Source organism: Verrucosispora sp. TAA-831, from assembly GCF_050780145.1.
In the GTDB taxonomy this organism is placed as follows: domain Bacteria; phylum Actinomycetota; class Actinomycetes; order Mycobacteriales; family Micromonosporaceae; genus Micromonospora.
Genome location: NZ_CP192240.1, coordinates 55,647 through 113,317, shown reverse-complemented (window position 1 = coordinate 113,317; position 57,671 = coordinate 55,647). Strand labels below are relative to the sequence as shown.

Genomic DNA, 57,671 nt, shown 5'->3' with positions numbered 1-57,671 from the left:
CGCCGCAGGAACGGTTTGATCAGCCTGGGGGTTGCCGAACATCAACCGGTAGTGGGCGGGATGCTCGCAGCCGAAGGACACATGCATGTCCCATCCCGCACGGAAGTCATCGAGCACATCGCCGCTCCACCCGACGGCGTGCTTTCTTGCGAGATAGGCGTTGAAACCCTCCAGCACCGCCGCATCCAGCAGCGCGTCCTTGTCCGCGAAATGATGGTAAAGAGTCGGGGCGGTGACGCCCGCTCGCGCGCAGATCTCGCGCGTGGAGATCCGTCCATCTTGCGACGAGGCCAGCAGAAGCTCTGCGGCATGCATCAGCCTCGTGCGGACATCACTCTCGATCGGTCGGACCGAAGGGCTGTCGCTCATGTTATCGACGCTACACCACCTGAGCGCATCTTGGGTAGCAGCGATACCCGGTCGCTCGGCGGTGTGACGGGCTCGACTCCGACGCCTGCGGTGCGCTGTCGGGTTCCTGAAGAGGGGCCCCGGTCGGCCGGGGTGCAGCGCCAGCGCTCCGGCACCGCGGGACGGTGTGGCACGTCGACGGCCGCGTCGATGAGGGCCTGGTTCAGGACGGCCCCCATTGGTCGTCGCCGGCGGGCTGATCAGGCTGGTACGGGCGCCCGCTCCTTCATCGAGCACGCGGACCAGCGGCGCGATGGTGTTCTTGATGGTGGACGCGCCGTGGCGCTGTTCCCACCGCCACCCTGGCCACGACCATCACCCTCACCACGGGACAACCGTGCGTCGAGACGGTGACCTTCGGCGGCTCCGCCCAGAGCACCGCCACTGCCGTGGAAGACGCCCCGACCATCCCCGCCCGCTGGGTGGACTACCGCGTCAACCAACCCCAACTGGCCTGGATATCCATCGGCTGGCGCGGCCACGGCCCACGGCGGGTGGAGATCTGGGCCTTACCGCGCACCACCGTCGTCGGGCACCCAGCGCAGGACGTCACCGGGCTGGCAGTCGAGCGCCTCGCAGATCGCGTTGAGTGTGGAGAACCGTACGGCTTTCGCGCGGCCGTTCTTCAGCACCGACACGTTCGCCAGACTCAGCCCGATTGCGTCACCGAAGTCCCTGACCGACATCTTCCGCTTCGCGAGAAGCACATCGATCTCGACCACGATGGCCATCAGAGCACGCCGTCCAGCTCCGTCTGTGCGCTCGTCGCGCGATCGACGAGCCGGTGCCCCACGAACATGACCCCGAGCAGCGCGGCGCCGACCAGGCAGCCCAGCCCGCTGGCCATCCACAGCCCGAGAGTGTCCATGCCGTCGGTGGGCGACGGGAACTGCCCGAACGTGAAGAACACGAACAGGCCGACGGTGAGTAGGGTGCCGGTGCCGATCGCCGCGCCGATTGTGATCACCCAGCGCTGCGCCCCGGGCCGGAAGAAGGTGCCCGACTGCGCGCGGAACAGCAGCATCCAGACTGCCGCGAGCACGACCTGCGCACAGGCGATGAACGCGATGCCGACCGTCAGGAGCGGGACGCGGTAGGGCTCGTACGGCGGGAAGAGCTCGGCCTCCGACGCGGCGATCCCCGGCAGGATCACGACCTGGGCGAAGAGGCTGATGGCCATCCCTAGCGCGATCAGGAGGGTGAGCAGGACGAAGACTATTCGATGCACCTATCGAATATCGCACGGTATCGCTCGATATTCAAGTTATTTCGCTCGAAAATCGAGTCTCCACGGTGTGTCCCCGTGGTGCACCCCAGATCAACGGGAAGGGCCCCGCCGCGGCAGCCACGGTGTCCGAAGGCCGAATCGCCGCCGCGCTGCGCCGGGCCGACCGTTCCCGCAACATCGACGATGTTGCCGCCGAACTCCACGCGCCATCCTGCGCCGACCCCAACTGCGTCAGGATCCGCTCGTCGAGCAGGCGATGGGCGTCCGAGCACTGCGGTTGCTGGCCACGCTGGGTCACCTGGCGGTGGGCTCCCATCATCCGGAGGTCACCGCCGCCGGGCAGGCGTTGCGGTGTCCGGTGTACCGGTCGACGGGTCGGCGCCGAACAGGCCCAGTCGCAGCAGGCGTTGGTTGGCGGCGCTGCGGTGGGCCAGCACCTGCCCGTCGAACATGGGCCGGTCCAGGTTGGGTTGCATGACCGGTTCCAGCATCAGCGGGCCGACGATCAGGCACAGCATCTGGAACGGCGCCCACTCAAGGTCCGCGTCCGTGCGGCCGCCCTCGGCCGCGATCAGCCGCTCCAACTCGGTACGCGCACCCTCCAGGAGGCGACCGAACAGCGCGGCGCTGGCCGGGCTGTCCTCCTGCAGCACCCGGCGTAGATAGCCGCGGAGCACCGGGTCAGCGCCAAACATCCGGGCGGACACCTCACCCAGTGCCCCCATCAGATCCCCACCGCTCGGATCCCGCTCCCGCAGGGCAGCGCCGAGCCGGGCCAGAACCTCCTCGTCGACGGCGGCGCGCAGCCCTTCCTTGGAGCCGAAGTGGTGCATCACCAGGGCCGGCGACAGGCCAGCCTCGGCAGCCACCGCGCGGGCCGAGGTGGCGGCGAAACCGCGTTGCGCGAACAGGCGTAGGGCCGCCTCGCGCAGCCGCGCCCGTCCGGTCAGGTCCGAGGGCGACGCTTGCATACCAGCACCGTATGCCACCGCACCGGCACCGCCCTCGGGGACATCCCCCGGGCGGACCTCCGGGATTCCACCCGATCCGGCGCTAAACACATGTTCAGTACGTTGAACATATGATCAGTGTCGCTGACAAGCCCCCCGCACCCCGCACTCAGCACCTGCACTACCTGGACAACCTACGGGTCGCGATGATCCTCATGGTGGTGATCCACCACGCCGCCCAGGCATACGGCCCGGCCGACTGGTGGTACGTCGAAGGCAGCCAGGACGTCCCCTTCCTGGCCGACCTCTCCGCAGTGGGCGGGGCCTTCCGGATGAGCCTGCTGTTCTTCGTCGCCGCGTTCCTCGTGCCCCGCGCCACCGACCGCGCAGGCAACTGGGGATTCCTGCGCGGCCGGCTCAAGCGCCTCGGCATCCCGTTCCTGGTCGGCTCGGCCACGATCATCCCGGCGCTGATGTACGTGCACTACCGCGAATACCGCGGCCACCCGCCGATCTCGTTTCCGCGCTACTACCTGGACGTGTTCCTCGGCTTCGGTCCGCAGCCCGCCGACTGGACCGGGCCGATCTGGCCCGACCTGCAGTTCGGGCACCTGTGGTTCATCCAGAACCTCCTCGCCTTCAGCGCCCTCTACGTGCTGTTCCGCTGGCTCGGCGTACTACTGCGCCGCGTCCGCCCGATCACCCCGTCGACCCGGACACCCGATAACCGCAGCCTGCTCATCTTCACCCTCGCCCTGGCCGCAGTCGTGTTCCTCATCCGAATCTGGTACCCGCTCGACCAGTGGGTGCCGCTCTTCGAGTTCATCCAGGCCGAACCAGCCCGCCTCGCCCAGTACACGGCGTTCTTCACCGCCGGCGTCATCGCTTACCGACGCGACTGGCTCACCCGGCTGCCCCGCTCCACCGGCTACACCTGGCTGGCCATCGGCGCGGCAATCACCGTCGTACTGTTCTGGACCGGCACCGACACCCCGTTCTTCGCCCCCGGCGGCGCCTCCTGGTCCTCGGCGTGCTGGACCCTGACCGAGACCTTCCTGTGTGTCGGCCTCAGCATCGGCCTGCTCACCCTGTTCCGGGACGTCTTCGCCGGCCACAACCGGCTCACCCGCGCCATGGCCGCCAACTCCTACACCATCTACATCGTCCACCTGCCGATCGTCGTCGCCCTACAGTTCGCATTCGCCCGCGCCGCCCTACCCACCCTGGCCACCTTCGCCACCGTCGCCACTCTCGGCATGGCCATCAGCGTCGCCGCCGCCGCGACTATCCGCCGCGTGCCCGGCCTCCGCACGATCCTGTGACTTTCCTCCGACCTCGACCCAGATCATGACGGGTAGCTGCAGGGCGTAACCGAGTTGTTCCGGCATGGGTGACCATCGGTTCCGGTGGTCCAGGGGACGGCGGCGATGCCTGGCAGAGCAATGAGCCCGCCGGTACGACGAACGGTCTGGTAGGTCGGCGCCGACCGAGATGACGGCTGTGGCGGCTACCCAGAGCAGCCCGGTGATGTTCACTGCCCACTTGGCGGTGAGCATCACCGCGCTGGCCACGATCCCGCCATGGGTCCGGGCCGCTGGTCGGCAACCGGTCCATACCACAAAAGCGCTCAACGGCCATCGTCCTCGGCCGAGGGGCCGGCACGGCCGCGCCCGGATAATGTACCGGTACGTGGGAGGTTGCGATGAAGGCCGAAACGACACGACTACGGGCCGACGCCCAGCGCAACCGCGACCACATCGTGGCCGTGGCCCGGGTCGTGTTCGCCGAGATCGGTCCGGGCGCGCCGATGGACGAACTCGCCCGACGGGCAGGGGTCGGCGTCGGCACGCTGTACCGCCGTTTCCCTGACCGGGGGTCGCTGCTGCGGGCCGTTGCCCTGGAGAGTCTCTCGATGATCCTGGCCGACGCCCAGGCCGCGATCGACGAGGAGCCGACCGCGTGGGATGCCCTCACGCGGATCGTCCGTCGGGCTGTCGACCTGCGGTTCAGCACGCAAATGACCATGATGGACGAGCACACCAGGCAGGCATTCACCGAGGCGCCCGACTTCCGGCAGACCCGCGCCGCAGTGATCGACGTGGTCGAGCACCTGGTCGAGCGGGCCCAGGCCGAGGGTTCGATGCGGCCGGACGTCGGCGCGGGTGACGTGAGCCAGAACTTCGCGCCCTCACCGCCGTCACCGGCCCAGAGTCCGAGGATGTCCCGGTTGCCGTCGACCGTGACGGCCAGGGCCACGTAGATGGGCCGGTTCGCGACCTTCCCGTCGCGGATCTTGACGTGCACCGCGTCGAGGAAGATCACCGGGTAGACCGGATCGAGTGGCCGGTTCTGCCACTCGGCCATCCCGTCGACGACCTTGTTGGTGATCGTGGAGATCGTCTGCCGGGACACGTCCGCGCCATACACCTCGGACAGGTGGGCCTGAATCTCCCCGGTGGTCAATCCCTTGGCCGACAGGGAGATCACCATGTCCTCGACCCCGGACAACCGGCGCTGACGCTTACGCACGATCTGCGGCTCGAACGTGCCGTCGCGATCGCGGGGCACCTCGATCTGCACCCGACCGACCTCCGTCAGCACCGTCTTGCCTCGCACCCCGTTGCGGGAGTTCTGACCGTTGTTCCCGGCCGGGTCGCCCTTGTCATAGCCCAGGTGATCGGTGATCTCACCGTCCAAAGCAGCTTCCAGGACCCGCTTGGTCAACTGCTGCAGCAGCCCGCCCTCGCCGGTGAGCTGCAGACCCGCCGCACGAGCCTGTTCCACCACCTGCGCGACGAGCTGATCGTCGACCCCGTCTCCCACCGGCCGCGCCGGTCCACGCTTCGCCACCTGGCCAGTATCAGCCTCGGTGAACACGACATCCGTCATCAGGTGCTGCTCCTTGATCAGGAGTTACACCGTTCGTTTTACAATCCCGATCGGAAGGTTAGGGGTTCGAGTCCCTTCGGGCGCACAAGATCATGAGGGGTTTGACCCGCCGATACGGCGGTCGCGCCCGTCTTGCTGTCCGCCCTGCGTGGACGGTGGGTGTCACGTGGGTGCGATGTGGGCGCCACACCCGAAGGTGATTTCTTTTCGCGCTTTGCGGTCGTGGCCTGCGGCTTCGACGCCCGTCCCTAAAGCGCTGGGGATCGGAGCACGTGTTTTCGGTCGGCGGCTGGGTCGGTTCTTCCGAGCCTTGTTCTTGATCTTTTTCCGGGTGCGGCGGGCTTCGGCCAGGTCGTAACCACGCGCGGTAACGTGGCGGGGTGGTACAGGACGAGCGGGTGGTGGGGCGGTATCCGTATCCGGGGATCACGCCGGGTGAGTTCGAGGAGTTCGTTGCCGGGGAACTGTTGGGGGCCGCAATGTCCCAGGTTGACGGGCTGGTGGTGAGTACTCATGAGAAGGTCGCCGGGGTGGACGGGATCTACGAGTTTGACGCGACCGCGCGGTACCGGTTCGCCGGGATGGAGTTCGTGGTGGTGGTCGAAGCGAAGTTGCACCGGAACCCGATCAAGCGGGAGTTGGTGCAGGTGTTGCGGCAGAAGGTGCTGAGCGTGGGTGCGCACAAGGGGGTGTTGGTGGCAACCTCGGCGTTCCAGGCGGGGGCCGTCGAGTTCGCCAGGACTCACGGGATCGCGCTCGTCACCGTTGCCGAGGGGCGGTTCGTCTTCACCACTCGGGACACGGGCAAGGCCGCCCGGCCCACCCTCGTGGCCTGCTACCACGGTGGAGTGGGTGCTCGGGGGATGGTGTTGGCCGGCGATGATGAGGACCACCCGGAGTGTGTCGCGGAGTTCCTGTTGGGGCGCTCCAGGGTCTGACTCACGGGCCGACGTGGATGTGGGACGCCCACACCAGCGGGTCGTCGGGGTGGCGGTCGCGTAGGGTGCGGGTAGCGGCGTGCACGGCTGTCGCGATGTCTCCGCCCGCTGCGATCGCCGGGTAGACCAGTTCCGCGAAGTCCACGGCGGGCTGGTCGCCGATCGGCCACAGGGTGCCGATCACGTGCCGGTACCCCGCCAGATGGAACGCCGATGCCAGGTGGAGCACCTCGTCCGCCAGCCGCCCGCCGGGGCGGGCTGTCGAGCACGCGGACAGGAACGCCAGATCGGCGTCCAGGCGCAGGTGTACAAGGTCCAGCGCGGTGAGTGGGTGGTTGTGGTGGTCGGCCAGTAAAAACAGGCTCTCCGAGGGGTTGGTCAGATCGCTGTTGCCGTGGCAGGCGAAGTGCGCAATCTGCGCCTTTGGCAGGGCCGCGAGGACAGTGTCGCGGGTCGCCGCGGTCCCGCTGACTACGTCAACCGCGCCGGGCAGGTGGGTGCGCACCACCGCTGCCTCCCGCTCTGCGCCGGGCAGCGGCACGTCGTGGCCTGGCGTGCGCGACATCGCCACGACTAGTGCGCGGTCGGCGCGTGGCCTGACGGGGTCGGCACCACGCCGTGAGTGCACCAGCGCCCGGAGGGTCGGCGTGGTCGAGCACACCACCCGGTCCACCACGGTGAGTGACCCCGTGCCGTGGTAACCCGCTGCGTGCAGCGGCAGCAGCGAGAGCATGCCGGACGGGCACCACCACAACCGTTCGGCGCCATTCAGGTGGTCGAGCACCGGGCCGGCTACCGCGTCCCAGATCCACTCCAGCGTGCGTATCACCCGGTCGCGCCCGGCGGCCCTGGTCCGGGCCGTCCCGGACCGGGTGTCCTCGACCGCTTGGAGAAAGTCCAGCACCTCCTCCATGACGACCCGGGGCGTGAGCGCGGGCAGCGGAACGGGCGTCACCTCGGCTGCAGCGGACAGGATCAGCGCGTACGATCCGAAGTCGGACACCACGACGACCACGGCGTGCCCCTCGGCAGGCGCGAGGTCGCGCACGGTCGGCGGGCGCAGAAACGTGTCGAAACCGGGCAGCGTCCGGATATTCGCGAGCAGCTGGTCGTACCGCGCGGCCAGCCCGCGTCGCGTCGCGACGTCCGTGTCGGGGTCCTCGAACAACGCGCACAGCTCGGTGAACATCGTCGTGAACGCGGGTTGGCGCTCGGCGAGCGCGGTGAGGTCCGTCCGGCTGTCCAGCGCGTGCCCGAGCAGCAGCCCGCGCCCTTGCTCGAACAGCTCAACCGCCCGCGTCGGCAACCCCGCGCGCACACAGCACGCGGCGGCGTCCGCACCGAGCCCCGCCATACCGTCGATCAACGCCTCGCGGTCGTGCCAGGTAAGGGATCGGGACACGGCCCGCCCCACCAGGTCGACCGCCGTCCCGTACGCCTCGGCGGCCTCCGCCCACCGCCCGTCGGACGCCGCCAACCCGGCCCACTCCGCGGCCGCTGCGGCGCGGACGCGCGGTACACCCACATCGGTCGACGCCGCCTCCCGGACCGCCGCGAGCACGGCCTCCAGGTCCGTACCGGTCACGGCGTTGCGTCGGCGCAACACCCGGCCGAGGGAGAGCAGGTGGAGCGGCCGGTCGGAGTGGTCGACGGGGAGTTCTGCCAAGGACTTGCGGGCGCCGTCGACCGCCTCGTCGAGGGTTTCCTGTCGTCCGGTCCGGTCGTGCAGGTCCAGCAATGCCTGCGTGAGGTTCAGCAACGCGGGCGCGCGTCGCGGATCGCCGGGAGCCAGCGCCTTCACGGCAGCCCGGCACACCTCCAGCGCTTCGTCGAGATCGGCGGGGGCATCGCCGACGCTGAACCGGGTTAGGAGGATCGCCCCGAGGTTCGACAGACGCAGCGCGCGACTGGTGTGGTCCGGCGAGGTCGCCTTGACGGCCTGCCGACCGGTGTCGATCGCCTCGTCCAGGTCGGCGCGGTCCTGCCGGCAGTCGAACCGGGTGTAGAGCGCGGATGAGAGGTTGGCCAGCACCATCCCGCGTTCGTAGCTCACGGCGGACATGGCCGACACGGACCGGCGCAGCGCGTCGATCGCCTCGTCCAGGTCGACCTGACCGCTCGTGCGGCGGAACCGGGCCAACAGCGCGCCGCCGAGGTTGCCCAGGTAGATGCCAAGGAGCGGGGTGCCCTTGAGCGCGGCCCCAACGGCGGCACGCCCGGCCTCGACCGCCTCGTCGACGTGCTCGATGCGGTCGGTACGCTCGAACAGCAGGCGGAGGGACATGCAGAGGTTCGACAGGTCGGTGGGCGAGAGCTCGGTGTCCGACGCCATCGCGTCGCGGGTGTACCGGATGGACTCGTCCAAGTCCTCGGGCGCGCCACCGTTCTGGTACCGCTGAGATAGGGCGATCGCCAGCCTGGACCTGCGCCCGGCGAGTTCCGGGTCGCCGGGTGGCGTCGCCTCGATCGCGGCCCGCCCCGCTGCGATGGACGCGCTCAGGTCCTCAGATCGTCCGGAATGGACGGAACGGTCCCGGAGGAGGTTACACAGGCCCTCCAGGTGCTCGGCCGGTGACTCACCCGCGTCGAGCGCGTCCTGCCGCACTCGCACGGCCCGGTCGAGGTCCGCCAGGTCACCGGTGCGGATGAAACGGTTCCACAGCAAGTCGGACAGTTCGCCCGGATCGGACGCCGCGTCGATCCGGGCGCTCAACCCGGCCTCGTGATCGAGGAAGTTCGCCAGGGTGCGTCGCGTGGTGTCGAGGTTGGTCTTCAACGCCTCGATGTCGGGATGGTCTGGCCACCCGTCGACCGTCGCCTGGCAGGCCACGACGGCATTCTCCAGGTCCTGCCGACTGCCCAGCCGCTCAGCCCGGGTCAGCAGGGTGATTCCCAGGTTGGACAGGCACGTCGCCTGGATCGGAGCTTCCGGCGGGGCGTCCTCGACGGCGGCCTGGCACTCCTCGACCGCCTCGTCTAGGTCGTCCTGGTCGCCGTCGCGGTCGAACTTCGTCATCAGTGCGGTACCAAGGTTCGTGCGCAGGTGCGGGAGTTCGGCGTGCCCGTTTCCGGCGTGGTCGATCGCCCGGCGGAGCAGGCGGACAGCCCGGTCCAGGGCGCCCGGATCGGTGTCGGCGTCGCGATACTGGACAAGGCCGAGCTTGCCGAGCGTCGCGGCGCTGTCCGGTGCGGCGGGCGGGTACTTGTCGAACTGCTCGGCGATCAACGTCGGGACGTGCGCCCGACCGCCCATCCGGTACAGCGGCGCGAGCAGGTCGAGCGCGACCATCATCAGCTCCGTGGCGCCCTCGGGCGTGCCATGCGCCTCGACCCTCGACAACAGCAGCAACCCGGCCGTCTGCGTGACCTCCACGTCGTCGAGCGGGTCCGGCACCGAGCACAGCAGGTCGACCAGCTCGTCGAGCACTTCGGGAACGAGCACCTCGTCGGCATCGCGGGTACCACCGAACGCGGTCAGACGCTCGCGCAGGGCGGTGATCAGGTTTGATCGCTCGGTCGCGGAGAACCCGGACCCCATCAGACCGTCGCGGGCCGTCACGAACTCCCGCGCGAGTTCGAGCGCCACAGCGTGCGCGACCTCACCGATGCCGCCCGCGAGTCGCACGAGTTCGGCGCGGTCTATGCCGCGCACCCTTGGCGCGGCCCAGCTCACGGTCCGCTCCAGGATCCACAGCTCCATCACGCGGTCGTCCTCAACCACCGCGGCGACCGCTTCCTCGCGGTCGCCGAGGACCTGCTCGACGATGCCCGGTGTGGTCAGCGCCATCGCCCGGATCAAGGCGGTTCGGGCTTCGGCCAGCAGGGCATGCTCGCGGGTCACCTCAAACGCGCGGCACAGTACGAACCCCAGGTGCGTCATGCGCCGGGCCAGGTCGACGTCGTCCTCGGCGTCGACCCCGACCGCCTCCCAAGCAGTGTCGAGGACCTCACGCAGCACGTGCGGGTCCTTGTTATGCCCCGTCAGCTGGTGCAACGCAATAGACAGCGAGTACAGGAGGTCGCCGCGCAACGGCTCGTCGTCGGCCAATTCGGCAAGGACCATCCGGCAGGTCGCGATCCCCTCGCGAAGAATGTCCTCGTCCCCGGTCCGGTCGGCCAGGTCCACGAGCGCGTCGGCGAGCACCGCGACCTCACCGAGCCCGGCCTCCGTGACGGCCTCGTCCGCCATCACCTCGACGGCGTCCTGCACAAGGGAGGGGTCTTCGGTCCACCGGTAGAGCACGCGCAGGGTGTTCGCGGCGTTCATGAGCCGGGAGTGCAGGGAAGCGTTTGTGTCCGGCGTCGCGCCCAGGACCCGCGCGTGCGCTGCCAACGACTCGTCCAGCAGCGCGGCTTCCTTGGTGCGCAGAAACAGTTCCCTGAGGAAGACGGCCTGGTTGGCGACAGTCGGGAGCAGATCCGGGTCGGCTGCGATCGCGGCCCGGCCGACGTCGACCGACTCGCGCAACGCCTCGCCGTCGTTCAGGTACTCGTACCGGGCTTCCAGAGATGCAGCCAGGTTCGTCAACGCGAGCCCACGCTCCTCGTCGTTCTCGGCGGCGTCGACGGCGGCTCGCGCGGTCGCGATCGAATCGTTGATCACCGCCTCGTCCCCGGTACGCATGAACTCGACCCGGAGCGTGCCGCTGAGGTTCGCGAGGCGGGCCGCCCCGCCCTCGGTAGGAGATGCCACGCCGGTGCCCGACTCGGCGAGGGTCCGGGCCACGTCGGCCGCCTCGCGCGCCGCCTCCAGGTCGCCGGTCGCGCTGGCGAGTTCGACAAGGGCCGCGTGCAGACTACGCAGGCACCGGGCGTTCCTCGCCCGGTCGGCGACACCGACGGCCGCGCGGTAAACCCGGACGGCCGCCTCCAGCGCCTCCACATCGCCGTGCTCCTCGTACCACTCGTACAGCGCACCGCCCTGCTCGGTGTAGGCGTCCGGGTCGTCGCTGTGCCCGAACACAGAGTCGTCCGACTCGGTGATCTCCGGCGTGTGGTCGAACAACTGGCGCACCTGGTCCGGCAACGAGTCGGGTGCGACCCGGTACACCTCGCCCAAGAACAGCAGGGCGTCCTCCAGGTCCTCCGCTCCCTGCCGCGCGCGGAACCGGAGCAAGTGGAGCCGCCCGATCACCGTCAGCGCGACTACGTCGACAGGCAGGTCGGGCGTCGACGCAGGTCCGGACACCCGCAGCTGGAGCAGGTTCGCCTCCTCCAGCGCGTCCTCGGCCAGGACTGCGGCGTAATCACCCGTCCGGCGCGCCTCCTCGAACCGCGCCAGGATCGCCTCGACCAACTGTTCCCGCACCCGGACCTCCGTTCACCACCGCTTCCGCGGCACCTTACCGAGTGTCGGCGCCCCATTGTCGAAACTGTAGATTCCTGTAGGGTGCCAAACCAGAGCCATTCGCCAGTCACCGATAAGCGATGGTGACGCGCTGATGATCTTTGCAAGGCTCGAAAGCCGTGCGAGCGTCGGTCTATGCTCCCCATTGGCCTTAGAGGCTGTCTCCCGAGCAGCAGGAGTGCATCGTGCTCCGCTTTCTGCAGGGCTTCTCGGTCGCCGAGGCAGCTCGTGCGATGGGGAAGAGCGAGGGCGCGCTCAGAGCGCTGCAACATGGGGCTGTCCGCGCACTGGCCAGCCTTCTGCCAGACCGCTTCCAGTCCTAGGCCACCCCGACAGAGGCGGGGCAAGAGCGGCGCCGAGGCGGCGGCCGTGCCGAGGGCTGGCGAAGGGCGGTGATGCCCGGTGTGTGTCATTGGCGCATGTTGACCCGGATGCCTCCCAGCTTCGATGGGCGGTACGAGCTGACCCTGTGACGGTGCTGTAGTTCCTTGAGCAGTTCGTCGGTCCCGGGCAGTTCCACCAACCTGGGACGACGACGGCCGAGCGTGGTGAGGATCTCGTAGTCGCCGCCGAGCGCCCGAAGAATCCGGTCCAACGCCGGTTGCCCGATGCCGATGAGGTGAGGTTTCAGCAGACTCAGGATGTGCTCGGAGGGCGCTCCGGCTTCGCTGAGTGTGACCAGTAGCTCCACGGTGACTGGGCTGCCCGTGGCGGCCCATTCGCAGATGGCGATGGCGCTGGAGGTGGACAGATAGCCGGGTTCGCGCTCCGGGTTCTCGGCGATCGCCCGCTTGACGTCCGTCCCCACGCGAGGACTCCGGAAGATTCTCGGCAGGTCGTCGCCTGGAAGTGGAAGTTCGCACACGTAGGTCGCGAGCAGTTTCGACTTCGCGAAGTACTCCTCGCGGACATCGAACGAACTATCTACCAAGCGCGCATACGTCTCCGGGCTGTCGGGCACCAGGTCGGCCTCCAGTAGCGCCGGCAGCAGCGTGAGCCCGCCGCCGGTCACGTGGTCCGGATTCAACGCGCCGGGAAGCTGGAGCTGCTTCACCAGCCGGACCCGCGCCACCGGGGCCAGGTTCTCCGCATGGACCAGCGCGTACCCGAGGTCGTATCTAGATGTCTCCGGGACCTCGCCGACGTCGGTGAGGTCGTGTCTGCTCAGGATCTTCGCCAGGTCCTCGCTGACGCCGAGCTTGGCGACGTACTGGTTGACGTTGCAGACGGTCGGCGCGAGTCTGCTCGCCGCCACCACCGCAGTCCACGCCGAGGCGTCGAGTTGCTCCAGGTCGGTCACCTCGCACCCCGACGACGCGCCCTCCGCCACCGGCAGCACCGCCGACTCGGAGGCGCTGACGACGTCGTTCAGCACCGAGACGAACGCCTCCGAGGCCTCGACGGTTACTTCGTCTTCCTCGCGGGCGTGGAGGTAGCTGTCCAGGTTGTCGAGGACGTGCTGGTAGACGGTTGTGTTGGTGGCCTTCACCACGTCGAGGGCCAGCAGGGTGTTCTCACCGAGTGCCGCCAGCAGGTTCGCCCTGGTGACCGGGTACAGGCTGGCCGCCACCACCGCTTCGCGCTGTGCGTCCCCGAGCACCGTCAGGTCGCTGACCTGGGCGCCGATACGAGAAGCCAGCGCTGCCACGTCAGCTGCCTTCGAGGTCTCCACCGTGCCGGTGAACGCCCGCATCTCGGCGTAATGCTCCGCTAGGAACTCTGCCACCTGGCCCGAGGAGTCGTAGTCGACCTCGCGATCCGCGCTTTGAACAGCGGCGTCGACGAGCGCGACGGCCGCCGCGATGTCGATCGGTGTGTTCTCGACCAGATGGACGAAGGCACCCTTCCAGCGAGGAGCCAGTCGGCTTACGAAGACGTCTCGGAACGTGCCGTCCGCGAGGTACGCGTCGAGGAACGAGGCGTCGGTTCCGGCGCGCATGACGAGCTTGTCGAGTGCAGCGTCGAGCTGCTCAGGGTGCGTGGGCAGGTAGTGGTCGAAGACCTCGATGTTGAAGACGCTCTCACCTTCGAGGAAACGGGTGCCCATCTCCGCCTCGACCATGTCGATGGAGGCAGGCTCGTCGAAGCGGAAGCGGTGGTCTTCACGGTCGGGCTGGACGCAGTGGAGGATGAAGTTCATCGCGCTGACGCTGAGGGCGATGCCGTGGTAGGCAGAGCAGTAGAGAGTGAAGTTCTCGTCGATGTAGCCCTTCGCGAGAAGATCGTGGGCCAAGGGCGACACGAGGCCGGCGACGATGGCGTCAAGATTGTGGCAGGCGTCGCCGCCGCTGGGCATGACCAGGTCCTGACGGGCCATGAGCTGCGCCATCGTGGCCTTCGCCACGAAATCCTTGGTGTTCAAAGCAGCCAGCGAGTCACGCTGGAGGCCTGCAACATCGGCCTCGACGGCGTTATCCAACGCAGCCGCATCATCCCCAACCAGCGTGATCACATCTTCAAAAGACAGGGAGATGCCCTGATATCCGGGTGGGGCGAAATACACTCGATCCCGGTTTTTGTACAGCGACCTCCACAAATCGGCGGACCCAAGCTCCGAGAGCGCGTATTGCTGCGACTGATGTTGGAGGACCGAACCATAATTTACGTGCCCCGCCGTCCGATAAACGACGGGCAGCACCTTCTGGAGCCGCTCGCCGGCCGCCTTCGCGCGCTTGTCCCAGAGGGCGTTCGACGCGACCTTGTCCAGTGCCTCCTTGCTGGCCGCTGCCTGGCGCACCGTCTGATGCGTGACCATGTCGCGGAAAGCCCGGTAGGCCGCGTCGATCTTGCTCTCGCCAAGTCGGATGGCCTCGAAGTCCTCCAGATGGAGGTTCTTATAGACCATCATCGCGAACAGCCGGTCCGCGGTGAGGCCCTGGAGGCCCTTCTTCCTCAGGATCGAGACGCGGTAGATCTCGAACTCGTTGCGGATGTTGTGGATCAGGCGCATGTCGGTCAGATGCCCACCGACCAGGTTCACCAGCGGGGCCGACGGCCGTTCGTCCGATCCGGTGAACTCCTCCGCCAACAGGTCGCGTGACGATTGGTGCGTGAGGAACGGCACCATCGGAACGACCAGGTCGAAGAACTTCGTCCTGTTTGCCGACGGGGCGGTCTCCCGAGCTGACGCGCCCCGAGCCGTCGCACCGGCGTCGGGGGTCTCGTCACCGCCGGGGGTGGCGTCGACGTTGAGTTGTTCGAAGATGCTGTCGCGGACCGCGTACACGAACTGGACCGGCCGTGATTTGATCTGCTCGGAGTTGTTTAGGACCGTGTTCAGCTCGCGCAGCGTCTCGAAGATGTGCGGGTCCCGGAACCGGTCCAGGTCCTCGAAGATGGCGACCTGGGTCTTCGTCCGTTGGAAGAAGTAGACGATCTCGTCGAGGTACTCATCGAAGTACGAGTTCTCCTTGGCACTGAGCGTGACGGCTGCTCCGCCTGCGGAGACGCTCTCCACCCGCACCCGGCTTCGTAGACCACGCCAACCCCAGAAACAGATCACGCCGACGAGCACGCCGAGCCCGCCGACGATGGCCCACGGCACCCAGCCACGGCCATCGACCAGGGCCTGAGGTGCCACCGTCTCGACGCGATCCACGAGGCCGGACAGGACCGCGATCACGAAGAACACCACCCCGGCCAGGGCGCTCCCGAAGGCCACCGGCCAGAACCTGAACGAGTCGATGCGGAAGTACCTCGACCCCGGCATGTCCGGGGGCGCCTTCCGGTAGAGCAGCTGCTTGACGATCTCCTTCTGAATGAGGTTCGTCAGTGGGGAGCCCGACACCTCGGTCCACAAGGAGCAAATTCAGGACATACGGCTGCCAGCAGGGCATATTACGACCGCAAGAGAGCCGAGGGCAAACGCCACAACGCTGCCCTCATCTGCCTGGCCCGCCGCCGCTGCGACTTCTTGTTCGCCATGCTCCGCGACAAGATCCCCTACCAACCCCGCCCAGCCACGCCGACCGCGGCTTGACCAAACCCATAGGGACACCCCCCAATGGTCGACCTCTCCCCACCCGCCCTGGTCGCCTGGCTGGCCTCCACCATCCAGCGCTACCTCCGCGACCCGACGCCGCCGCCACGGTTCAGCCGTCGTCGGCTGGTCTTGCCCGAGGACATCTCGATCGGGCTGACGCCACAGAGCGCCGCGAAGGCGGCTTCGCTGCCAAGCCGGTGTGGGTTGTCGCCAGCGGCGACGAGCAGGACGGCGGCGCTGTCCGGGCCGACACCGTAATGATCGAGCAGCACCGGCGCGCAAGACTTGATCATGGAGGTGATCCGGGAGACGAGCTCGGCTATCTCCGCGGCCAGGTGCTGAATCCGACGCGCGAGAGTACGCAGGGCATACAAGACGGCGTTGTCATCACCTGCGGTCCGGCTGTCGAGTTCGGCGCAGCGTTCGATCAGTGAGTGCCTTCGTCGATAGACCGGTCAGCGGCTGACGCACGGCGGGCTCGGCAGTGACCAGCTGAGGTTCCCCCGATAGTTCGGAGGCGATCGCGGCGGGCAACTCACCATTCCTGTTGATCGCGAACTCGCGGAAGGGCAGCCGGCGAAGATCACCCTGTCGGGTCCGATGAGAGCAGTGCCTGGCTGGCGCGTCTGTGCGGTCGCTGACCGACCACGGCATAGCCGAGATTCGGCCACTCTCATCTGAATGAGCGCGGCCAGCATCGACAGCCGAACCTGGACCACAAGGATGTGACGCACATCACGAGACTGTAGGTCTGAATCAGTGCCGACTGAGGCCCTCCTCTCACTGAGAGTCCTCATTGAGGACCCCGGTGTGGCACTGGAGCGGACCGGGACCTCCGCCTCTAGCTTCCGTAGGGAGCGGCGGCCATTGCGCTGCATCGGCCTCTGAGCATTGCTGGGTGCCACGTACAGGCGGCTGGCCGATTCACCGAGAAGACCCTACCGTCGTCTGCATGCCAAAGCTGTTACTACCGGCCACGTGCCCGGTGCGCGACCTTTGTCGAGTGTCACGACGATGGGGGCTCCGGGCGTATGCGTGAGCGGCTACTGACCTGAGGGCCTGCTTTGAATCTGGACCCTATTTTCATTTCCTCTGCCCTGCATGCACCTTGCCTCGGAAGTCAATAGAGAACGTACGGGCGGCACCTCCCGGGGAGGGGTGTTCGCGATGCCGACCGTAGTCCAGTGAGACGCCCCTCAATCAGCTGCATCCGGCGATCTTCGCAGTAACGCTCGACGCGTTACCGGAGAAATCCTGGTTGGTCAGCAGCGAAATCCGGCCGCACACACCCCTCGATACTGAATGATCGTCGCGTAGGGCGAGTCCTTACATTTCTCCGTTCGTACCATGTTAGCGAATGACACAGGAATCATTCGTCTTAGCTGCTCACCCTGGAAGGCATGGGTCATGTTGAATGTGAAGCCCTACCGGGACACACTCGCGCTTCCGGGGTTACGACCCCTGCTGCTGGTCGCGATCCTCGCCCGGGTCCCGGTGGCGGCCACGGCGGTGGCGATGACGCTGTACGTACTCGATCTGGGTCACGGATTCTTCGCCGCCGGGCTGGTAGGGGCCGCGATGACGGTCGGTTCGGCGCTCGGCGCACCGCTACTCGGCCGGCTGGTCGACCGGCGGGGCCTACGGCCGATGCTGCTGCTGACCACTGCGGTCTCGGCGCTGTTCTGGGGCACGGCGCCGGTTCTGCCCTACCCGGTGCTTCTCGGCGCCGCGCTCGTCGGTGGGTTACTCACCCTCCCGGTATTCTCCGTGGTCCGCCAGTCGATCGCCGCGCTGGTCCCGCCGACCCGACGGCGTCAGGCGTACGCGCTGGACTCCATGTCGGTCGAACTCAGCTTCATGATCGGACCAGCGGCGGCGGTGGCCCTCTCCACCAGTGTCTCGCCCACCCTGACCTTGTACGCCGTCGGCGGCGGCATAGTGCTGGCCGGACTCACCCTGCTGGTGCTCAATCCGCCGACCCGAGCCCAAGACGAGGTGACGACGCCGGCGCAGCCGCTGCCCCGCAAGGAGTGGCTGACCCCACGGTTGATCGGGCTGCTCGCCGGTGGTGCGGCCGGCACGCTGGTGATCGCCGGCACCGAAGTAGCGGTGGTGGCAGTGCTGCGTGACGCCGGTCAGGTTGAATGGACCGGCGTGGTCCTGGCACTCTGGGCCTCATACTCGCTGGTCGGCGGCTTCACCTACGGCACGCTATCTCGCCCGGTGCCATCGCTGATCCTTGCCCTACTACTCGGAATGGTCACCATTCCGGTCGGTCTGGGCAGCGGCGAATGGTGGCTCCTGGCCCTCGTGCTGCTGCCGTCCGGGGCGCTCACCGCGCCGACCATCGCCGCTACTGCCGACGCGGTGAGCCGGCTGGCACCGGCGAGCGTACGGGGTGAGGCGATGGGCCTACACGGCTCGGCGATGGTGGTGGGAGTGGCCCTCGGCACCCCGCTGGCCGGGGCGGCAATCGATGCCTCCGCGCCAGCCTGGGGCTTCGCCGCGACGGGCCTGCTCGGCGCGCTGATCGCACTAGCGATGCTACCGGCCGAGTTGCGTCACCGGCGGTCCGACGATGCCCAAGTCATCCTCAATGACACCGCCAGCCCCCCGCACGATCCCGCCTCTACTCGAGCATCGGTCCAGGGATGACGACTGGCTCGGACGGCCGACCGCGTCGGACTGCCTCCCTTGGGGCGTCGCAAACGAGTATGAACACGTCCTTGACGCTCCAGGTGCGCAGGCCGGTGAGCACGCTCATCAAGAAGTCGCGCCCTTCACTGCCGGAGGCCCATAGGCCGAGGACGTTCTCTCCCCGTCGGGGGTGACCGATCGCGGCGAAGATTACGTCGGGAGGTCGGTGGGACCAATAGGCCATCTCCTCGATCACCTTCTTCGGGGCCCGGGAGTTTGCCTCCTTGCTGACCGAGGCATATGGATCTCCGCGAAGTGTGCCGAGATCTCCCCGTGGTCAACCTTTCGCATACGGCGACCACACCACCTCTCCGGTTCCGAAACAGGCGCCACTGCCGTCGACGGAGATCTGCGGCTCGAGGACCTGGCGCCGGCTTGGTCGCGCGGCACGTCGATCTGCATCGGCCAGGTTGCGTCGGTCAGCACGGTCTTCGACCAGCCCTCGTTCTGTCCGCCTATGACTGTCGCGCCGTCACCGCCGCACAAGCGAGAAGGGGACGCCGGATCTGACGATGGCCTCATTCCTCACCCTCGACGAGGCCCGACGTCTCCTGGCACACCTGATCACCACCACCCGCCCCTTCGACCACCTCGATCGATGGTCACGATCACGACGACACCAGTACCGCGCTAGAACAGCCCGCTACCAGCGAAGACTCCGAATCCACCAGATGCGGCTGGAGTACTAGGCAACCAAGAGTCGCATTATGCCGTGCACAGCCTCCGCGTCGCGGGACAACTGCTCACGGTCCTCGTGTACGAGGCGGATCAACCCCCAGCAGCCGTCCAGGTCTCGGGTGACCGGCCAGTGGACGCCCTGCGGAGCGATCATCCTCTCGCCGTCGTACGAGAGGAGTTCCCTGACCTCGTCGAGCCCGGCATAGCCCTGGACCACACCAGGCTCGTCGTTGATCAGGCAGCAGATGTTGTAGTGGCGCTCAAAGTGATAGTCCCCGGAGGTGCGGCGTCCATCGACGAAGATCCTGATGTTCTCCTGGAAGACGTTGAGGCCTGAGCACCTCTGGATCATCAACGGAACGCTGGCACCCGGAAGGCGGTTGTTGACCTCAACGACCCGCGGGCCACGTGACGTCATCTTGAACTCAGTGTCGTTGATGCCGTAACGCACTCCGAGCGCGTCGTTGACCGACCGCACGTAAGGCAGAGCCGCTAGGGCTATCGGATCGTCTAACGGAAGTGAAAACATGTTCTTATAGATGCTCGCGTTTCCATTTCGCTGGATCTTTTCGTACTTGGCGAAGGCGACCGGCATGGCCTCGCCGCCGCCGGTATGCGCTAGATCCATGAAATACTCGTCGCCGTCAAGGTATTCTTCGGCCAGCACCGTCGAAAACTGCTGGTGGTAGGGGTCTGCCCGACTCACAATCACGTTGAAGGCATCGACGACCTCCTGCCGGTTCGCACACACGAAGACGTGAACGCCTCCGACCGAGGCATTTGGCTTGAGGACCACCGGATAGCCGCGCCCGTCAGCCCAGGAGATGACGGACTCCAGATCGCCTGACTCGTGGAACGCAGCACACGGGACCTCGTGCCGTGTCCAGTACTCCTTCATCACGCGCTTGTTCCTTCGTGCCTCCAGACTCTCGGTCGGATTGCCAATGAGCCCCAGCGACTCAGCCAACACGTCTACGATCTTGAGAGACGGCGGAGCTCCCGGCACAACCGCGACGACACTGCGGCTTTTCAGAAAGGCCACCGTCTCGTCAATACAGGAGTGTTGGTAGACCTCGCTGAAGTCCGCCGGATCGAACGTCTGCGTCACGTACGGGGTGCGGTATTCCTGCGTCAGGACACAGATCACTCTGAAGCCGATGGCGGCGCCTTCCCGGCCGTAAGGTCCGGCCGCTGCAACCGGATCTATGACCGCGATCGCGGGGTCCAGGTATGACATCTGAGAACTCCTCCAAGAAGACACTGTGCACAGCTTCGACGCATCCCAGCTACAGGGCCCGGCCACTGACGCAACGGCCTACTAGGAAATGAATTCGAAGTAACCGTTCGGTGCGTAGTCGTCCACGGGCCGCTTGAACCGTTCGGTCGGCGGCGGGAAGCCCGCCTTCAGGAAGATGTCGAGAAAATAGGCACCTTCCGTGCTGGTGATGCCGAGCCCGCGAGCGACCCGGTCGTCCACGTCAACATGCTGACGGGCGTGATCGATGACGACGTTCTTGATGCCACTGCCGTCTGGCATGCGGATCTTGGGCCGGTCAACGATGTAGGCGGGCAGCCGGTCGCGCATAGCCTCCCGAAGAACCCACTTCTCGACGCCATCACGGATCTTCAGATCCATCGGCAGAGAATAGGCGAACTCGAGAAGATGGCGGTCCAGGAACGGCACACGCGCCTCGACCGAGTTCAACATGCTCGACCGGTCCACCCGTTGCAGATCGGTGCGGTGGAGGTTCCCCACCCGGTACTTCATCAATCCGACCGGATCCGCATGCGTCTTGAACAGGTCATACCCGGCCAACACCTCGTCAGCTCCGTCCCCACAGATCGCGACCTTGATCCCGCGTCTCCTGACGGCCTGATAGACAAGGAACTGCGTGCAGGCGTCGATAATGTCGACGACCTCGAACAACTCAGCTCCGTGAACTATCCGGGGAATGATGTCGATGAGATCCGAGGGTTTCAAGTAGACAATGTGTTGCTTGACACCGAAGTCTTCGCAGTAGCGTCTCGCGACCTCCACGTCCGCGGCTCCCTCGAAGCCGACAGTGAAGGCGGTGACGTCGTGGTGGTACCTCCGCGCCGCTTGCAGGACCGCCGCGCTGTCGATGCCGCCGCTGAACGGTACGGCAAGCGGAAGGTCAGTGTCGACCTGCTTACGAACCGCAGCCTCGAAGAGCTCCCGGTACCGGCGGGAAGCCGCAGAGCTCGTGGTCGATACCTGCTGCTCGTCCAGCTCGAAGTAGCGAACCTCTTCGCCGTTCTGGACATAAGTCCCGGGTGGAACCGGGCGAATGAGCGCAGGATGATCGAGCAGACATTTCTGCTCCGACGCGAACCGATAGACCCCGTCCTGAAGCTGATAGTACAGAGGTTTGATGCCGACGTGGTCCCGCACCGCGAGGAACGATCCGTCCCTGCTGTCGCAGATGACGAACGCGAACATGCCGTTCAGTTTCCGCAGGAACGGAATTCCCCACTCGAGGTAGGAGCGAAGTACCACCTCGGTGTCGGAGTCCGTGCGAAAGGTGTGGCCGAGCTGCTCCAGCTCCTGTCGGATGTCTCGGAAGCCGTACAATTCGCCGCTGAACACCAGCCAGACCTGTCCCGCCTCGTCGGACAAAGGCTGGGCCGCATGCGTGCGGTCGACGATGGCCAACCGGTTAGTCCCCATCGAGAAGCCAGCTCCGGAACCCCGCTCCCCGAAATGATCTGCGTCCCCACGATGCCGGATCATCTCCAACATACGGGTCAGCTCGTTGTCCCGAGCCGTGGCACGGTCATCGTTCTGCGGCACCAACTCGCGATCGACCACGACGGCGATCCCACACACCTTGTTACCTCTCATTCGCAAGCTCGAGATCGGGCGCCAGCTCCGGCACACCGACCGGCATTTGCTCCGGATCACCCACCGGGCAGCCTCGCGGCAGGTCCGAGGGGTCGCTACAGATATCGTTTCCGGTACCGCGACGCTAGCTGGTACTCGAGCTCGTGATATCGCTCGACTGGACGAGAACTGCGGTCGCAGTGATCTCGACGAGGAGGTCCGGTCGGAGAAGCGGCGCCTGAACTGTGGTGTTCACGGGCGTGATGTCCCCGAAGTACTTCTGGAACATTCGTGCGTAGTCGTCAAAGTAGCTGAGGTCCGTCAGGTGCGTCACAGTACTGACGACGTGGTGCAGTTCTCCTCCCAACTGGCGGAGCGTGGCCTGGATCTTCCTGATGACGTAGTCGGTTTGCGCACCCACATCCTCGGCGCACGCTTTTCCATTCGCGTCGATAGCGGTGGTGCCGGCGACGAATATCTGGTTGCCGACGCGGATGCCCCGTGAGTAGCCCATCTGTGGCTCATATCGCGATGGGCTGAAGACCAGCTGCTTGCCGTCTTTCCTGATGGGGCTCGAAATCTCAGGCTCAGTCATCACGGCCTCCCGGTTCGACGATCTGGGGAAGTTGTTGTTGTTCCGTACGCAGCCGACAGCGCAAGAACCGGAGGGCTGCGAGGTCGCTCGAGATCAATCCTTACGTCCGACCCCAACAAGGGCGGTGCGGGGAAACTCGCCAACCCAGCCGTCTGCTGTCTCGAACACGGACAAGGTCCCGCTGTCACGCACGGGCGAGGACACGATCGAGCCGAACTGCTCCAGACCATATGACCCGTACTGTATGCACTTGGCCACTTGGTCCTCGACCCAGTCCACGGCAGAGCCGGCGTCCTGCTCGTCGCAGGTCAGGCCGTAGGAATCTGAGAGATAGTTCAGTATGCCCAGTCGCGCGTCGTGAGCGTTGCGTGCATGCACGACGATCGGGTCGTAGATCGGCTTGACCGCGATGTCCGCAAATCCGGCCGCCGCCATCCCCGCCTCCAGTTCGGCGCGGCTGAAGTGCGTGTACTTGTGTCCGTTCGGCGAATAGGTGTCTACCACGGTTTCGAACCAGTTCGCAGTCGGTGCGCCGATCTCGAAGTCATGGACGACCAGACGCCCGCCTGGCCGGAGTACGCGGAAGGCGTCCGCGTAGGAGGCAATTCGCTGATGTACAGGTATGTGGTGGGATCCGTAGGCGAAGAGCACGCCCCCGAACGTCTCGTCGCGGCACAGGAGGAACTGCGCAGCGAGTCGAACCGCCGGGAGCTCGTACGCCAGAGCTTGTCGGATCATCTGCCCCGATAGATCGCCGGTCAGAATCCACTGGCGAGGGCTGGACCAGTTCGGCAGCTGACTCGCCGCCCGGGCGACGGTTCCGTCACCACCGAGGACGTCCAGCAGAAGGTAATCCGGCGGCAGCCCGGCGGCACTCGACTCGCCGGACGCCAGCTCCAGAAGCTGCGCGACTCCAACCGCCTTCACCATGCTCTGCTGGTGAGCCTGCCGGTAGGAGTCTCCGCGGCCGGTGCTGTCGGACTCGAACTCGTTTGGCTCCGCGAACATAGGCCCCAGCACTTCGTTTCGTCCCGGACGACTCAGCCAAAGCGTCGATGCCATGTGCGGAAAGCGGGCCCGAAAGCTCCGCTCGAAGTCACTGATCGACATCCCAGGCAGGTACTGTGCGGCAAGATCGAAGGTCACTGCAGGCTCCCTATGTGCACGTGTCACGTCTGGTCTGACAACGTCAGGTGGTGATCAGATCCCGCAGGCTCCGCCTGGCGCCGCAGTTCCTTTGCGCGTCGTACGAGACCGAAGAACGCCTCTGGATCCGTGATGTGTGCGATGTGCGCCGTACGTGGAAGCTCGACATACACGCCACGCAGGACGAGTTCGGCTAGGCCACGAGTTGTGCGGCGATCGTGTTCCAGCGAGTCCACGCCGGCCGCTGCAACAGTCGGTACACCGAAAGTGAGCGGCTCGAATCCCACGGTGTTGAGTTCAGCGTCGGACATCTCGGCTAGTAGTGCCCGGCCGTCCTCGAGGTCAGCGTCTGGTCGGCCGGTACCCTTCGTGACCTCTCGCCCCAGCACTGCGGCACGCAGTGCCCTGACGGCTTCGGTCGGGTCCTCGGTGCCCGTCTCTCGGACGAGCGCTTCCCAGGGCGCCAGGTCAGGCCACCACGGGAGCCAGCGGATCGGTGGCTCGTAAACCACGAGCGCACCGGCCAGCGCTGGCGACTGCCCGAGAGCATTGAGCGCGACCAGGCCACCGTAGCTGTGACCGACGACGATGTCGGGCTGGTGCCTGGCCAGGATGTCCTGCAGGTCGGCCACATGCCTACCCAGTCCACACGTGGCGTGCCCGGGCTGGCGCGAGTGGCCCCACCCACGACGGTCGTACGCGAGTGAGCGCCACTGGGGAAGGTATCTGCGTGAGCCCCGGCTGAAGCTCGCCGACGAGTCCAGTGTGCCGTGCACGTACAGCACGCTGCCCTCGGTGGCATCGTCCGGGCCCCCGACCTTCACCCGAAGCTGAGGTGTCTCCGGGCCCCGCTCGCCGCTCATGCGGCGACCCGCGTCGAGGGTGGCGCGGCGGAGCGCTGTGGCGGCATCTGTTGGATGACTTCCACAGTCAGAACTTCCGGCGTGCAGTTGTCTAATAGGGACTCGAACTCGATTGAGATCCCGAACCTCTCATTGATCAAGTTGAAGAGCTCAGCGGTGGAGAGTGAGTCCCCGCCGAGTGAGTGGAAGTCGGAATGGCTCTTGACCCGGTGGAGCGGCAGCCGCAGGCACTGGGCGAACAACTGGGCCACGGCCCAGGTCACACGGGCCTGGTTCCACGCCGTGTCCGCGCCGTCGGGTTGCTCCGCTGACTGCCACGTCAGGGTGCCCGGAGCGCTACTGGTGGAGCGAACCTTCAGGCCGCTGGCCTGAGGGATCTGCCAGTCGGCCTTGCCGTTGATCGTGCGCCCGCTGTCTTCGACCTGCTGGAACACGGACGGAATCATCGGAGGATACAACCGCGGCGAAAGAAATCGCCGAAGCCCCTCCTCGTCGAGGGTCCCTTCGGTGACCACGACATTGGCTTTCAACTGCCCGTCTGCCTCATAGACGGTGCAGGCGGCGATCTGTGCGAACTCGGCGATGACGTTCTCCACCTCGTTCAGCTCGATTCGGTGACCTCGGATCTTCACCTGCCGGTCGGCTCGTCCAATGAACTCCAAGGTTCCGTCCGGTCGCCACCGGCAACGATCGCCCGTGCGATAGATGAGCTGGCCAGGCCTGTCAACGAAGTGGTCCGCTCTGAACCGCTCCTCCATTAGGTCAGGGCGATTAAGATAACGACCCAAGCCGATGCCACCGACACACAACTCTCCCTCTACCCCGACGGGCACGGGACGGTCGCCGTCGAGCACGTATACCCGTCTGTTCGTCGCCGGCCGGCCAATGGGCGGCCTATCGTCACTGTCGCCGCACTCATGCCACGCGGTCAGCGCCGCCGCTTCCGCCGGACCGTAGATGTTCAGGAATCGCCGACGCTGGCCACGCCATTTTCGAACGATGGGTGAGGCTAGTCGTTCGCCGGCCGCAGCTGCGATCCTGAGGTCCGGAAGGTCGGTGTACGGCAGGCCCGACCACACCGACGGCGTCATGATGACGGAGGTGATCCTTCGGTGCTTCAGCGTCCTGGCCAACGGTGGGCCCACCTGTAGCTTCGCGCTGTCCGCGAACACGAGGGTCGCTCCTGACAGGAGGGTCAGGGCGATGTCTGAGATGCACCCGTCGAAGTTCGGCGACAGGAACTGCAGCACCCGGTCGGTGGGGCCAAGCCGAAAGATGTCGTTCAGTCCTTCGTACAGGTTCGACACACCCTCGTGGCTGATGGCGATCGCCTTCGGCCGGCCAGTCGATCCGCTCGTGAAGACGACATAGGCGGTGTTTCCTACGTTGACTCCGGTGACCGGCGCCGACTCGTGGTCCGGTGAGGTCGAGACGACTACCGTAGGCGTGCGTAGCGAGAAGGCTTGAAACTCGACGAACGATGCGGCGTCGGTCAACACCAGGGATGCTTTCGACTCGTCCAGCATTCCGGCAAGTCGGTCTCGGGGGCAGGTGACGTCGGCCAGGACGAAGGCGCCACCCGCCTTCGCGACGGCGAGCACGGCACAGACGAAGTCCGTCCCCCGTTCCATCACGATGGCAACGACTGTTTCCGGCTGCACGCCGAAGCTACGCAACTGATAGGCGAGTGTGTTGCTTCTACGGTCCAGCTCGCGATAGGTGAGAGCTTCGGTCTCGGCTTCCACCGCGATGCTGTCCGGCTGCAGCGTCGCCTGTTCAGAGAATTTCACGTGCCAGGGATCGTGGTCGGCTTGACCTCGGACGGTGCCGCTCCAACGCAGGGTGGCTGAGGCCTCCGCAGCTCCGCTCCGCGGTCGGTCCGCAAGACCGTCTGTGCGAGAAGCAGGAGCAGAATCCGCAGGCTGGCCCTCATGCCGGCCGAGTCGGATCGGCGCCGTCGCCAGACAGCGGGTGTTGGGGTGGGGGCCCCAACGCAAGGCCTCAGGATCATCGTCAAAGCTGTAATCAGGATACTTCTCCAGGAACTGGAGAATCGCCATCCCGGCGAGACGCTCGGCATACGGTGCCCCGATGCAGTAGTGGCGACCGAGACCGAAGCCCAAGTGTCGGGCCTCCCTGCGTTGGATGTCGAAAGACAGTGGATCCGTGAACTTCCGTGGATCCACGTTCGCTGCTCCGAGATGGACGAGAACACTCTGTCCGGCCGCGATCTCGTGACCGCCGAGGAGTGTCGTCTCGGTGACGCGCCGTGCGAGGTACTGGCTTGAGCCGTCCAACCTCAATATCTCGTTCACGGCCGAGTCGATGAGATCGGGGACCTCGCGGAGGAGCCGTTGTTGTTCGGGGTATCGGTCGAACAGGCGCAACCCGGTCGATACCAGATGGGTCAACGTCTGGTAGCCGCCACCGGCCAGGACGACACAGTTCGCCGCGACCTCGTACAGGAGCTCATCGACACCAGACTTATCGAGTTCGTGCGGACGCCCTGCTCGGACCAGCGCACTGAGGAGGTCCTCCTGCTCGCCGTCCAGCCGGTCACGGCCGGCCGCCTGCAGGGCTGCCAGTGCGTCGGCGAGCACCGGTATGACTGTCTTGTCGCGTACGTCAGGCAGGGCGGAGACGCTGCCGAGGAGGGTCTCGTAAGCGTCCGCCCACCTGGATATCTCGCTCTCCCGCCCCTCCATCCCCAGCAGGGCGGCGATGAGCGGCGTGGAGAGGTTGGCGGCGAAGTCGGCGATGATGTCCGCGTTTCCGTGTGCTGGTAGACCTGACAGTGCCCGGCGAACGATGTCCTGCATGACGTGGCCCCAGGCGCGGACACGGGGGCCGGAGAAGTGCTCCCGGAGAGCTTCGCGGACCGCGGTATGAGCAGGCGGGTCCTTGAAGAGGAGTTGCTTCTGCAGCATCCCTACGACGTCAGCGGCTTCCCCCAGCCCTCTGCTCTGCAACTCCTCGGAGCCAATTAGTCTGGCGGACGAGAACGTGGCGTGACGGGTGAGCACCTTCACCGACTCTTCGTAGCCAGTGCAGACCCAGACCCGACTGGTTTCGTCGTAGAACACTGGGCCCAGTTCTTGGAGCTGCTGAATGTAGCGGTAAGGGTCCGCGATCACTTCCGTTCGCTGAAGATTGTGGACACCGTGCCTATGCCGGTCATAGACGCGACCGCCTCCTGCTTGTTCCGTCGGATGATGCTGATCGTCGTGCGGCGCGGAACTCATGGACGACCTCCTTCCCCAAGGCACGGTGGAAGCTTCTGCGGTCCGGACCCAATGCCACCTCGGCAGGTCAACCGCCAACTACGACCGCTGGCCCGTGATCATCCCGTGCGGCGTCCAGCCACTGAACTGCTTGCGCCTGATGTTCTTGAAGCCGGCCTCGCGCATACAGTTTTCATGCTGTTCCCACGAATAGATCATGCCGCCTTCCGAGGGCAGGGACGCGAAGTAGACACTGTCGAGAGCGGCCACCGTCGGTCCATCACCTTCGTCGTTCGACATCGAGTTGGTGATGACCAGCTGGCCGCCGTCAGGCAACGCCTGATAGGCCCGACGCATCAAATGCGTGTTCTCCTCAAGCGTCCATATGACCATCTGGTGGGCGAAGAGAATCACGTCGCACTGACTAGGGAACGGATCGTTGAACATGTCGCCCGCGACTACGTCGATCTGGCCACTGAGTCCTTCGTCGGCGATCCGTCGCTTGGTGATTCGCGCCGTCGCCGGAATCTCCATGACCGTGACCTGGAGATGCGGGTTCGCTTTCGCGAGGGCGATGGCGTTGACGGCGTCGCCGCCACCGCAATCGAGCAGGTGCTTCGCCCCACTCAGGTCGAGTTCCCTGGTGAGCTCCCTGTTCGCAAGCTCCGACCAGGACCGCATGTAGGTGTAGAAGACCCGCTCGAGCTCGGGGTTCTCCGACAAGCGGTGGTAGAGGTTGGCACCGGTGCCACGCACTCGGCGCAGGCCCACGTTCCGGTTGCGCCGCAGCGACTCCGTGAAGTCGAGTTGCCCCTCGTAGACGATGTACTGTTCGAAGGCCACGGTGTCCTTCAAGCGCTGCAGATCACCACCCTCCTGCATGTCGGTCAAGACCTGTGCAGTCTCGTACCGGCCGTCGCTCTTCTTGGTAATGCCGAGCGCCGTACAGCCGAGGAGAAGAATGTCGTTGGCCCGCTCGTCGAGGCCAAGACGTTGGCCGATCTCCGGCTTCGTCAGCTTGGGGTCGTCGAGCAGGAGGTCCAACAACCCCAGCTCACACGCGGCATTCAAGTACTGAAATGCCGCGTGTCCGAACAGTACCCGGGCAAGGTCGTCCATGGTCAGGTCGGAGGGTGCCGCTGCGGCGGGGATCGAATCAGTGCTCACGGTGAGATAAACCTCCAGGCTGGGACAGTGGGTCAGATATTTGATCGCGATCATCGCGACGCACCTTAAGCTGCGGCATTCTTGCTTTGGCCACAGACTTTCGCGTGCGGGGGCCATAGCCACCCGGGAGCGGGTTGTGCAGCGTTGAATACGCCTCATTCTTCGCACGGGCGAAGATGTTGAGCGACAAGAAGACGAGCCGGGCGTCCGCTTAGCTGTAGCTGCGCACGGGCTCCACCCCTGGCCTACAGTGGCGAGGGATCGGCGAATGGCCGCAGCCTGCCCAGAAAATTTTATTAAGTGCCGAGACGTTTCATGAATCCCCCGATTTTGTGAACGTCGATGCTATCTGGCTTCAACTAGAGCGAAACATGCATGACGGCTCGTGTCAACATCGACCTCGGTGAGTAACGAAAGCTCGCGCCACCCTCCGACGACAGATCTGCGCGCGGGAAGGTCAGCCCCCACCCCCTCCCGCAGTCCGGCCGAGGGCTGCCAACGCGAGGTCAGCCGATGCGCCACACCCGGCATGGCGCAACCGGAGTCGGGGCACCGCCCGGCACCACCGATGCAGGTCCAAAGTTCTCTGGCAGAACTACTAAGCGTGATGAACTGGACACTAGCGTTCCCACCTCGGCCCGCACCGAACGAGCGAATCACCGCGCCGCCCCTCAGCCACAGTGGGGCGCGACCGAGCTGGATAGAGCAGCCCCTTCGAAGATGATCTTGCAGCTCGGCGCGGGTCCGGTAGGCCCGCTAGGCCCTGTTTCATAGCTGCGGTTGGCCAGTTAGTCCCGGCCAGGGAGATCTCGGCGTGTCGGTGATCGATACGTAGTGAGGTCTCCGGTAGATGGTTCATCGACCAAGACAGACCATCAGCACGGAGACCTCGTGGCCACCATACCGGTGACGAGGCGGTTCGACCTGACTGACGTGCAGTGGGCGGCGCTGGAACCGCTGCTGCCGAGGGGTAAGAAGCCAGGGCGACCGCTGAAGTGGAGTAAACGGCAGCTCATCGATGGGATCCGGTGGCGGGTCCGGGTGGGCTCGCCCTGGCGGGATGTTCCGGAGTGTTACGGGCCCTGGCAGACGGTCTACGGGCTGTTCCGCCGTTGGCAGCGTGCCGGGGTGTGGCAGCGGTTCGTCACCGGGTTGCAGACCCGCGCCGACGCCGCCGGTCTGATCACCTGGGACGTCAGCGTCGACTCGACGATCGCTCGGGCGCATCAGCACGCCGCCGGCGCCCGCACCCGACCCGAGTTGCAGAAGGAACCACCCGGCGGGGTCGAGGACGAGCCGGCTGATCACGCTCTGGGTCGGTCACGAGGTGGCTGGACCACCAAACTGCACCTGGCCTGCGAGCAGGGCCGCAAGCCGCTGTCGATGCTGCTGACCGGCGGGCAGCGCGGTGACAGTCCGCAGTTCACCCGGGTCCTGGCCCGCATCCGGGTCCCCGGCCCGACGGCGGCCGACCCCGCACCCGACCCGACCGGGTCCTCGCGGACAAGGCATACAGCTCCCGCGCCAACCGGGAGCACCTACGCCGACGTGGCATCCCAGCCACGATCCCGATCAAGATCGATCAGGCCGCAAGCCGGCGCAGAAAGGGGTCCAAGGGCGGCCGACCGCCGACCTTCGACGCCCACATCTACCAGCAACGTCACGCCGTGGAGTGCGGCATCAACCAGCTCAAACGCCATCGAGCCATGGCCACCAGGTTCGACAAGCTCGCCGTGCGCTACCAGGCCACGGTCCACGTCGCCGCGATCAACGAGTGGCTCCGACCCGAGCTATGAAACACGGCCTAGACGCGTTGCGCCGCGGTGACTCCTGCGAGCTGTACGGCCTCGCCACTGCGCCCGTTCCCAGCTGCTACCCGGCCGGCTCACGGCTGGCGGTACCGCTTCTACTCCCATTAGGTGACGGCGCAGCTCGCGCGGACGCTGGCGATGCTGATGCAGGCGGGCGTCAGCGTCGCCCAGCTGGTCGAGGCGACGGGGGTCACCGAGCAGCGAGTGAGGGACATACGGCGCCAGCACCACGGGCCAGTGCCCCCCGCATCGGCGAGTGGCCTCCGCAACGATAGATAGAGCTCCCGACCGCTCGCCGGCAACCGTGCCCGGCCTGTTGACGACCTGCGTCGGCATCGGGTGGCTGGTGCAGCAGACCCAACAACCCGGATCCGAGCCGCCAGACGCTGTGGCTTCACATAAGACAGCAGCACGTCGCCGACCGTCGCAGGCCGTAGAGCTACGCCACGATGTCGCGCCGCACGCTGGACTCATCCGCGAACGCATGGCTGGCTACAGGGCTTTTTACTGCGCATATGGGCGTCTCACCAGGAGCGAGGTGCGGGCGTTTGCCACCGCGTGCCCGGTCTAGCGCATCACGTCGGCCAGGACATCCCGCGACAGCGGTCGCCCGTTGCCGCCAAGCGCCGCGAGGGCTGACCGCCTCGGTGACAACTATCCTCGGCGGTGTCGTCGGCGTCCGCCACCGCTTCTCTTGCCCATTTCACCTGGCTCGGCAGGATGCCATGGTGGCGTTGACACCATGACCTTCGGGCGATCTTGACCAGGTCGGCGCAGCTCAGGCGCGACCAGGCCCCTCTGCACACCGACTGCTGGAGCACCCCGGGCACACCGTCAGATACGACCGCCGAGCGCCGCTGCCTCTCTCTCCCACTGGCGAACCATGTCGGCCCGAAGGCGCTGGCTCCGTCGGAAGTTGTGCCCCGCGCGCAGCTTGGTGGTCACCTCATACATCAGGGACGCCTCGCCGCCGTCCGCGCCGACGTGCAGGGCGAACTCGTACACCGCGATTGGGTCCAACCCGTAGCCGCTGGCCTTGAGGCGGCAGAAGGCATCGACCACAGTTGGCTTGTCCCGTGAAGAACTCAAGCCATTGAGCATCGGAATGAGCGACCTTACTGCGGCAGCAACGACCGGCGAAACGATGTCCGCCTTGGGCTCCAGCCTGACACCGGTGGCGAGGTCGATGGCGCGTTGGGCGCGAAGCCACGGCGCCTGGAGTACCCCGACACCCTCGATGACGCAGATCGCCTCTGCACTGCCCAGATGCTGCAACTGGGCGAGGTGCGCAAGACTGGGCCAGGCGACGAGCAGTGGTCCACGGTGGCCAGCACCAGTCCGCTGCCCGAGTTTCCCGACCACGGCACGCGGAAACTGCTCGGCAAGCATGCTATCGCCGTAGTCCCTGATCTGGCCGACCAGAATCAGGGGTGAACCCGGCTGCGAAGCCAGCCAGTCAGCCGCCAGGACTTCCTGCACATCCACTGTCGTACTCTCGTCGCGCAACGCTGCATATAGCGGACAGCGGACGTGCGCGGGTTTCAAGGCCATGTCGGCCAGCGTAGGGCGCAGCTCCGACAGTCCGGCGGGCTATGGAGTTGATGACTCGACACGGGAAGCTGTTGACGGACACCCCTGATGGTCAGAGCTGTGGGCGGGGCTGGCGTGAGGCCGCTGGGTGGCCGAAGGACTGCCCCGGAGGTCGGTCCGCTGGCGAGGGGGTCCATTCCCCGCGCCACTTCTTCGCCACTGCGCTCATGAGCAACGGTGTCTAGCCCCAGGAGGCGCTGAGGCACGCCAACCTGCGGATCACGTTGGAGACCTACGTGCACTGGCTGCCGAAGAAGGACCGCCCGCGCGGCCTGGTCGGCAACCTCCTGCGGCGGGCAGGCGGCATGTCATCCGAACTTCGCGTCAGCCAAGATCATTACTGAGTTGTGCCCGATGGCCTTCGGTCGAGGTCTTCGCAGCTCAAATGTACGGTTGAGTGGGCCGCCAGGGACTCGAACCCTGAACCTACTGATTAAAAGTCAGCAGCTCTGCCCATTGAGCTAGCGGCCCGCCAGGCCATAAGGCTACCCGATACTGCGGCCAGGAGGCGGGTCGCTCCCAGCGGTCGGCTGCCGTGGCTCAACCTTGCCTAGATTCGACGAGTGGGCGACCCGATGCCGCCGGCCTCGGAGCCGCACAGCCGCTCGGTGCAGCGGGCTCTCACCCAATGCCGTGACGTGGTGATAATCGAGGACCTCCGGAACCAAAATGTGCTGGGAGGCATGTTGGATGCCAGGTGGTTCCGTCGGCGGATTCTGTGGATCATGCGTCCCGTGGGCGTCGGCGGCGGGGAACCAGGGCGGCGGCGGCCTCCGCTTTGTCGCGCTCGACTTGTAGTTCGACGATGACGGAGGTGTAGGTGTTGCTGGTGATGGTGATGGTGGAGTGACCGAGTAGTTCCTTGACGTCGGTGAGGTCGGCGCCGGAGGCTTTCAGGTACGTCGCGGCGCAGTGCCGCAGGTCGTGTAGCCGGACCGGGGGCAGCCCGGCGCGGCGGACGAGGCTGTCGAAGCGCTTGCTGACGGTGTCCGGGTGCCACTTTTCGCCGTTGGGTTGGACGAAGAACCATCCGGTGGTTGGCCAGGTGCTGCCGTTGACCTGCTGCCAGTGGGCGCGGCGGGTGAGGTAGGCGCGCCATGCGGCGGCGGTGAAGCTGTCCAGGGCGAAGGTGCGGTTGCCGGACTCGGATTTGACCTTCTTGTCGACGGCGTCGTACCCGACGGTGGTGCGCTGTAGATCGACCGTCACCAGGGCGTTGTGCAGGTCGACGGTGGTGTCGCGTAGGCCGAGTGCCTCGCCGCGGCGCATTCCGCGGTGCATGATTCCGACGAAGACCGGATAGAGGGCGATGTCGTGATCCTGGGCGTAGTCGAGGAATGCCCCGGCCTGTTGCGGGGTCCATACCATGACCGGGCTGGGCCTTTTCCCGGTTTCACGCCACCGTGCGACGGCTTTGTCGGTCCAGACGCGGGGCTTGGGCTGCTTCGCCGATGGCAGCTCGACGTGCTTGGCCGGGTTGAAGTCGATCAGCCGGTTGTTGGACCGTGCCATCGCATCGTTGAGTGCCTTGCGCAGAGTGGAGCGGATGCGCTGCATGGATGCTGGGCCGGTGGTCCGGATGCCGCGGACGGTGGCGCGGATCTGCGGGTCCTCGCTTTGCCGAGCGACCTCGATGGCGGTGTTGCGGTCGGTGATCGCGGTGAACATCGCCGCGATGTGCTCCACGAGCAGCTTCACCAGCGGGATGGCGCCGAGGTGTGGGATGAGGTGTACACGGATGTGGCAGCCGTAGTTGCGTATAGTGCTCGGCTCGATGGTGCGTCGGGACTCCAGCCACTGCCGTAGGTATTCGCCGACGGTCATGTCGACGCTGGCGGGAAGGCCCGCGCTGACCCGTTTGGCGATGGTGTCGCGGTCGGGCATCGGAGCGCCTGCCTTGACTTGCTGGAGCAGGTCGGCGATCTCGGTCGCGAGGGCGGTGTCGTCGCCGGCGAGCGCCAGCAGCGTGAGGGCTTGGTCGCGGTCCTTGGCGGCGTCGTCCTTGCTGTCGAAGGTGTAGCGACGCAGCGACCGGCGGGAGCCGTCGACCTTTCTCGGCAGTTCGAGTTGGTATCCCCACTTGCCGTGGTGGGCGTTCCATGCCCCGCCGGCGCGGCGGAGCTGAGGGCACCTTTTGCCGAGCTTCTTACCGTCCTGGTCGCGGCAGGTGCAGATTTTGAGGATGGATCCTTGCGCCATGGTGCTGTTGCTCCTCGGGTTGCCGGGCAGCCGGTGGCTGTGGATTTCGTCCGGGTGATCGACGCGTGCCTTCGGCGATAGATCAAGTCGCAGACGGTGGCGGATGCTCGTCGCCGACGGGCATGTGGAGGGCGGCAAGGATCGCCGCGACCGGTACCCGGTAGCGACTACCGAACCGCAGCACGGCGATCGGGAACTGACCGTGTTTGGCGAGTTCGTAGGCGGTGGCGCGCGACAGGCCGAAAATCTGGGCCACGGTGGCGATGTCGGTCCACGGGCCAAGTGCGCGGATCCGATCGACAGTCCAAGCGGTGTCATCGGGGGGCTCGCCTTCGAGGTTGGAGTGGTCGGCGGCGTGGTGGTCGGGCATGGTCATGGCAAGACGGTCCTTCCGAGGACGCGAGGTGAGAGGGGCTGTGGGAAGCGCGGGCGACGGCGTGGGGCGGCGCGCTGCCGCCCAGCCGCCGCGTAAACCCGCGTGGGATCAGGGCCCGTCTGCCGGCGGTTGGATGCTGCCGGTCCGGGGCGTGTCGCGGATGCCGCCGCCGACCCGTGTGGACGGGTGTCGGCCCCGGCGGCATTCGGCTGTGGCGTGCACTTGCCCTGCGGCAAGAGGTGAGGGTTCATGGGCGCGCGCCGGAAGCGGTTCGGCGCCGACCGCGCGGCGTTCGCCGCTTGTCAATCGATGTAAAAAGGGGGATCCTGTGACCGATTCGGCACCACAGCCACGTTCCGACGCGCAGGACACAGGGCCTGGTTCGGATCCAGGAACGGGCACGGTCGGGATCGACCCGGAGGACCCCAAGGTCGTGCCGGCCGCCTTGATAGACCTGGTCCTATCCGCCCGAGCGACCTACCGTGCCATGCAGGCCAACGGCTGCTATCCGGCGATCATGGCGGTAGGGCGGTGGAGGACAGCGTTGCGACGCTCGCGCGCGTAAGCGATGACCTGAGGCTGTACGTGGGTGACCACTCAGACCACGGTGGCACGGCCGTCGCCCGGGCAAGTGATCTTCTCCGCCAGGCCCGCAGCGCACTGAGCGACGCTCAGCACCATCTCGCGCTCGACGACACGGTCCAGCCCGATCCGAAGCGCGGGAGGTGACGGCAATGACCGGGTGACAGCTATCCACCGGTGCAGGGCCGAGAACCGGCATCGGCGGTGTGCACACCGCCGATGCCGATGTCTCCCATCCAGCAGCGGCGTCCCGAGCGGTACGTGTCGCGGCTGTGGAACGAGCATGGCCTGAGACCCCGTCGCCTGACCGACAGGGCCGCCGACGTTGCCGGGCTGTATCTGAAGCCGCTGGCTGGCATCGTGGTGCTAGCGGCACGGTTCGTCGGCGGGGTTCACCCGCCGTCCTCGCGCGATGTGTCGTCGGGCAGGTGCGGGGTGAGTCGGTCCAGCGCCTCGTCGTGGAACGCGGGGCTGATGTCGACGCCCAGGTACCGGCGGCCGAGGTGCAGTGCGGCGAGACCGGTCGTGCCGGCGCCGGAGAACGGGTCCAGGACCACACCGCCGGGCGGGCAGCCGGCCGCGATCGCCCGTAGCGGTAGGTCGATCGGGAACGGCGCCACATGCGATCCGCGGTAGGGGCGGGTCGCGATCCGCCACACGTCGCCCGGGTTGCGTCCTTTCGGATGGGCGGCGGTGTGGGCGTGGCCGAGTGGAACGAGGTTTCCCCGCCCGGCTCGAGGCTCGACCCGGCTCTCCTCCGCGTCGTACTTGGCGGTGCCGTAGGCGGTGGTGCCGCGGCGGCGTGCGGTCGCCCCGATCCCGCCGGTGCGGCCCTTGCGGGACCCGCCGATGATCCGGGTCCCGTCAGCGGCCTGCGGTCTGGCCAGCGGGATCCGGATCGGGTCGAGGTCGAAGTAGTAGGAGTGGGATCTGGTGAGCAGGAACAGCAGTTCGTAGCTGGCGGACAGGCGGTCGCGGACGGACTCGGGCATCGGGTTGCTCTTGGCCCAGATGACCGCGTTGCGCAGCCACCACCCGCGCGATTGCAGGGCGAAAGCGACCCGCCAGGGCACCCCGACCAGGTTCTTCGGAGCAAGAGCGTCCTGGACGCGGGGCCTTGACGGTCGACGCCCGCCGGGTTGCGGCCGGCCCCCCTTGGGAGCACCGCGCGCGGCGCTGCTGTAGCAGTCGCCGAGGTTGACCCAACAGGTCCCTGTCGGCGCGAGGACTCGTGTGATCTGCTCGAAGACCGCGACGAGGTTGTCAAGGTAGTCGTCCAGGGTGGCTTCGAGTCCGTACTGCGGGTCGACCCACCGGGCGCGGCAGGCCGGGCAGGTGATGCCGTCGGTACGGCGGGTCCGGCCGAGCGGGTGCGGGCAGGCCGGGTCACCGCCGCTCCAGGCGCCGGTGCCGTAGTCGCGCAACCCCCAGAACGGCGGGCTGGTGACGACGCAGTCGACGCTGGCGTCGGGCATCGCGGCGAGCGCCTGGCGGGCGTCTCCGAGATACAGCGCGACCGGGCCGACCCGCCGATACCGGTAGTCGCCCAGGGTCCTGGGATCGGTCATGCCGGCACCGCCCAGCGGTGTGGGCACAGCAGCAGCCGCAACGCGACGGCTGCCTGTTGGGGGACTACGCCGTTACCGAGGACCCGCAGCGCGGCGGTGCGCGGCACCGCGAGCGTCGGGTCGGTTACCCAGTGCGTGTCGAGGCCCATCAGCCATTCCACGAACGGCGGCGCGAGGACCGGTTTGCCGTGCCGTCCCGGTTGGGTCGGCGCCGGCGCCGGACGGCCGAGCAGCAGCTCCCACCGGGCCACCGCCGCGGCGTACACACCCCACCGGTCGGCGTCGGGCCGGCCCAGCCCGGCCACGGTGGTGCGCAGGTCCGCTCCACCGTCACCGTGCCTGCCGGGCCCGTGCGCGTCGGAGGCACGCGGCGTGGGCAGCGTCCGCACCGGAACCCGCACAACCGCCGAGGGCAGGGTGAGGTCACCGTGCGACCCCCGCTGTCCTGGGCAGCCTTTGACGCCGTCGGTCGCCTTGGGGGTGGGCAGCAGCACCTGCGACAACGGAGGCCGCCACCCGGTGCCGGCCCGCCGGCCGGGCGTGCCGGTGTCGCTGGCCCTCGGCGTCGGCAGCAGCCGGGCCGCCCCGGTCAGCGTCCGCCCCGCATGTGCGGTGGGTGTGGTGCGGCCGGCGGTGGTGTTCGCCGAGGAGCGACTGTCGGCCACGGTCGGTGTCGGCAGTAGCTGCGTGGCGATGCCGGCCAGGCTGGGCCGGCGGGCCGCTCCGGCCGACGGGGACATGTTCGACCCATAGGCCACTGCGGTCGGGGTGGGCAGGAGGCCGTGGCGGGTGCCGGTCGGCTCGATCAGGTCCGGCAGGCCGTAGGGGTGGCCGGGGCCCTTGCCGTCACGGGCGCAGGGTGTCGGCAACGTCGGCACCTCCTCCCTCCGGTGGGGTGGGGGTGGCCAGCAGGAACAGCCGGTCTCGGCGGTGGGCCGCGCCGATGTCGGATGCGCGTAGGCATAGCCAGCTCGTGTCGTACCCGATCTCGGCCAGGTCGGCATGGACGACGTCGAGCCCTCGTCTGAGGAGGGCGGCGACGTTCTCCACGAAGAGCAGTCGGGGTCGAAGTACGCGAACGGCGGTGGCGACGTGTTTCCAGACGCTGGAGTGCTCGCCTGCGATGCCGACCCGCTTGCCGGCGTTGGAGATGTCTTGGCACGGGAACCCGGCGGTGAGGATGTCGACCGCCTCGACCCGGGGCCAGTCGACGGTGCGGATGTCTCCGAGGTTGGGGATGCCGGGCCAGTGGTGGGCGAGGACGGTGCTGGCGTGCCGGTCGGTCTCGGCGTACCAGGCGAGCTGGCCGCCGAGCACCAGCTCGACGGCCAAGTCGAGACCGCCGTATCCGCTGCAGAGGGATCCGATTCGCCAAGCGGTGGTGTGCCCAATGCTCACGCCACGCGCCGACAACACCGTCGCGGTCGGCATCGGCCACTCCCTGGGGGAGGCGCTGCTGCGCCTGGCCCCGCCGGCCGACGTCGAGGTGGTCGACGAGTCGCCGAGATCGCCTTTACTCAGCTTGATCAGCCGGGCACGGTCCTCTATGGGCGGCGGACCCGGTACATGGGTCTCGACAATGTCGAGCAGCACCGTCGGAGAACGCACGTGCTGATGCGCGGCGGGCCAGGTAACGGGCCGGCGGTGCACCGAAGCGGGAAGAGCGCGGTGCGGCGCCAATGCCTACATCCGATCACCCCGAGCGCGACCACCGGCGCGGCAGCGACCGCGGGCCTACCGGCATTCCGGGGATTGCAGCGAGGCGTAGGGGCGGGGCGGCGAGGACCGCTGCGAGTGAGCCGCCGTTGCCAGCCGCTCCGCCGAACGGGTCAGCCGGGCGTCGGCTGACGGCCCGTGGGTGCTCCGTGGGTGCTCGGATGCCAGCGGCCCCAGGTGGACTTTCTCCTTAGATGCTGGATTCCTGCCACGAGCGACTGCCGACCCGGCAACTACGGTGAGTAACGACCGCGCTGACCTGCTGATACTGAAGCGCCTCTGCCCGGATTTGCGGACGAGATTCCGGACGGAAGCGCCTTGCGGGCAGCAGTCAGGGGCAAAACCGTCCGCAGTGGATTAAAAGTCCTCAGCTCTGCCATTGAGCTAACGGCCCTCGGGCCATCAGGCTACCCGATCACCCGCCTCCGGGTTGAGGTCCGCCCGTGGCCGCAGGAGCGACGCTATCGGCACAGGGCGTCGATCTGCGTGTCGAAGTCGGGGAACTCCGCGCGTGCCGCCGCGATCACCTCGCCCGCCGACCGCCGACGATCCGATGCGAACCGCTGCGCGATCTCGGTGAGACGCGAGTCCGGCTGCGGCTCGTGCTCGTGCTCCGGGTACTGCGCCGCCTCCCAGGGACCGAAGCCGTCCGCCAGCAGCCACAGGTAGCTTCCCAGGTTCTGCGCCACCACGCCCGTCTCGCCCTCCGAGCCGAGGAACACCACCGGTTGCCGCTCGATCGGCTCGTCGGCGCGTACCAGCCAGAATGCGGCGAGGCCGCCGGTGCCGTCCTGCCCGAAGACGCGGAACCCGGCCCCGTCCAGCTCGGCGTTGCCGGTCCAGGACCGCCACCAGTCGGTGGTCTCGTCCGGGTCCAGGAACTCCGTGTACGGCTCGAAGTCGACACCGGCTCCATCGCGGTAGTCGAAGTCCCCCGCATGTGCTTCGGCCAACGGGGCGGGCAGTCCACGACGGTCGTCTTCCACGCCAGCACCCTAACCACGACGACCGACATCCATTCGGCCCGCCGTCTGGGGCTCGACGCTGTGGAGCGGCTCGGCCGACTCCGGCGTGGTGACCACCACCCCGCTACCCCACCCGCACCGTCCTGGAGAGTTCACCACCACCGGCACCGGATGCGCGGCCACCCGGCCACCGGCGGTGGGGCGCGGGGTGCGGACGGTCAAGGCGCCGGACCGGCCCACCCTGACCGAACGGCCCATACCCGGTCGGGCATACCCGAGCGGGCGCGCTTTCCGCCGCCCGGCGGTCGCTTATCGAAACCCTCTCACCTCAGCAGACTCGTCTCTCGACGGGACAAGCGGGGGAGAGGGGCGGTACCGGTGAGCAGAGCCGTGGCCACGCAAGACGTCGCGCAGCTTCCTGAGCTGCCGCTACAGCGTCAGTGTCCGTACCAGCCGCCGGCGGAGTATCGGGAACTGCGGGATCGCGGGACGGTCAGCCGGGCGCGGCTGTACGACGGCCGACCGGTCTGGGTGGTCACCGGGTATGCGGCGACCCGGACGATCCTGGCCAGCCCGGACACCAGTGTGGACGTACGGCAGCCGACCATGCCGCTGCCGGTGCCCGGCATGGCGGGGCTGCGGCAGAGCGGTTCGGCGACCATCGAGGCGTTGCTGCGGACCGATCCGCCGGAGCACTCGCGGCAGCGACGGGCGGTGCTGCCCAGCCTGACCTTCAAGCGGATCAGCGCCTGGGAGCCGGAGATCGTCCGGTACACCGACGCCTACCTGGACCGGATGCTGGCCGACTCGCCACCGGTGGATCTGCTCGACGTGTTCGCCAAGCCGCTCGTCGCGGAGGTCCTGGGCCGGCTGCTCGGGGTGCCGGGGGCGGACGTCGAGCACTTCCAGACGCTGACCTACAAGCGGTTCAACCCGGTCCGGTCGATGACCGGCTACCTGACGCACCTGCTCACCGACGGTCGGGACGACCTGCGGGACGGCCAGTTGCGTGATCTGGTCGAGCGGATCGACGGGGGTGAGCTGACCGTCGAGGAGGCGGCCGGGTTGGGCATCGCCATCGTGCTGGCCGGGCAGGACATCACCGTCAACACGCTGGGCATGAGCGTGCTCGCGCTGCTCGCCGAGCGTACCCAACTCGACCTGCTCCGGGCCGAGCCGCAGCGCTGGCCGGACGCGGTCGAGGAGTTGCTGCGGTACCTGTCGCTCACCGGCGCCACGGTCCGCGTCGCCACCGCCGACCTGGAGGTGGACGGCGAGCTGATCCGGGCCGGTGAGGGCATCGTGCTGCTGCTTCCCGGGGCCAACCGGGACGCGGAGCGGTTCGCCCACCCCGATGTGCTGGACGTGCGGCGGGCCGCGCGCGGTCATCTGACCTTCGGCTTCGGCATCCACCAGTGCGTCGGCCAGCACCTCGGGCGGTTGGAGCTGCTGATCGCGTTGCGGGCCCTGTTCACCCGGATCCCCGGGCTGCACCTGGCCGTACCGGTCGAGCAGATCCCGGTCAGGCAGGGCGTGGTGTTCGGGCTCGGCCGGCTGCCGGTGCGGTGGTGACCGATGACGGTCCTGCTCACCGTCGCGGTGGAGCGCTGTCTCGGCGCGGGCCACTGCGTCCGGCTCGCGCCGGAGGTGTTCGACGAGGACGACCACGGGACGGTCGTGCTGCTGGTGGCCGAGCCGGAGCCGGATCGGGTCCCGGCCGTACGGGAGGCCGCGCAACTGTGCCCCAACCGAGCGATCTCGATTCAGACGACTCAGCAGGAGCGTGAACGGTGACCAGCTTCAGTGCCCGGATGGAGGTCAACGTCGCCCGGTTCGGCGAGCGGACCGCGTTCACCTACGTGGCCGACCCGATGCGCGACGACGCCCCGATCAACTACTCGTACGCCCAGATCCACGACGCGGCCCGTCGGGTCGGCGCGCTGCTTCAGGACCGGTTGGACGCCGGTGACCGGGCGATGCTGCTCTACCCGCCGGGTCCGCAGTTGGCCCTCGCCGTCCTCGGCTGCCTGTACTCCGGGGTGATCCCGATCGTGGTGCCGGTGCCGGACGGGCAGCAGCACCGCAGCCAGCGACTGACCGCGATCGTCCGCAACGCGCGGGCCGCCGCCCTACTCACCGAGGAACGGGTGGCCGGTGACGTGGCCGCCTGGGCGGAGGCGGCCGGGGTGGGCGACCTGCCGTGCCTAGTGACCGACGCGACCGCGCTGCCCGACGTCGGGCGGTTCCGCGCCCTGCCCGACGACCCGGACCGGATCGCCTTCCTCCAGTACACGTCCGGGTCCACCAGCCAGCCCCGGGGCGTGGTGGTGACACACGGCAACCTGGCCGACAACGCGGGGGTGTACCAGCGCATCCTCGGTGCGCCGTCGGACGCCCGGCACGGCGGCTGGCTGCCGATGCACCACGACTTCGGCCTGATCGGGCTCTTCCTCTCCCCGCTGTACGTCGGCAGCACCACCGTGCACATGCCCGCCTCGGTGTTCCTGCGACACCCGCAGAGCTGGCTGTTCCTGGTCGACCGCTTCGACGTGCAGATCTCCCCGGCACCCAACTTCGCCTACGAGATGTGCCTGAACCGGATCGCCGAGGAGAGGCTGGCCGGTCTGGACCTGTCCCGCTGGCGGGTGGCGGTCAACGGCGCCGAACCGGTCCAGGCGAGCACGTTGGCCCGCTTCCGCGACCGGTTCGCGCGCTACGGACTGCGGCCGGAGGCGATCGGCCCCGGCTACGGGCTGGCCGAGGCGACGCTGGCGGTCTCCTGCGCCGGGCAGTACCGACTCCCCCGGATCACCCGCGTCGACGCCGCGCACCTGGCCCGGGGGCGGGCCCGACCGGTCGGGCCGGAGGCCGACGAGGCGACCCGTGACCTGGTCGGCTGCGGCACGACGTCCGAGATGGACATCCGGATCGTCGACCCGGAGCGCCACGTGCTGCTCCCCGACGGCGAGGTCGGTGAGATCTGGCTGCGCGGCCCGGGTGTCGCCCGGGGCTACTGGGAGAACCCCGAGGCCACGGCCGCCGTCTTCGACGCGGGGACCGCCTGTGGCGAGCGCGGTTTCCTGCGCACCGGCGACCTCGGGGTACGCCTCGACGACGAGCTGTACATCTCCGGGCGGATCAAGGAACTGCTGATCATCCGGGGTCGCAACCTGTACCCGCAGGACCTGGAGGCCGAGGCGCGCGCGGTGCACCCCGCGCTGGCACTCGGGGTCGGTGCCGCGTTCAGCGTGCCGGTGCCCGAGGAGCAGGTGGTCCTGGTGCACGAGGTGCGGGCCGGGCGGGCGACGCCGGAGGAGTTGGCCCGGATCTCGGCGGCGGTGCGGCACCGGCTGTCCCGCGAGTTCGGGGTGGAGGCGAGCGTGCTGCTGGTCCGCCCGGGCGGGGTGTCCCGGACCACCAGCGGCAAGATCCAGCGGGTCGCGGTCCGTCGTGCCTTCCAGGAGGGCTCGCTCGTCGGCACGTACGCCGACCTCACTCCGGAGGTGCGCGCCCACCTGGACGCCGCCGACCGGGACCGGGAGCTGGCCGGGGTGGCCCGATGAGCGCCGTCACCACCTCGCCGGGCCTGCTGGACGCCGTCCTGGCCACGGCCGGGCCGTTCCGGCCGGACCGGGTCGCCGAGCTGGACCGGACCGAGACGTTCCCGACCGACGCCGTCCGGCTGCTGGACGAGCTGGGGGTGCCCGACTGGTACGTGCCGGCGCGCCTCGGCGGCGCGTTGACCGATCACGCGCAGCTCGTCGAGGTGGTCCGGACGATCGCCCGGCACGACCTGACCGCCGCGATCGCGCACGCCAAGACCTATCTGGGTGCGGTCTGCGTCTGGGTGGCCGGTGACCCGGAGCGGGCTGAGCGGCTCGGTGCGCGGATCCGGGCCGGTGCGGTGGTCTCCTGGGCACTGACCGAGCGTGGGCACGGCAGCGACCTGGTGGCCGGTGAGCTGACCGCCACCGAGTGCCCGGACGGATACCGGTTGGACGGCGAGAAGTGGCCGATCAACAACGCCACCCGGGCCGAGACGATCTGCGTGCTCGCCCGCACCTCGGCCGACGGCGGGGCACGCGGCCACAGCCTGTTCCTGGTCGACAAGGACCGGCTCACCCCGGGCAGCTTCCGGACGCTGCCGAAGGCGCGTACCCACGGCATCCGGGGCGCGGACATCAGCGGCATCTCGTTCGACGGTGCGGTGGTGTCGACGCAGGCGCTGGTCGGGCGGCCCGGCGCGGGCCTGGAGATCGTGCTCAAGGCACTCCAGTTGACCCGGGTGATGGCGGCCGGGCTCTCGCTCGGCGCGGTCGACCACGCCCGGGAGCTGACCCTGCGATACGTGCGGGAGCGGGAACTCTACGGCCGTCGGCTGATCGAACTGCCGCACGTGCGGCGCAGCTTCGGGGAGATCTCCGCCGCCGCGCTGGTGGCCGAGTCGGTGGTGCTGTTCGCCGGGCGGGCGGCCGGTGCGCTACCCGGCGAGATGAGCGTCTACTCGGCGGTGGCGAAGGCGCTGGCACCGACCCTGGTCGACGAGGCGATCGCGCGTTGCGGCGAGTTGCTCGGTGCCCGCGCGTTCCTGACCACCGTGTACGCCGACGGCGCGTTCCAGAAGCTGGAACGGGACCACCGCATCGTGGGCATCTTCGACGGCAACACCTTCGTCAACCGACACTCGCTGATCACCCAGTTCCCGCGTCTGGTGGCCGGGTGGCGGCAGCGGGTCCGGGACGTCGCCGGACTGCGCGGCGTCGAGATCGGCGCGCCCACCGACCCGGGTCGCCTGGAGCTGTTCTCCCGCGCCGGATGCAGCCTGGTGCAGAGCCTGCCGTTCCTGGTCGAACAGATCCGCGCCACGGCGCCGGAGAGCGTGCTGGGGCTCGCCGCGCACGTCCTGGACTCCGCCGAGCGGCTGCACGACGAGATGGCGGCCCTGCCGCCGCAGGGCGTGACGGCCGGGGTCGAGGCGTTCGAGCTGGCCCGACGGTACGAGTGGTGCCTGGCCGCCGCCGCCGTACTGCACCGGTGGTCCGCCGAGCCCGCCCGGCCGGAACTTGCCGCCACGTTGGCCCTGGTCGTCGGTCGCCTCGGCGGTCTCCGGCCCGATCCCGCCGCCTTCGACCGGCTCACCGACGACCTCAAGGAGCTGTCATGACGGCCCCCGCCCGGCTGGACGAGCTGGAACACCTGCTCGGCGACCCGTCCGACGACGGCAACCCGACCGGCGCCGCCGCCGCGCTGGCCGCCGACGAGAAGGACGAGGTGTTCGACACCGCCGAGCGGGCCCTCGACGCGTACTGCCTCAACGCCGAGTTCGTGCCGCGCCGCCACGGCGGGCGGTTGGCCGGGGCCGACGACCTGATCCAGGTGCTGCGCACGGTGTTCCGGCGGGACCCGTCGCTGGGCCTCGGCTACGGCGTCAGCTCGTTCATCTCGTCGGTCAACGTGTGGGCCGCCGGCTCGCCGACGCAGACCCGCTGGGTCGCCGACACGCTGCTGTCCAACCAGAAGATCGCTTCGGCGTACCACGAGCTGGCGCACGGCAACGACTTCTCCCGCGCCGAGTTCGCGGCCCGGCCGGGCACGACCGGTGGGTGGCGGTTGACCGGGCGCAAGGAGGTCGTCACCAACGTCACGCGGGCACGCGGGCTGGTGCTGCTGGCCCGTACCGACGAGCGGCCGGGCAGCCGCAGCCACTCGCAGATCCTGGTGGACAAGCAGACCGTGCCGGACGGCGCGGTGCGTGACCTGGCCCGCTACCCGAGCGTGGGGATGCGCGGTGTGCAGTTGGGCGGCATCGAGTTCACCGACTGCCCGGTGGACGACGCGGCGGTGGTGGGTCGGCCCGGTCAGGGCATCGAGACCGCGCTGCGCTCGTTCCAGCTCACCCGCACCGCGATCCCCAGCATGCTCGCCGGTGTCCTCGACTCGGGCCTGCGGTCGACCATGGACTTCGCCGCCGACCGGCACCTCTACGGGCACCGCGTCGCCGACCAGCCCGAGGTGCGGCGGCTGCTCGTCGACGCGTACCTGGATCTGCTGATCTGCGACAGCCTCGGGCTGGTCGCGGCCCGCGCGCTGCACCTGCTGCCCGGCCAGACCAGCATGTACGCCTCCGCGGTGAAGTACCTGGTCGCCAAGCGGCTGATGGACTCGATGCACCAGCTCTCCCTGGTCCTCGGGGCGCACTTCTACCTGCGTGAGGGCCGGTACGCGATCTTCCAGAAGCTGCTGCGCGACCTGGCCCCGGCCGGGTTCGGGCACGCCGCCCGCGTCGCCTGCCTGGGCACCATGCTTCCCCAGGTACCGCTGCTGGCACGGCGCGGCTGGGTGCACCCGGAGCCGGCCGACCCGGCGCTGTTCCGGATCGGCGAGGAGCTGCCCGAGCTGCCGTTCGACCGGCTGCGGGTCTCCGCCGGTGGGCTGGACGGCCTGGCCGGGTCGCTGGGCGCGGCCGTCGACCGGCTCGATGCCGGGCCGGAGCAGCAGCGGCTCCGTCTGGTGGCCGAGCAGTTCCGGGCCGAACTGCGTGACCTCGCCGAGGCGGGAGCCGCGCTGCACCCCTCGGACCTGGGCGTGGACGCCCGCGTCGAGGTGCTCGACCTGCCCGCCCGGTACGCCACCGTGCTCGCCGCCTCGGCCTGCCTGAACGTCTGGCTGGCCCGCGACGACGGCCCGGCCTGGGTCACCGCGGCACTGGACCGGCTGGCCCGCAGCCTCGGCCGTGCCGGCGACGACCGCGCCGGCCGCCACCGCGAGCCGCTCTATCAGGAACTGGCCGCCCGGCACGCGGAGCGACGCAGCTTCGACCTGTCCCGCCGGGCGTTGCCGGGGTGACCCGGGAGCCAGTCCGCACCGCCAACCATCCGAGGAAGGAAACCCACATGGCATCCAACGCCGAGGGCGCGGGCGACCTGCGTTCCTGGTTGACCCGCTGCGTCGCGGAGTACCTGCGCCGGCCCGAGGACGAGATCGACCCCAGCGTCCGCCTCGCCGAGTACGGCCTGGACTCGGTCTACGCGCTCGCCCTCTGCGGCGACATCGAGACGCACCTGGACATGCGGCTCAGCGAGACCCTGGTCTGGGACCACCCGACCATCGACGAACTGACCGCGCACCTCACCGAGCTGATCGCCGAGCAGCAGCCCGCGGGTGCCCGGTGACGACCATCGAGGCGGTCTCCGCCCATCTCCCGTCGACGGTCGTACCGATCGAGGAGATCGGTGCCCGACTGGCGATGGACCCGAAGCAGGTGGCGACGTTCCGCCGCTTCTACGGCCTGTCCGAGGTGCGCTACGACCCGGACGGCGACCTGGCCCAGATGATGATCAACGCGGCCGGCAAGCTGACCGCGCTGACCGGACGCGAGAGCCAGGTCAGGTACGTGCTCCAGGCCCGCACCCTGCAGACCGTGGCGCCGTACCCGGAGAACCCGCTGCACCAGGTCCGCACCGCGCTCGGTCTGGAGCACGCGGTGTCGTTCGCGGTCACCCAGCACGCCTGCGCGTCGGGGCTGCTCGCCGTGCACCTCGCCGGTGAACTGCTGGCCGCCGACGGTGACCCGGACGCGTTGGCCCTGGTCTTCGCCGGGGAGAAGGCGTTCACTCCCACCGCGCAGCTCATCCCGAACACCACCTTCATGGGCGAGGGCTCGGCCGCCGTCCTGGTCGGCCTCGGCGGCGGCCACGACCGGCTGCTGGGCTACGCCACCCGGACGTACGGGCAGTTCAACGCCGGGCTGCGGATGGACGCCGCACGGGCCGCCGAGTTCGAGGCGATCTATCAGGACGGTCTCGCCGAGGTGGTCCTGGCGGCGGTGGAGAAGGCCGGTGTCGCCCTCTCCGACGTGGACCTGATCCTGCCGCACAACGTGAACCGGCTCTCCTGGGTCCGGCTGTGCAAGCAGCTCGGCTACCCGGTGGACCGGGTGCTGCTGGACAACGTCGCCTCGACCGGCCACTGCTTCTGCGCCGACTCCTTCATCAACTACCAGACGGCCCTGGAACTGGAGCGGCTCGCGCCGGGCGACCGCTACCTGATGGTCGCCGTCGGACTCGGCGCGACCTTCTCCGCCATGGTCTTCGAGCACTAGGAGGCATGATGACCACACCGTTCATACCCCGGCTCAAGACCGCGGTGACCGGCGGCCCGGACGCGCGTTTCGTCTTCCTCGGCAACTTCGAGGTGGAGGACGTGTGGGGCGAGGACGAGCCGGGCCTGCCCCGGATGGCGTTCGGCACCGGCAGCGCGGTGGTGAACCGGATGGACGAGTTCGCGCTGCTGCTCGCCGGTCCGGGTGACCGGGTGCTGCTCAAGGCCGCCCCCGATCCCGACTACCTGGCTTTCCTCACCGGCCTGGGCGTCGAGCTGCCGGAGATCCACACCGTCTCGGCGCAGAACCCGCAGCACACCGTCAGCCAGGACGTACTCGCCGACGAGGAGCTGCTGGGCCGGATGGCGCAGTGGGCGGAGCAGGGCGCGTACCTGTCGGTGCACGGCGTCTCGGTGCTGGAGGAGGAGATCGCCGCCCGCACCGGCGTCCGGATCGCCGGCAGCTCCGCGCAGACCTGCAAGGCGGTCAACAGCAAGGTCTACAGCCGCCAGGTCGCCGACGAGGTGGGCCTGCGGCAGCCGGCCGGTCGGGGCTGCGTCACGATCGCCGAGTGGTCGGCGGCGGTCGCCTGGGCCACGGAGGCACTGGCCGCCGGCCGCCGGGTGGTGGTCAAGGACGCGTACGGGGTCTCCGGCAAGGGCATCGTCGTGGTCGACGACCCGCGTCGGCTGGACCAGATGGACCGGATGGTGAGCCGCAAGGCGCGCACCACCGGCTCCGACCGGGTCGCCCTGGTGGTGGAGGAGTTCGTGGCCAAGCGGGCCGACCTCAACTACCAGATGACCGTGGGGCGCGACGGCGACGTCCGGTTCGACTTCGTCAAGGAGGCGATCACCGAGTCCGGCGTGCACAAGGGACACCGCATCCCGGCCCGGCTGGACGCGCGCCAGGAGGCGGAGATCCGGGAGGCGGCCCGGCTGCTCGGCGAGCGGCTGCACGCCGACGGCTACGTCGGGGTGGTCGGCGTGGACGCGATGGTCGGCGACGACGAGCGCCTCTTCCCGGTCACCGAGATCAACGCCCGCAACAACATGTCCACCTACCAGCTCCCGTTGCAGGAGCGCTTCGTTCCCGCCGGTTGGGTGGCACTGGCCCGGCAGTACCCGCTGCGGCTGCCCGAGCCGCTGCCGTTCAAGCGGCTGGACCGGGCGCTCGGCGACGTCCTGCTCACCCGGGCCGGCGAGGAGGGCGTCCTGGTGAACAACTTCGCCACGGTCAACGCCGCGGCCGGTGGCGACGGCGGCTTCGACGGCCGGCTCTACGCGCTGGTCATCGCCCCGACCGAGGAGCGGGTCCGCCAGCTCGACGAACACGTGGCCGGCGTGGTCGCCGGCCTGACCGAAAGGACCGGATCATGACCGCCGAGCACGACGTGCAGGGCATCGGCATCACCGAGTTGGCCGAGCGTTTCGGCACGCCGATGTTCGTCTACGACGGCGAGCAGTTGCGGCGGCAGTACCAGGGCCTGCGGGACCGGCTGCACCCCGCCGTGGACATGTTCTTCTCGCTGAAGGCCAACCCCAACCTGTCGGTCTGCGCGGTGCTGCACGGCTACGGCGCGTGCGCCGAGGTGTCGTCGCTGACCGAGCTGATCACCGCGCGGCGGGCCGGGGTGGCACCCCGGGACATCATCTTCCTCGGGCCCGGCAAGAGCCGCGACGAGCTGGCAGCATGCCTGCGCGAGCAGGTGTACGCGGTGGTCGTCGAGTCCTTCGGCGAGCTGGAACTGCTCAACGAGGTGGCCGCCGAGCACGACGTCGTGGCGCCGGTCGCGCTCCGGGTCAACCCGGAGTTCGCGGTCAAGGGCGGCGGGCTGACCATGGGCGGCAAGCCCCGACAGTTCGGCATCGACGAGGCGCAGCTCATCGCCGCGCCCGACCTGGGCGCGTTCCCCCACGTCCGGGTGATGGGCGTGCACGCCTACCTGGGCACGCGGATCCTCAGCGAGGAGGTCATCGCCGAGAACACCGCGCGGATCCTGGACCTCGCCGAGCGGCTCGCGCATCGGCACGGCTTCCCGCTGGAGATGGTCGACATCGGCGGCGGGCTGGGCGTGGCGTACTTCGAGGGTGAGACCGACCTCGACCCGGCCCTGGTGGCCGAGCGGGTCAACCCGGTGGTCGAGGCGTTCCGCGACCGGCATCCGGACACCCGCGTGATCATGGAGTTGGGGCGGTACCTGACCGCGCCCGCCGGCGTCTACGTGGTGGGCGTCCGCTACGTCAAGGAGTCGATGGGCCAGCGCTTCGCCGTCGCCGACGGTGGCACCAACCACCACATGGCGGCCGTCGGCACCGGCTCCTTCGTCAAGCGCAACTACCCGATGGTCCTGCTCAACCGTCCGGCCGAGCCGGCCGTGGCGGAGTGGCAGGTGACCGGCCCGCTCTGCACGCCCAACGACACCATCGGCAAGAACGTGCCGCTGCCGACGGTCCGTCCCGGCGACCTGATCGGGGTGCTGCGCTCCGGCGCGTACGGGCCGACCGCCTCCCCCGTGCACTTCCTCAGCCACGGCTATCCCGCCGAGGTGCTGGTCCACGAGGGACACGCCTACCTGGTCCGGCACCGGGACGACCCGGAGGACCTGCTCAGCCGACAGCCGACGCACGACGAGCTGGCCGCACCGGCCCGGCTCGTGTCGACCGTCACCAGCAACGGACACCCCTCGAACGAAAGGATTCGTGTGTCATGACCGAGACGATTGTGCAGGGGCAGCCCCAGGCGCCGGTGGTGGACGAGGCCGTGGTGGCCAGCGTCCGTACCGCGCTCGCCGCCGTCCTCAAGCGGGACGCGGCGACCATCACCCCGGACACCCGGCTCTTCGACGACCTCGGGCTGGACTCGACCAGCGTGCTGGAGCTGCTGCTCGAACTGGAGAACGAGCTGGGCGCCGAGTTCGACCCGGACGACCTGGAGCAGCGGCACTTCGAGAGCGTCACCACCCTCTCCGAGTACGTCAACGAGCACGTGAGCCGCTGACCGTGTTCACCACAGTCGCACCACGGCTCGCCGCCGACCGGACCGGCCTCCTGCGGGAGCTGCCGGTCCGGTCGGCGGCGTCCGCCGCCCGTACCTTCCGCGGCAACGGGCCGATCGAGGACGACGGCCTGGACCGCTACCTCGCCGACATGGTGGGCGCCTACGGTCGCTCCTACGACCCGGAGTTCCTCGCCCGGGCCCAGGTCACCTCGTACACCACGATGGCCTCGACGGTGGTGGCCGAGCTGACTCCGGGCGTGGACGCGCTGGGGCGGATCGTCCTCGCGTTCGCCACCCCGGACATCGACTCCCGGGCCTCGGCCGGGTGCTACCTGGTCGAGGCGGCACCCGGCCGCCCGACCGTGTTCTGCGTCAGCGACCAGGGCGTCACCGCTCCGTTCACCGCACTGCGGCTGGCCGCCGACCACCTGCGCGACGCGGCAGCCGACGCCCGTACCGCACTGGTCGTCCTCGACCAGCGCAACCTCCCGTGGGAGGTGGCGGCGACCGAACGGGTACCGGCCGAGGACGTCGCGGTGGCGTACGCCCTCCGGCCGACCGCGCCCGGCGAGGCCGGGGTGCTGCTCGCTCAGCGCACCGGGGTCGACCCGACGGCGGCAGCGGCGCTGCTGGTCGACCTCCTGGACGAGATCCGGGCCTACGACGAGCGACCGTTCGCGCTGGTGGCCGGGTACGACGTGCCGGTCACCGCCGAGGCCGCGCGGCGGGCCGAGCGGGTGCACCGGGTCGCACCGGGCGCGCTCTGCACCGGCATCTGGACCACCGCCCGGCGTCTGACCGGCCGGACCGTGCTGGTCGAGTACGACCCGGTGCTGCGCTACCTCAACGTGCTCGCCTGGGACCCGACGTGGTGACCGCGCAGACGGTGGTCACGCCGGCCGACTGCCGGACGATCGCCCGGCGGGACGGACTGGTGGCGGGCTGGACGGCGCTGGTGACCGCGACCGGCGCACCGGAGACGGTGCACGGGCCGCGCGGACACGGGCTGTGCCCGCCCGGGTGGCAGCCCCGGTCCGGCGGGATGGACGACCGACCCGCCGGGTGGGTGCTCGGCCTGACCTGGATGCGGCTCGGCGTCTCGCAGTGGCTGCTCGACCAGGCCAGGGAGTACCTGACCGGCCGGACCTCCGGTGGCGTGCCACTGATCCAGCAGCAACTGGTCCAGGGCAGCCTCGCCGAGATCGTCACCGAGCAGCAGGGCGTCGCCGCGGTCCTCGACGCGCTGGAGCACGACCCGGACCCGTCCCTCGCCGCGTACCTGCACCGGCAGCTCACCGACGCCGACCGCGCGTCGCTGCGGCTGCTCGGTGCCGGCGGCTTCCTCACCGACGGGCCGGGCGGGATCGCGCACCTGTCCGAACTGCTGGCCGACGCGTACCTCGACGGAGTTGACCATGGCGATCATCGAGCCGGATGACCGGCTGCGCGTGCTGCGCGAGCACGCCCGGGAGTGGGCCGCCGAGCTGCGGCCGTACGCCTTCGAGCTGGAACGCGACCCGGACACCGTCTACCGGCACCTGGACCTGCCCGCGGTGAACTACGTGGGCAAGACGATGATCCCCGCGCACCTGCAACCGGACCCGATGCGGATCGGCAGGTACACGTACTACGGCAGCACCGCCGTGGAGCGGGTGGTCGCCGCCGAGGAGATCGCCTTCGGCGACGCCGGGATGTTCCTCGCCTCGCCGGGCGCCTCGCTCTCCGGCGTCCTGGTCGGGATGCTCGGCGACGAGGCCCAACAGGAGTGGTACTTCGAGCGGGTGCGGTCGCGTCCCACCTGGACGTTCTTCGCCCTGACCGAACCGGCGCGCGGCTCGGACGCGATGTCGCTGAGCACGCGGCTCCGCAGGGCGTCGGACGGGTCGGCGACCCTGCACGGCGAGAAGCGGTACGTCGGCAACGCGACCCGCGCCGAGGTGGGCACGGTCTTCGCGCGTACCGGCTCGGGGCCGCTCGGGGTGGTCGCGGTGCTGGTGGAGACGTCGGCCCCCGGCTACCACGCCCAGGCGCTGGACACCGTCGGTCTACGCGGCGCGCAGATCAGCGCGATCCGCCTCGACGGCGTACCGGTGGCACCCGGCCGGGTGCTCGGCGCCCACCTGCCGGCCTCGGCACGCGGGATGTGGAGTGCGCTGCGGACGTTCAACCTGCTGCGCCCCGGGGTGGCCGCCATCGCGTTGGGGATCGCCCGAGCGGCCATCGAGTATGCTCGATCGCAGTCCGGACGGGGTCGGGACGAGCTGGACCGGCTGGGTCATCGCGTGCACACCACACGCCGACTGATCCTGCGCGCCGCCCACGAGGTGGACCGGGACGCCCGCAACGGCTACTACGCCTCGGCCGCCAAGGCGCAGGCCGCCCAGCTCGCCGAGGAGGCCACCCAGCAGGCGTTGCGGATCCTCGGCCCGGGTTCCCGGTTCGAGCATCCCTGGCTGGACAAGCTGGCCCGCGACGCTCGGGGGGTCGAGTTCATGGAGGGCACCCGCAACATGCAGCGGCTCACCGTGTGTCACGCACTGACCAAGGGCAGGTTCGACGATGACTGAGTACCGCCGCCAGGTGCTGCGCCAGGCCTCGCCGATGGTTCTCGGCGACCTGGTGGGCGTGCTGGTCCCGCTCGTGGTGGTCGCCCTGATGAGCCGGATGGGCGACGACGCGCTCTACATCCGCTCGCTGTTCACCCCGATCATGTTCGTGATCATCGCCCTGCACGCCGGGCTCGCCGTACCGAACCAGGTCGCCTCGGCGCTCAGCGGTGACGACGCCGACAGCCGCATCCGGGCGCTGGCCGGGTTCGCCCGGATCGGTGCCGTGGCGTCGGTCGTGGTGTTGCTGCTGCTCGGTCTCGCCGCACCCGGGATGGGCCGGTTGTTCGGGGTCGACCCGGTGGCGCAGAGCGACTTCGTGTGGTTCGTCCGGTGGGTCTGTCTGGCCGCGCTGCTCGGGCTCGGGTCGGTGCTCTGCGGGGCCACCCTGCGCGGTGCCGGACGTCCCCGGGAGGGCGCCGCGGTGCTGCTCGCCGCCGCCGCCGTGGAGATCGTCGGCGTGGCCGCGCTCGGCCTGCCCGGCGGTCTGGGCCTGGGCCTGTGGTCGGTGCCGATCGCCATCGCCGCGTCCGGCGTGGTCGGCAGCGCGCTCGGCGGCTACCTGCTGTGGCGTACCCGGGTGTGGCAGCCCGGCGCGTCCCTGACGTGGCGACCCGACCTGCTCGGCCTGCTGGCCGGCGTGGGCCTGCCGGTCTTCGCCTCGTACGTGGCGATCTTCGCCAGCAACTTCGCGCTGACCTGGGTGGTGAGCGCCTTCGGCGCGACCGTGGTCTCCGGCTTCGCGGTGGCGTACGTGGTGCAGAGCGTGGTGATCGTCGCCGGGGTGGCGATCGGTGCAGCCACCGCGATCGTCGCCAACCAGTACCGGGGTGCCGGGGAGAGCCACCGGATGCCCGGCGTGCTGCGCGCCGGCCTCCAGGTGACCGCCGCGTTCTACGTGGTCTGCGCCCTGCTGGTCTGGACCGGCCGGGACTGGCTGGCCCGGGTGACCGCCGCCGATCCGGCGGTGGCCACCGAGGCGTCCCGCTACCTCGGCATCGTCGCGCCCACCTTCGTGCTGATGGGGCTGGTCCTCGCCGCGCTCACGGTGTTGGAGCAGGTCGGCGGCGGGCCGCTCGCGATCGCCCTGAACGTCGTCTACTTCGGCGGCATCGTGGCGGTCGGCGGCTACCTGGCCCGGTCCGCCGGTGGACCCGAGCCGCTGTACTGGACGATCGCGATCGCCAACCTGCTCGGCATCGCCGCCGTCTTCGCCACCGTCGTCTTCGTCCGTCGGCGAGCGGGCACCGCGACCACGAAAACCACCGACCACGACCAGGCAGCGAAGGAGGCGGCGGCATGGCGCGAATGACCCGGCAGGCGGTACGCATCGACGGCGAGCGGGGCGTGCTCGCCCCCGCCACCCTGGGACAGCGCAGCATCTGGGTGGACATCGACCGGCAGATGCCGGACACCTCCTTCTACAACTCGACGGTCTTCACCCCGGTGCCCGAGGGGGTGGACCTGCCGGGTGTGCTCACCGCGCTGGGTGCCCTGGTCCGCCGACACGAGGCGCTGCGCACCCTGTTCCACCGGGACCCGGACGGGAACCTGATGCAGCAGGTGACGGCCGCCGGTGAGCTGCCGGTGGAGATCTGCGAGGCCACCGCCGAGGACCCCGATCCACGGGCGCTCGTCGACGACCTGGAGGCACGGGTCCGGGGGCACCGGTTCGACCACACCACCGAGTGGCCGATCCGGCCCGCCGTCGGTGTCCTGGACGGCGCGCCCCGGGTGGTCATCACCTGTGTGTCGCACGCGGCCACCGACTACCTGGGCACCCGGGTGATCGGCAGCGAACTGGCCCGGCTGCTGGTCGGCGAGGAGCTGCCACCGCCCGCGATGCAGCCGGTCGAGTTGGCGGAGTTCGAGCGGAGCGAGCCGGGACGGCGGGTCCAGGAACGCTCGCTGGCCTACTGGCGGGAGCAACTGGCGAGCGCCCCGTCGGCGATCTTCCCGCCCCGCGAGCCGGAGGACCCCCGGTACGCCGTCGTCACGCTCGACTCCAGCGCGGTCAAGCTGGCCCTGGAGGCCCTCGCCACCCGCTACGCCACCGGCAGCTCGGTCGTGCTGCTCACGGCCACCGCGAAGGTTCTCGGCCGACGTACCGGTCACGGCCGGGTGCCGATGACCCTGATCGCCGGCAACCGGCACCGGGCGGAACTGCGGGGCTACGTCGGCAACCTGGTGCAGGACGTGCCGGCCACGGTCGACGTCTCCGCCGAGGACTTCGCCGTGCTGGTCAAGAGCTGCTGGGGTACGGCCGTGAAGGCGTACCGGAGCGGGATCAGCGACCGGCAGGAGATCAGCGCGCTGCGCGGCACGCTGGCCGCGACGGCCGATCCGTCCTGCTACTTCAACGACCTGCGACAGGCCGGGCCGGACACGGGCCGGACCGAGGAGGTGACCGCCGAACGGCTGCGTGGCGCGCAGGCGACCAGCCGACTCACCTTCCGTCCCGGGTACGAGACGGACGAGTTGACCTTCTTCCTCAAGGTGATCGAGGACGGGCCGGACCGGCTGGAGTTGACCGTACGCGCCGACACCACCCGCCTCGGCCGCGACGACGCCGCCGGGATCCTGCGGGAGATCGAGGAGTTGCTGGTGGCGGAGGCGGCGCAGGAACGGGTCCTGGCGGCGACCGGGACACCGTGATGCGTCTCGACGGAATCGTCCACGTCTGGCGGATACCGCTGGGCCGTCCACTCGTCGGTGATCCCGATCCGGCCCACCTGCTGGACCCGCACGAGCGTCGCCGGGCCGACCGGCTCGGCGACGCTCGGCTGCGCCGCCGCTACATCCGCGCGCACGCCACCAGCCGGTTGATCCTCGGCGGGTATCTCGGCGTACCGCCGGAGGAGGTGGTCTGGCACCGGGGTCGGCACGGCAAGCCGGCACTGCTTGGACGGCCGGAGACGAAGGCCAACCTGACGCACTCGGCCGACCTTGCCCTGTTGGCGGTCACCAGCGGACGGGAGGTCGGGGTCGACGTGGAGCGACTGGCCCGGCCCGACCCGCACGGCACGCCGGCGCCGGTGGACCGGCTGGCGACGCGGTTCTACCCGCCCGGCGAGGCGTCCCGCGTCGGCCGGGCGCGCGGTCCGGCCCGGGACTGGTGGTACCTGCGCTACTGGACCCGCAAGGAGGCCTGCGTGAAGGCCAGCGGTGGGCGGCTGGTGCAGGGACTGCGGGTAGGGGTCGCCGGCTCGCAGCCGTACGGTCGTGGCCTGCGCTGCCGGGGTGCGGCGGGCCTGCCCGGTCCGTGGGTGGTGCGGGATCTCCCGCTCGGCGACGGGCACCTGGCCTCGGTCGCGTTGACCGGGACCGCCGACTACCGGGTGGTGGTGCGGACCTGGCCCGGGCTACGCCGGTTCGGCCTGGATGAGCCGTTCCCGCAGGGCGATCGCCACCGCGAGGGTGCGGTTCGGTGAGTCCAGCTTGGTCATGATGCTGCCCACCAGACGCTTGGCGCCGTGTTCCGAGACACCGAGCCGACGGCCGATCTGTCGGTTGCTGAGCCCCTCGGCGAGCAGCGCCAACGTCTCCCGCTCACGGGCGGTGAGCACCGGAGCCCGGCCGCGTTCCCGCTGCGTCCGACCGGTGGCCAACCCGAGCAGGTGCCGGCTCAGGTCCGCCGGCACCACCAGTTGGCCGTCGGCCACCTGCACCAGTGCGCGGTGCAGGGACTCCGGCGTCAGGTCAGCGGCCAGGAGGTAGCCGTCCGGCGTCAGCCATCGCACGACGTCCACCTGGTCCGGCTCGTCGAGCAGCACGAGAAGCTTGTGCTGCCGCCCGTCGTCGTGCCTCCGGAGCGGGTCGGGGCGGCTGAGCGCCCGGGGCGAGGCGATGACCACGTCCGCCCCGTCCGACCCGGCCCGCAACCGCACCTGCGGCACCTGCTGGACCACGGCCGACACCCCCCGCCGGGTCACCTCGTTGTCGACCACCACGGCGATCGTCAGGTCGTCGGCCGGCGGTGCCGGTCGATACCCGGCGGACATCACCGGCCAGATCATCTTCTGCACCATTTCCCCCGGTCTCGCTTCCGCTCGTCGAAACAGCGTCGCAGGGCCACCATAAACATGCGGCATTGGCCGCAGTAGTGGTAGCTACGGAGGTGGTGCGTCGGTCGCGCGAAGGTGGCAGACGGTCTACCACCAAAGTAGTAGACACGACTGCCGTCGTCGGTGGAGCCAAATTGCCACC

General features: G+C 68.6%; 42 protein-coding genes, 1 tRNA gene and 4 pseudogenes (1 of these 47 only partly in view). 23 read left to right on the top strand and 24 right to left on the bottom strand.

Going from position 1 to position 57,671, the window contains the following annotated elements; genetic code table 11:
• The 4 genes from ACQVFL_RS00535 to ACQVFL_RS00520 form a co-directional block, all read right to left on the bottom strand.
• Positions 1–369, bottom strand: the beginning of a protein-coding gene (locus tag ACQVFL_RS00535; protein ID WP_431728311.1) for a TetR/AcrR family transcriptional regulator. The gene continues 375 nt to the left of window position 1, outside the view; 369 of the gene's 744 nt are visible here — the first part of the coding sequence; it begins with the start codon at positions 367–369; its stop codon lies off the left edge, out of view.
• A 548-nt stretch (positions 370–917) separates the two neighbouring features.
• Entirely contained in the window at positions 918–1,139 is a 222-nt protein-coding gene (locus ACQVFL_RS00530) for a helix-turn-helix domain-containing protein (protein ID WP_431728310.1), read from the bottom strand.
• Positions 1,139–1,636, bottom strand: coding sequence for a DUF2975 domain-containing protein (locus ACQVFL_RS00525; protein ID WP_431728309.1), 498 nt, complete (start codon positions 1,634–1,636; stop codon positions 1,139–1,141). The genes ACQVFL_RS00530 and ACQVFL_RS00525 overlap by 1 nt, the downstream gene beginning before the upstream one ends.
• A 326-nt stretch (positions 1,637–1,962) precedes the next feature.
• Positions 1,963–2,607 (bottom strand): TetR/AcrR family transcriptional regulator, encoded by a 645-nt coding sequence (locus ACQVFL_RS00520; RefSeq protein ID WP_431728308.1) that lies wholly within the window; start codon positions 2,605–2,607, stop codon positions 1,963–1,965.
• Between the two features lie 110 nt (positions 2,608–2,717).
• Between ACQVFL_RS00520 and ACQVFL_RS00515 the strand changes: the two genes are divergently transcribed.
• Both ACQVFL_RS00515 and ACQVFL_RS00510 read left to right on the top strand, forming a co-directional pair.
• On the top strand, positions 2,718–3,908 hold the full coding sequence (locus tag ACQVFL_RS00515) for an acyltransferase family protein (RefSeq protein ID WP_431728307.1): 1,191 nt from the start codon (positions 2,718–2,720) through the stop codon (positions 3,906–3,908).
• A 380-nt stretch (positions 3,909–4,288) separates the two neighbouring features.
• Entirely contained in the window at positions 4,289–4,846 is a 558-nt protein-coding gene (locus tag ACQVFL_RS00510; protein WP_431728306.1) for a TetR/AcrR family transcriptional regulator, read from the top strand.
• On the opposite strand, the pseudogene ACQVFL_RS00505 reads toward ACQVFL_RS00510, so the two are convergent.
• Positions 4,753–5,475 (bottom strand): annotated as a pseudogene (locus tag ACQVFL_RS00505) (IS256 family transposase); the annotation flags it as partial. The gene ACQVFL_RS00510 and the pseudogene ACQVFL_RS00505 sit on opposite strands and share 94 nt — an antisense overlap.
• Before the next feature lie 380 nt (positions 5,476–5,855).
• Between ACQVFL_RS00505 and ACQVFL_RS00500 the strand changes: the two are divergent.
• Positions 5,856–6,413, top strand: coding sequence for a restriction endonuclease (locus ACQVFL_RS00500; RefSeq protein ID WP_431728305.1), 558 nt, complete (start codon positions 5,856–5,858; stop codon positions 6,411–6,413).
• A 1-nt stretch (position 6,414) separates the two neighbouring features.
• Here ACQVFL_RS00500 and ACQVFL_RS00495 read toward each other — a convergent pair whose 3' ends face one another.
• A complete protein-coding gene (locus ACQVFL_RS00495) occupies positions 6,415–11,721 on the bottom strand; it encodes a CHAT domain-containing protein (RefSeq protein ID WP_431728304.1) in 5,307 nt (1,768 codons plus the stop codon).
• Positions 11,722–11,915: 194 nt separating this feature from the next.
• On the opposite strand from ACQVFL_RS00495, the pseudogene ACQVFL_RS00490 reads away from it, so the two are divergent.
• A pseudogene (locus tag ACQVFL_RS00490) lies at positions 11,916–12,083 on the top strand (RNA polymerase sigma factor); the annotation flags it as partial.
• A gap of 86 nt (positions 12,084–12,169) precedes the next feature.
• Here ACQVFL_RS00490 and ACQVFL_RS00485 read toward each other — a convergent pair.
• Positions 12,170–15,559: a hypothetical protein gene (locus ACQVFL_RS00485; RefSeq protein WP_431728303.1), complete on the bottom strand. Its 3,390-nt coding sequence runs from the start codon at positions 15,557–15,559 to the stop codon at positions 12,170–12,172.
• 27 nt (positions 15,560–15,586) lie between these two features.
• Between ACQVFL_RS00485 and ACQVFL_RS00480 the strand changes: the two are divergent.
• Positions 15,587–15,739: pseudogene (locus ACQVFL_RS00480) on the top strand (IS110 family transposase); the annotation flags it as partial.
• 101 nt (positions 15,740–15,840) lie between these two features.
• Here the strand turns inward: ACQVFL_RS00480 and ACQVFL_RS00475 are convergent.
• Positions 15,841–15,984 (bottom strand): annotated as a pseudogene (locus ACQVFL_RS00475) (transposase); the annotation flags it as partial.
• A gap of 1,165 nt (positions 15,985–17,149) precedes the next feature.
• Here ACQVFL_RS00475 and ACQVFL_RS00470 point away from each other — a divergent pair.
• The gene (locus ACQVFL_RS00470) at positions 17,150–18,397 is read left to right on the top strand and encodes an MFS transporter (protein WP_431728302.1); all 1,248 of its coding nucleotides are present in this window, start codon (positions 17,150–17,152) and stop codon (positions 18,395–18,397) included.
• 727 nt (positions 18,398–19,124) lie between these two features.
• Here the strand turns inward: ACQVFL_RS00470 and ACQVFL_RS00465 are convergent.
• The 7 genes from ACQVFL_RS00465 to ACQVFL_RS00435 form a co-directional block, all read right to left on the bottom strand.
• On the bottom strand, positions 19,125–20,354 hold the full coding sequence (locus tag ACQVFL_RS00465) for an ATP-grasp domain-containing protein (RefSeq protein WP_431728301.1): 1,230 nt from the start codon (positions 20,352–20,354) through the stop codon (positions 19,125–19,127).
• Between the two features lie 81 nt (positions 20,355–20,435).
• The gene (locus ACQVFL_RS00460; RefSeq protein ID WP_431728300.1) at positions 20,436–21,947 is read right to left on the bottom strand and encodes an asparagine synthetase B family protein; all 1,512 of its coding nucleotides are present in this window, start codon (positions 21,945–21,947) and stop codon (positions 20,436–20,438) included.
• Positions 21,948–22,104: 157 nt separating this feature from the next.
• A complete protein-coding gene (locus ACQVFL_RS00455) occupies positions 22,105–22,554 on the bottom strand; it encodes a RidA family protein (protein WP_431728299.1) in 450 nt (149 codons plus the stop codon).
• Between the two features lie 93 nt (positions 22,555–22,647).
• Positions 22,648–23,700, bottom strand: a complete 1,053-nt coding sequence (locus tag ACQVFL_RS00450) for a class I SAM-dependent methyltransferase (RefSeq protein WP_431728298.1) — start codon at positions 23,698–23,700, stop codon at positions 22,648–22,650.
• A 23-nt stretch (positions 23,701–23,723) separates the two neighbouring features.
• The gene (locus ACQVFL_RS00445) at positions 23,724–24,563 is read right to left on the bottom strand and encodes an alpha/beta fold hydrolase (RefSeq protein WP_431728297.1); all 840 of its coding nucleotides are present in this window, start codon (positions 24,561–24,563) and stop codon (positions 23,724–23,726) included.
• The gene (locus ACQVFL_RS00440; protein WP_431728296.1) at positions 24,560–27,805 is read right to left on the bottom strand and encodes an amino acid adenylation domain-containing protein; all 3,246 of its coding nucleotides are present in this window, start codon (positions 27,803–27,805) and stop codon (positions 24,560–24,562) included. The genes ACQVFL_RS00445 and ACQVFL_RS00440 overlap by 4 nt, the downstream gene beginning before the upstream one ends.
• Positions 27,806–27,883: 78 nt before the next feature.
• Positions 27,884–29,005 (bottom strand): methyltransferase, encoded by a 1,122-nt coding sequence (locus ACQVFL_RS00435; RefSeq protein ID WP_431728295.1) that lies wholly within the window; start codon positions 29,003–29,005, stop codon positions 27,884–27,886.
• 837 nt (positions 29,006–29,842) lie between these two features.
• On the opposite strand from ACQVFL_RS00435, the gene ACQVFL_RS00430 reads away from it, so the two are divergent.
• Positions 29,843–30,747 (top strand): IS5 family transposase gene (locus ACQVFL_RS00430; RefSeq protein ID WP_176094349.1). Its coding sequence is split into 2 segments (ribosomal slippage): positions 29,843–30,404 and positions 30,404–30,747, totalling 906 coding nucleotides; the frame shifts between segments, so codons are not numbered across the junction.
• Between the two features lie 849 nt (positions 30,748–31,596).
• Here ACQVFL_RS00430 and ACQVFL_RS00425 read toward each other — a convergent pair.
• The 8 genes from ACQVFL_RS00425 to ACQVFL_RS00390 all read right to left on the bottom strand — a co-directional run bounded on the left by ACQVFL_RS00425 (position 31,597) and on the right by ACQVFL_RS00390 (position 39,779).
• The gene (locus tag ACQVFL_RS00425) at positions 31,597–32,313 is read right to left on the bottom strand and encodes a hypothetical protein (protein ID WP_431728294.1); all 717 of its coding nucleotides are present in this window, start codon (positions 32,311–32,313) and stop codon (positions 31,597–31,599) included.
• Positions 32,314–32,750: 437 nt separating this feature from the next.
• Positions 32,751–32,823: transfer RNA gene (locus tag ACQVFL_RS00420), tRNA-Lys, on the bottom strand.
• 252 nt (positions 32,824–33,075) lie between these two features.
• Positions 33,076–34,551: a site-specific integrase gene (locus tag ACQVFL_RS00415; RefSeq protein ID WP_431729924.1), complete on the bottom strand. Its 1,476-nt coding sequence runs from the start codon at positions 34,549–34,551 to the stop codon at positions 33,076–33,078.
• An 82-nt stretch (positions 34,552–34,633) separates the two neighbouring features.
• Positions 34,634–34,927 carry a helix-turn-helix transcriptional regulator gene (locus ACQVFL_RS00410; protein WP_431728293.1) on the bottom strand — a complete coding sequence of 98 codons (294 nt, stop codon included), beginning with the start codon at positions 34,925–34,927 and terminating at the stop codon, positions 34,634–34,636.
• A gap of 974 nt (positions 34,928–35,901) precedes the next feature.
• On the bottom strand, positions 35,902–37,077 hold the full coding sequence (locus ACQVFL_RS00405; RefSeq protein WP_431728292.1) for a DNA-methyltransferase: 1,176 nt from the start codon (positions 37,075–37,077) through the stop codon (positions 35,902–35,904).
• The gene (locus ACQVFL_RS00400) at positions 37,074–37,955 is read right to left on the bottom strand and encodes a hypothetical protein (RefSeq protein WP_431728291.1); all 882 of its coding nucleotides are present in this window, start codon (positions 37,953–37,955) and stop codon (positions 37,074–37,076) included. Before ACQVFL_RS00400 ends, ACQVFL_RS00405 begins: the two co-directional genes overlap by 4 nt.
• Complete coding sequence (locus ACQVFL_RS00395) at positions 37,924–38,508, bottom strand: DNA cytosine methyltransferase (protein ID WP_431728290.1); 585 nt, start codon at positions 38,506–38,508, stop codon at positions 37,924–37,926. Before ACQVFL_RS00395 ends, ACQVFL_RS00400 begins: the two co-directional genes overlap by 32 nt.
• 746 nt (positions 38,509–39,254) lie before the next feature.
• On the bottom strand, positions 39,255–39,779 hold the full coding sequence (locus ACQVFL_RS00390) for an SMI1/KNR4 family protein (protein WP_431728289.1): 525 nt from the start codon (positions 39,777–39,779) through the stop codon (positions 39,255–39,257).
• 369 nt (positions 39,780–40,148) lie between these two features.
• Between ACQVFL_RS00390 and ACQVFL_RS00385 the strand changes: the two genes are divergently transcribed.
• From ACQVFL_RS00385 to ACQVFL_RS00310, 16 genes are read left to right on the top strand one after another with little or no spacing between them, the layout of a single operon-like run.
• Positions 40,149–41,330 carry a cytochrome P450 gene (locus ACQVFL_RS00385; protein ID WP_396691984.1) on the top strand — a complete coding sequence of 394 codons (1,182 nt, stop codon included), beginning with the start codon at positions 40,149–40,151 and terminating at the stop codon, positions 41,328–41,330.
• Positions 41,331–41,333: 3 nt separating this feature from the next.
• Positions 41,334–41,552: a ferredoxin gene (locus ACQVFL_RS00380; protein ID WP_396691983.1), complete on the top strand. Its 219-nt coding sequence runs from the start codon at positions 41,334–41,336 to the stop codon at positions 41,550–41,552.
• Complete coding sequence (locus tag ACQVFL_RS00375; RefSeq protein WP_431728288.1) at positions 41,549–43,321, top strand: fatty acyl-AMP ligase; 1,773 nt, start codon at positions 41,549–41,551, stop codon at positions 43,319–43,321. The genes ACQVFL_RS00380 and ACQVFL_RS00375 overlap by 4 nt, the downstream gene beginning before the upstream one ends.
• Positions 43,318–44,922, top strand: a complete 1,605-nt coding sequence (locus ACQVFL_RS00370; RefSeq protein ID WP_431728287.1) for an acyl-CoA dehydrogenase family protein — start codon at positions 43,318–43,320, stop codon at positions 44,920–44,922. The genes ACQVFL_RS00375 and ACQVFL_RS00370 overlap by 4 nt, the downstream gene beginning before the upstream one ends.
• The gene (locus ACQVFL_RS00365; protein WP_396691980.1) at positions 44,919–46,604 is read left to right on the top strand and encodes an acyl-CoA dehydrogenase; all 1,686 of its coding nucleotides are present in this window, start codon (positions 44,919–44,921) and stop codon (positions 46,602–46,604) included. The genes ACQVFL_RS00370 and ACQVFL_RS00365 overlap by 4 nt, the downstream gene beginning before the upstream one ends.
• Before the next feature lie 47 nt (positions 46,605–46,651).
• Positions 46,652–46,930, top strand: coding sequence for an acyl carrier protein (locus ACQVFL_RS00360; RefSeq protein WP_396691979.1), 279 nt, complete (start codon positions 46,652–46,654; stop codon positions 46,928–46,930).
• Positions 46,927–47,859, top strand: a complete 933-nt coding sequence (locus tag ACQVFL_RS00355) for a 3-oxoacyl-[acyl-carrier-protein] synthase III C-terminal domain-containing protein (RefSeq protein ID WP_396691978.1) — start codon at positions 46,927–46,929, stop codon at positions 47,857–47,859. Before ACQVFL_RS00360 ends, ACQVFL_RS00355 begins: the two co-directional genes overlap by 4 nt.
• A gap of 8 nt (positions 47,860–47,867) precedes the next feature.
• Complete coding sequence (locus ACQVFL_RS00350) at positions 47,868–49,238, top strand: ATP-grasp domain-containing protein (protein ID WP_396691977.1); 1,371 nt, start codon at positions 47,868–47,870, stop codon at positions 49,236–49,238.
• Positions 49,235–50,572, top strand: a complete 1,338-nt coding sequence (locus ACQVFL_RS00345) for a type III PLP-dependent enzyme (protein ID WP_431728286.1) — start codon at positions 49,235–49,237, stop codon at positions 50,570–50,572. Before ACQVFL_RS00350 ends, ACQVFL_RS00345 begins: the two co-directional genes overlap by 4 nt.
• A complete protein-coding gene (locus ACQVFL_RS00340; RefSeq protein ID WP_396691975.1) occupies positions 50,569–50,859 on the top strand; it encodes an acyl carrier protein in 291 nt (96 codons plus the stop codon). The genes ACQVFL_RS00345 and ACQVFL_RS00340 overlap by 4 nt, the downstream gene beginning before the upstream one ends.
• A 2-nt stretch (positions 50,860–50,861) precedes the next feature.
• Entirely contained in the window at positions 50,862–51,734 is an 873-nt protein-coding gene (locus ACQVFL_RS00335) for a hypothetical protein (protein ID WP_431728285.1), read from the top strand.
• Entirely contained in the window at positions 51,731–52,297 is a 567-nt protein-coding gene (locus tag ACQVFL_RS00330; RefSeq protein ID WP_396691973.1) for an acyl-CoA dehydrogenase family protein, read from the top strand. Before ACQVFL_RS00335 ends, ACQVFL_RS00330 begins: the two co-directional genes overlap by 4 nt.
• Positions 52,275–53,426, top strand: coding sequence for an acyl-CoA dehydrogenase family protein (locus ACQVFL_RS00325; RefSeq protein WP_396691972.1), 1,152 nt, complete (start codon positions 52,275–52,277; stop codon positions 53,424–53,426). Before ACQVFL_RS00330 ends, ACQVFL_RS00325 begins: the two co-directional genes overlap by 23 nt.
• A complete protein-coding gene (locus ACQVFL_RS00320; RefSeq protein ID WP_396691971.1) occupies positions 53,419–54,777 on the top strand; it encodes an MATE family efflux transporter in 1,359 nt (452 codons plus the stop codon). The genes ACQVFL_RS00325 and ACQVFL_RS00320 overlap by 8 nt, the downstream gene beginning before the upstream one ends.
• Positions 54,765–56,120 carry a condensation domain-containing protein gene (locus ACQVFL_RS00315; RefSeq protein ID WP_396691970.1) on the top strand — a complete coding sequence of 452 codons (1,356 nt, stop codon included), beginning with the start codon at positions 54,765–54,767 and terminating at the stop codon, positions 56,118–56,120. Before ACQVFL_RS00320 ends, ACQVFL_RS00315 begins: the two co-directional genes overlap by 13 nt.
• A complete protein-coding gene (locus ACQVFL_RS00310; RefSeq protein WP_431728284.1) occupies positions 56,120–56,896 on the top strand; it encodes a 4'-phosphopantetheinyl transferase family protein in 777 nt (258 codons plus the stop codon). Before ACQVFL_RS00315 ends, ACQVFL_RS00310 begins: the two co-directional genes overlap by 1 nt.
• Here ACQVFL_RS00310 and ACQVFL_RS00305 read toward each other — a convergent pair.
• Positions 56,828–57,481 (bottom strand): helix-turn-helix transcriptional regulator, encoded by a 654-nt coding sequence (locus ACQVFL_RS00305; RefSeq protein ID WP_396691968.1) that lies wholly within the window; start codon positions 57,479–57,481, stop codon positions 56,828–56,830. The two genes, ACQVFL_RS00310 and ACQVFL_RS00305, sit on opposite strands and share 69 nt — an antisense overlap.
• Between the last annotated feature and the right edge of the window lie 190 nt (positions 57,482–57,671).

Bases quoted from the DNA above. Each gene is read 5' to 3' on its own strand.
- ACQVFL_RS00530 (WP_431728310.1), bottom strand. From the start codon at position 1,139: ATGGCCATCGTGGTCGAGATCGATGTGCTTCTCGCGAAGCGGAAGATG.
- ACQVFL_RS00520 (WP_431728308.1), bottom strand. From the start codon at position 2,607: ATGCAAGCGTCGCCCTCGGACCTGACCGGACGGGCGCGGCTGCGCGAG.
- ACQVFL_RS00515 (WP_431728307.1), top strand. From the start codon at position 2,718: ATGATCAGTGTCGCTGACAAGCCCCCCGCACCCCGCACTCAGCACCTG.
- ACQVFL_RS00510 (WP_431728306.1), top strand. From the start codon at position 4,289: ATGAAGGCCGAAACGACACGACTACGGGCCGACGCCCAGCGCAACCGC.
- ACQVFL_RS00470 (WP_431728302.1), top strand. From the start codon at position 17,150: ATGTTGAATGTGAAGCCCTACCGGGACACACTCGCGCTTCCGGGGTTA.
- ACQVFL_RS00465 (WP_431728301.1), bottom strand. From the start codon at position 20,354: ATGTCATACCTGGACCCCGCGATCGCGGTCATAGATCCGGTTGCAGCG.
- ACQVFL_RS00455 (WP_431728299.1), bottom strand. From the start codon at position 22,554: ATGACTGAGCCTGAGATTTCGAGCCCCATCAGGAAAGACGGCAAGCAG.
- ACQVFL_RS00445 (WP_431728297.1), bottom strand. From the start codon at position 24,563: ATGAGCGGCGAGCGGGGCCCGGAGACACCTCAGCTTCGGGTGAAGGTC.
- ACQVFL_RS00440 (WP_431728296.1), bottom strand. From the start codon at position 27,805: ATGAGTTCCGCGCCGCACGACGATCAGCATCATCCGACGGAACAAGCA.
- ACQVFL_RS00435 (WP_431728295.1), bottom strand. From the start codon at position 29,005: ATGATCGCGATCAAATATCTGACCCACTGTCCCAGCCTGGAGGTTTAT.
- ACQVFL_RS00425 (WP_431728294.1), bottom strand. From the start codon at position 32,313: ATGGCCTTGAAACCCGCGCACGTCCGCTGTCCGCTATATGCAGCGTTG.
- ACQVFL_RS00415 (WP_431729924.1), bottom strand. From the start codon at position 34,551: ATGGCGCAAGGATCCATCCTCAAAATCTGCACCTGCCGCGACCAGGAC.
- ACQVFL_RS00410 (WP_431728293.1), bottom strand. From the start codon at position 34,927: ATGACCATGCCCGACCACCACGCCGCCGACCACTCCAACCTCGAAGGC.
- ACQVFL_RS00405 (WP_431728292.1), bottom strand. From the start codon at position 37,077: ATGACCGATCCCAGGACCCTGGGCGACTACCGGTATCGGCGGGTCGGC.
- ACQVFL_RS00395 (WP_431728290.1), bottom strand. From the start codon at position 38,508: ATGCCGACCGCGACGGTGTTGTCGGCGCGTGGCGTGAGCATTGGGCAC.
- ACQVFL_RS00380 (WP_396691983.1), top strand. From the start codon at position 41,334: ATGACGGTCCTGCTCACCGTCGCGGTGGAGCGCTGTCTCGGCGCGGGC.
- ACQVFL_RS00370 (WP_431728287.1), top strand. From the start codon at position 43,318: ATGAGCGCCGTCACCACCTCGCCGGGCCTGCTGGACGCCGTCCTGGCC.
- ACQVFL_RS00365 (WP_396691980.1), top strand. From the start codon at position 44,919: ATGACGGCCCCCGCCCGGCTGGACGAGCTGGAACACCTGCTCGGCGAC.
- ACQVFL_RS00360 (WP_396691979.1), top strand. From the start codon at position 46,652: ATGGCATCCAACGCCGAGGGCGCGGGCGACCTGCGTTCCTGGTTGACC.
- ACQVFL_RS00350 (WP_396691977.1), top strand. From the start codon at position 47,868: ATGACCACACCGTTCATACCCCGGCTCAAGACCGCGGTGACCGGCGGC.
- ACQVFL_RS00345 (WP_431728286.1), top strand. From the start codon at position 49,235: ATGACCGCCGAGCACGACGTGCAGGGCATCGGCATCACCGAGTTGGCC.
- ACQVFL_RS00340 (WP_396691975.1), top strand. From the start codon at position 50,569: ATGACCGAGACGATTGTGCAGGGGCAGCCCCAGGCGCCGGTGGTGGAC.
- ACQVFL_RS00325 (WP_396691972.1), top strand. From the start codon at position 52,275: ATGGCGATCATCGAGCCGGATGACCGGCTGCGCGTGCTGCGCGAGCAC.
- ACQVFL_RS00320 (WP_396691971.1), top strand. From the start codon at position 53,419: ATGACTGAGTACCGCCGCCAGGTGCTGCGCCAGGCCTCGCCGATGGTT.
- ACQVFL_RS00315 (WP_396691970.1), top strand. From the start codon at position 54,765: ATGGCGCGAATGACCCGGCAGGCGGTACGCATCGACGGCGAGCGGGGC.
- ACQVFL_RS00310 (WP_431728284.1), top strand. From the start codon at position 56,120: ATGCGTCTCGACGGAATCGTCCACGTCTGGCGGATACCGCTGGGCCGT.
- ACQVFL_RS00305 (WP_396691968.1), bottom strand. From the start codon at position 57,481: ATGATCTGGCCGGTGATGTCCGCCGGGTATCGACCGGCACCGCCGGCC.